General features: G+C 68.9%; 58 protein-coding genes, 2 tRNA genes and 1 other RNA gene (1 of these 61 cut by a window edge). 36 read left to right on the forward strand and 25 right to left on the reverse strand.

Features of this window, described 5'->3' with window-relative positions; translation table 11 throughout:
* Nucleotides 1-13 precede the first annotated feature (13 nt).
* Entirely contained in the window at nucleotides 14-1,063 is a 1,050-nt protein-coding gene (locus tag LRA98_RS09590; protein ID WP_201241411.1) for an AI-2E family transporter, read from the reverse strand.
* A gap of 101 nt (nucleotides 1,064-1,164) precedes the next feature.
* Complete coding sequence (locus LRA98_RS09595) at nucleotides 1,165-3,198, reverse strand: transglycosylase SLT domain-containing protein (RefSeq protein WP_238633627.1); 2,034 nt, start codon at nucleotides 3,196-3,198, stop codon at nucleotides 1,165-1,167.
* A gap of 155 nt (nucleotides 3,199-3,353) precedes the next feature.
* Here LRA98_RS09595 and LRA98_RS09600 point away from each other — a divergent pair, with 155 nt between their 5' ends.
* Both LRA98_RS09600 and LRA98_RS09605 read left to right on the forward strand, forming a co-directional pair.
* On the forward strand, nucleotides 3,354-4,379 hold the full coding sequence (locus LRA98_RS09600; RefSeq protein ID WP_201170072.1) for an alpha/beta fold hydrolase: 1,026 nt from the start codon (nucleotides 3,354-3,356) through the stop codon (nucleotides 4,377-4,379).
* A gap of 30 nt (nucleotides 4,380-4,409) precedes the next feature.
* Nucleotides 4,410-5,720 (forward strand): NAD(P)/FAD-dependent oxidoreductase, encoded by a 1,311-nt coding sequence (locus tag LRA98_RS09605; RefSeq protein ID WP_238633628.1) that lies wholly within the window; start codon nucleotides 4,410-4,412, stop codon nucleotides 5,718-5,720.
* A 12-nt stretch (nucleotides 5,721-5,732) separates the two neighbouring features.
* Here the strand turns inward: LRA98_RS09605 and LRA98_RS09610 are convergent.
* The 3 genes from LRA98_RS09610 to LRA98_RS09620 all read right to left on the reverse strand — a co-directional run bounded on the left by LRA98_RS09610 (nucleotide 5,733) and on the right by LRA98_RS09620 (nucleotide 6,525).
* A tRNA-Arg gene (locus LRA98_RS09610) sits at nucleotides 5,733-5,809 on the reverse strand.
* Nucleotides 5,810-5,839: 30 nt separating this feature from the next.
* Complete coding sequence (gene moaB / locus LRA98_RS09615; protein WP_201170076.1) at nucleotides 5,840-6,379, reverse strand: molybdenum cofactor biosynthesis protein B; 540 nt, start codon at nucleotides 6,377-6,379, stop codon at nucleotides 5,840-5,842.
* A 5-nt stretch (nucleotides 6,380-6,384) separates the two neighbouring features.
* The gene (locus LRA98_RS09620) at nucleotides 6,385-6,525 is read right to left on the reverse strand and encodes a hypothetical protein (protein ID WP_201170078.1); all 141 of its coding nucleotides are present in this window, start codon (nucleotides 6,523-6,525) and stop codon (nucleotides 6,385-6,387) included.
* 120 nt (nucleotides 6,526-6,645) lie between these two features.
* Between LRA98_RS09620 and LRA98_RS09625 the strand changes: the two genes are divergently transcribed.
* From LRA98_RS09625 to LRA98_RS09640, 4 genes are all read left to right on the forward strand, one after another.
* The gene (locus tag LRA98_RS09625; RefSeq protein WP_238633629.1) at nucleotides 6,646-8,844 is read left to right on the forward strand and encodes an AsmA family protein; all 2,199 of its coding nucleotides are present in this window, start codon (nucleotides 6,646-6,648) and stop codon (nucleotides 8,842-8,844) included.
* A 4-nt stretch (nucleotides 8,845-8,848) separates the two neighbouring features.
* Entirely contained in the window at nucleotides 8,849-9,925 is a 1,077-nt protein-coding gene (gene mutY, locus LRA98_RS09630; protein ID WP_201170082.1) for an A/G-specific adenine glycosylase, read from the forward strand.
* A gap of 74 nt (nucleotides 9,926-9,999) precedes the next feature.
* Nucleotides 10,000-10,272: an oxidative damage protection protein gene (locus LRA98_RS09635; protein WP_201170085.1), complete on the forward strand. Its 273-nt coding sequence runs from the start codon at nucleotides 10,000-10,002 to the stop codon at nucleotides 10,270-10,272.
* Nucleotides 10,273-10,327: 55 nt separating this feature from the next.
* Nucleotides 10,328-10,403, forward strand: a tRNA-Phe gene (locus LRA98_RS09640).
* A 98-nt stretch (nucleotides 10,404-10,501) separates the two neighbouring features.
* Here the strand turns inward: LRA98_RS09640 and LRA98_RS09645 are convergent.
* The 3 genes from LRA98_RS09645 to LRA98_RS09655 all read right to left on the reverse strand — a co-directional run bounded on the left by LRA98_RS09645 (nucleotide 10,502) and on the right by LRA98_RS09655 (nucleotide 13,502).
* Nucleotides 10,502-11,344 carry a transglutaminase-like domain-containing protein gene (locus LRA98_RS09645; RefSeq protein WP_238633630.1) on the reverse strand — a complete coding sequence of 281 codons (843 nt, stop codon included), beginning with the start codon at nucleotides 11,342-11,344 and terminating at the stop codon, nucleotides 10,502-10,504.
* A 130-nt stretch (nucleotides 11,345-11,474) separates the two neighbouring features.
* On the reverse strand, nucleotides 11,475-12,629 hold the full coding sequence (locus LRA98_RS09650; protein ID WP_238633631.1) for an alpha-hydroxy acid oxidase: 1,155 nt from the start codon (nucleotides 12,627-12,629) through the stop codon (nucleotides 11,475-11,477).
* A gap of 225 nt (nucleotides 12,630-12,854) precedes the next feature.
* A complete protein-coding gene (locus tag LRA98_RS09655; protein ID WP_238633632.1) occupies nucleotides 12,855-13,502 on the reverse strand; it encodes a hypothetical protein in 648 nt (215 codons plus the stop codon).
* Nucleotides 13,503-13,669: 167 nt separating this feature from the next.
* Between LRA98_RS09655 and LRA98_RS09660 the strand changes: the two genes are divergently transcribed.
* Together LRA98_RS09660 and LRA98_RS09665 are read left to right on the forward strand one after the other, a co-directional pair.
* Complete coding sequence (locus LRA98_RS09660; protein ID WP_201170094.1) at nucleotides 13,670-14,194, forward strand: c-type cytochrome; 525 nt, start codon at nucleotides 13,670-13,672, stop codon at nucleotides 14,192-14,194.
* A complete protein-coding gene (locus LRA98_RS09665) occupies nucleotides 14,191-15,561 on the forward strand; it encodes an ABC1 kinase family protein (protein ID WP_238633633.1) in 1,371 nt (456 codons plus the stop codon). The genes LRA98_RS09660 and LRA98_RS09665 overlap by 4 nt, the downstream gene beginning before the upstream one ends.
* A 10-nt stretch (nucleotides 15,562-15,571) precedes the next feature.
* Here LRA98_RS09665 and LRA98_RS09670 read toward each other — a convergent pair whose 3' ends face one another.
* From LRA98_RS09670 to menA, 3 genes are all read right to left on the reverse strand, one after another.
* On the reverse strand, nucleotides 15,572-16,441 hold the full coding sequence (locus LRA98_RS09670) for a PH domain-containing protein (protein ID WP_201170098.1): 870 nt from the start codon (nucleotides 16,439-16,441) through the stop codon (nucleotides 15,572-15,574).
* A gap of 9 nt (nucleotides 16,442-16,450) precedes the next feature.
* Complete coding sequence (locus LRA98_RS09675) at nucleotides 16,451-16,918, reverse strand: DoxX family protein (protein ID WP_238633634.1); 468 nt, start codon at nucleotides 16,916-16,918, stop codon at nucleotides 16,451-16,453.
* Nucleotides 16,919-17,041: 123 nt separating this feature from the next.
* Nucleotides 17,042-17,968, reverse strand: a complete 927-nt coding sequence (menA, locus tag LRA98_RS09680) for a 1,4-dihydroxy-2-naphthoate octaprenyltransferase (protein WP_201170101.1) — start codon at nucleotides 17,966-17,968, stop codon at nucleotides 17,042-17,044.
* A 123-nt stretch (nucleotides 17,969-18,091) separates the two neighbouring features.
* On the opposite strand from menA, the gene LRA98_RS09685 reads away from it, so the two are divergent.
* The gene (locus LRA98_RS09685; RefSeq protein ID WP_201170102.1) at nucleotides 18,092-18,331 is read left to right on the forward strand and encodes a MoaD/ThiS family protein; all 240 of its coding nucleotides are present in this window, start codon (nucleotides 18,092-18,094) and stop codon (nucleotides 18,329-18,331) included.
* Between the two features lie 8 nt (nucleotides 18,332-18,339).
* Here LRA98_RS09685 and LRA98_RS09690 read toward each other — a convergent pair whose 3' ends face one another.
* Nucleotides 18,340-18,549, reverse strand: coding sequence for a DUF2905 domain-containing protein (locus LRA98_RS09690; protein WP_201170103.1), 210 nt, complete (start codon nucleotides 18,547-18,549; stop codon nucleotides 18,340-18,342).
* Nucleotides 18,550-18,573: 24 nt separating this feature from the next.
* Nucleotides 18,574-19,233 carry a ribose-5-phosphate isomerase RpiA gene (gene rpiA, locus LRA98_RS09695; RefSeq protein WP_201242154.1) on the reverse strand — a complete coding sequence of 220 codons (660 nt, stop codon included), beginning with the start codon at nucleotides 19,231-19,233 and terminating at the stop codon, nucleotides 18,574-18,576.
* A gap of 70 nt (nucleotides 19,234-19,303) precedes the next feature.
* Between rpiA and ilvA the strand changes: the two genes are divergently transcribed.
* Nucleotides 19,304-20,875 (forward strand): threonine ammonia-lyase, biosynthetic, encoded by a 1,572-nt coding sequence (gene ilvA, locus LRA98_RS09700; protein ID WP_238633635.1) that lies wholly within the window; start codon nucleotides 19,304-19,306, stop codon nucleotides 20,873-20,875.
* A 25-nt stretch (nucleotides 20,876-20,900) separates the two neighbouring features.
* Complete coding sequence (locus tag LRA98_RS09705) at nucleotides 20,901-22,013, forward strand: polysaccharide deacetylase family protein (protein ID WP_238633636.1); 1,113 nt, start codon at nucleotides 20,901-20,903, stop codon at nucleotides 22,011-22,013.
* Nucleotides 22,014-22,032: 19 nt separating this feature from the next.
* Here the strand turns inward: LRA98_RS09705 and LRA98_RS09710 are convergent, their stop codons facing one another.
* From LRA98_RS09710 to LRA98_RS09735, 6 genes are all read right to left on the reverse strand, one after another.
* Nucleotides 22,033-23,043: a glucosaminidase domain-containing protein gene (locus tag LRA98_RS09710; protein WP_238633637.1), complete on the reverse strand. Its 1,011-nt coding sequence runs from the start codon at nucleotides 23,041-23,043 to the stop codon at nucleotides 22,033-22,035.
* 141 nt (nucleotides 23,044-23,184) lie between these two features.
* Nucleotides 23,185-23,649, reverse strand: a complete 465-nt coding sequence (locus tag LRA98_RS09715; protein WP_238633638.1) for an EVE domain-containing protein — start codon at nucleotides 23,647-23,649, stop codon at nucleotides 23,185-23,187.
* Nucleotides 23,646-24,257, reverse strand: coding sequence for a 5-formyltetrahydrofolate cyclo-ligase (locus LRA98_RS09720; RefSeq protein ID WP_201170114.1), 612 nt, complete (start codon nucleotides 24,255-24,257; stop codon nucleotides 23,646-23,648). The genes LRA98_RS09715 and LRA98_RS09720 overlap by 4 nt, the downstream gene beginning before the upstream one ends.
* Before the next feature lie 54 nt (nucleotides 24,258-24,311).
* A non-coding RNA gene (gene ssrS, locus LRA98_RS09725) (6S RNA) lies at nucleotides 24,312-24,495 on the reverse strand.
* 45 nt (nucleotides 24,496-24,540) lie between these two features.
* Complete coding sequence (locus tag LRA98_RS09730; RefSeq protein ID WP_201170116.1) at nucleotides 24,541-24,831, reverse strand: cell division protein ZapA; 291 nt, start codon at nucleotides 24,829-24,831, stop codon at nucleotides 24,541-24,543.
* A gap of 3 nt (nucleotides 24,832-24,834) precedes the next feature.
* On the reverse strand, nucleotides 24,835-25,047 hold the full coding sequence (locus tag LRA98_RS09735) for a TIGR02449 family protein (protein WP_201170117.1): 213 nt from the start codon (nucleotides 25,045-25,047) through the stop codon (nucleotides 24,835-24,837).
* A 117-nt stretch (nucleotides 25,048-25,164) separates the two neighbouring features.
* Here LRA98_RS09735 and LRA98_RS09740 point away from each other — a divergent pair, with 117 nt between their 5' ends.
* From LRA98_RS09740 to ampD, 13 genes are all read left to right on the forward strand, one after another.
* Entirely contained in the window at nucleotides 25,165-25,719 is a 555-nt protein-coding gene (locus LRA98_RS09740; RefSeq protein ID WP_238633639.1) for a UPF0149 family protein, read from the forward strand.
* Entirely contained in the window at nucleotides 25,716-27,074 is a 1,359-nt protein-coding gene (locus tag LRA98_RS09745; protein WP_238633640.1) for an aminopeptidase P N-terminal domain-containing protein, read from the forward strand. The genes LRA98_RS09740 and LRA98_RS09745 overlap by 4 nt, the downstream gene beginning before the upstream one ends.
* Nucleotides 27,075-27,076: 2 nt before the next feature.
* Nucleotides 27,077-28,321 (forward strand): 2-octaprenyl-6-methoxyphenyl hydroxylase, encoded by a 1,245-nt coding sequence (ubiH, locus tag LRA98_RS09750; RefSeq protein ID WP_238633641.1) that lies wholly within the window; start codon nucleotides 27,077-27,079, stop codon nucleotides 28,319-28,321.
* Nucleotides 28,318-29,529, forward strand: a complete 1,212-nt coding sequence (locus LRA98_RS09755) for an FAD-dependent monooxygenase (protein WP_238633642.1) — start codon at nucleotides 28,318-28,320, stop codon at nucleotides 29,527-29,529. Before ubiH ends, LRA98_RS09755 begins: the two co-directional genes overlap by 4 nt.
* 93 nt (nucleotides 29,530-29,622) lie before the next feature.
* The gene (locus tag LRA98_RS09760) at nucleotides 29,623-30,630 is read left to right on the forward strand and encodes a Fe(3+) ABC transporter substrate-binding protein (RefSeq protein WP_238633643.1); all 1,008 of its coding nucleotides are present in this window, start codon (nucleotides 29,623-29,625) and stop codon (nucleotides 30,628-30,630) included.
* A gap of 5 nt (nucleotides 30,631-30,635) precedes the next feature.
* Nucleotides 30,636-32,285 (forward strand): ABC transporter permease subunit, encoded by a 1,650-nt coding sequence (locus LRA98_RS09765; RefSeq protein WP_201170125.1) that lies wholly within the window; start codon nucleotides 30,636-30,638, stop codon nucleotides 32,283-32,285.
* 91 nt (nucleotides 32,286-32,376) lie between these two features.
* The gene (gene gcvT, locus LRA98_RS09770; RefSeq protein ID WP_238633644.1) at nucleotides 32,377-33,459 is read left to right on the forward strand and encodes a glycine cleavage system aminomethyltransferase GcvT; all 1,083 of its coding nucleotides are present in this window, start codon (nucleotides 32,377-32,379) and stop codon (nucleotides 33,457-33,459) included.
* 55 nt (nucleotides 33,460-33,514) lie between these two features.
* Nucleotides 33,515-33,907, forward strand: coding sequence for a glycine cleavage system protein GcvH (gene gcvH / locus LRA98_RS09775; RefSeq protein WP_201170128.1), 393 nt, complete (start codon nucleotides 33,515-33,517; stop codon nucleotides 33,905-33,907).
* A 29-nt stretch (nucleotides 33,908-33,936) separates the two neighbouring features.
* A complete protein-coding gene (gene gcvPA, locus LRA98_RS09780) occupies nucleotides 33,937-35,319 on the forward strand; it encodes an aminomethyl-transferring glycine dehydrogenase subunit GcvPA (protein ID WP_201170129.1) in 1,383 nt (460 codons plus the stop codon).
* A 40-nt stretch (nucleotides 35,320-35,359) separates the two neighbouring features.
* Nucleotides 35,360-35,857 carry a thiol peroxidase gene (tpx, locus tag LRA98_RS09785; protein WP_238633645.1) on the forward strand — a complete coding sequence of 166 codons (498 nt, stop codon included), beginning with the start codon at nucleotides 35,360-35,362 and terminating at the stop codon, nucleotides 35,855-35,857.
* Nucleotides 35,858-35,859: 2 nt separating this feature from the next.
* Nucleotides 35,860-37,326 (forward strand): aminomethyl-transferring glycine dehydrogenase subunit GcvPB, encoded by a 1,467-nt coding sequence (gcvPB, locus tag LRA98_RS09790; RefSeq protein WP_238633646.1) that lies wholly within the window; start codon nucleotides 35,860-35,862, stop codon nucleotides 37,324-37,326.
* A gap of 26 nt (nucleotides 37,327-37,352) precedes the next feature.
* Entirely contained in the window at nucleotides 37,353-38,303 is a 951-nt protein-coding gene (locus LRA98_RS09795; protein WP_201170132.1) for a carbohydrate kinase family protein, read from the forward strand.
* Nucleotides 38,304-38,381: 78 nt separating this feature from the next.
* Entirely contained in the window at nucleotides 38,382-38,945 is a 564-nt protein-coding gene (ampD, locus tag LRA98_RS09800) for a 1,6-anhydro-N-acetylmuramyl-L-alanine amidase AmpD (protein WP_238633647.1), read from the forward strand.
* 8 nt (nucleotides 38,946-38,953) lie between these two features.
* Here the strand turns inward: ampD and LRA98_RS09805 are convergent, their stop codons facing one another.
* Nucleotides 38,954-39,790: a symmetrical bis(5'-nucleosyl)-tetraphosphatase gene (locus LRA98_RS09805; RefSeq protein ID WP_201170136.1), complete on the reverse strand. Its 837-nt coding sequence runs from the start codon at nucleotides 39,788-39,790 to the stop codon at nucleotides 38,954-38,956.
* A 53-nt stretch (nucleotides 39,791-39,843) separates the two neighbouring features.
* Nucleotides 39,844-40,950, reverse strand: a complete 1,107-nt coding sequence (tal, locus tag LRA98_RS09810) for a transaldolase (RefSeq protein ID WP_238633648.1) — start codon at nucleotides 40,948-40,950, stop codon at nucleotides 39,844-39,846.
* Between the two features lie 156 nt (nucleotides 40,951-41,106).
* On the opposite strand from tal, the gene lptM reads away from it, so the two are divergent.
* From lptM to ubiB, 10 genes are all read left to right on the forward strand, one after another.
* Nucleotides 41,107-41,229, forward strand: coding sequence for an LPS translocon maturation chaperone LptM (gene lptM / locus LRA98_RS09815; protein ID WP_201170142.1), 123 nt, complete (start codon nucleotides 41,107-41,109; stop codon nucleotides 41,227-41,229).
* Complete coding sequence (lysA, locus tag LRA98_RS09820; RefSeq protein ID WP_238633649.1) at nucleotides 41,226-42,479, forward strand: diaminopimelate decarboxylase; 1,254 nt, start codon at nucleotides 41,226-41,228, stop codon at nucleotides 42,477-42,479. The genes lptM and lysA overlap by 4 nt, the downstream gene beginning before the upstream one ends.
* 19 nt (nucleotides 42,480-42,498) lie before the next feature.
* Entirely contained in the window at nucleotides 42,499-43,347 is an 849-nt protein-coding gene (gene dapF / locus LRA98_RS09825; RefSeq protein ID WP_207189768.1) for a diaminopimelate epimerase, read from the forward strand.
* A gap of 18 nt (nucleotides 43,348-43,365) precedes the next feature.
* Nucleotides 43,366-44,076, forward strand: a complete 711-nt coding sequence (locus tag LRA98_RS09830) for a DUF484 family protein (protein ID WP_201170151.1) — start codon at nucleotides 43,366-43,368, stop codon at nucleotides 44,074-44,076.
* Nucleotides 44,077-44,078: 2 nt separating this feature from the next.
* A complete protein-coding gene (xerC, locus tag LRA98_RS09835) occupies nucleotides 44,079-44,993 on the forward strand; it encodes a tyrosine recombinase XerC (protein ID WP_201170154.1) in 915 nt (304 codons plus the stop codon).
* 86 nt (nucleotides 44,994-45,079) lie between these two features.
* Complete coding sequence (hslV, locus tag LRA98_RS09840; RefSeq protein WP_201170157.1) at nucleotides 45,080-45,634, forward strand: ATP-dependent protease subunit HslV; 555 nt, start codon at nucleotides 45,080-45,082, stop codon at nucleotides 45,632-45,634.
* Between the two features lie 4 nt (nucleotides 45,635-45,638).
* The gene (gene hslU / locus LRA98_RS09845) at nucleotides 45,639-46,967 is read left to right on the forward strand and encodes an ATP-dependent protease ATPase subunit HslU (protein WP_201170160.1); all 1,329 of its coding nucleotides are present in this window, start codon (nucleotides 45,639-45,641) and stop codon (nucleotides 46,965-46,967) included.
* Nucleotides 46,968-47,014: 47 nt separating this feature from the next.
* Nucleotides 47,015-47,764: a class I SAM-dependent methyltransferase gene (locus LRA98_RS09850; protein ID WP_238633650.1), complete on the forward strand. Its 750-nt coding sequence runs from the start codon at nucleotides 47,015-47,017 to the stop codon at nucleotides 47,762-47,764.
* 16 nt (nucleotides 47,765-47,780) lie between these two features.
* Nucleotides 47,781-48,356: a ubiquinone biosynthesis accessory factor UbiJ gene (locus LRA98_RS09855; RefSeq protein WP_238633651.1), complete on the forward strand. Its 576-nt coding sequence runs from the start codon at nucleotides 47,781-47,783 to the stop codon at nucleotides 48,354-48,356.
* Complete coding sequence (ubiB, locus tag LRA98_RS09860) at nucleotides 48,356-50,104, forward strand: ubiquinone biosynthesis regulatory protein kinase UbiB (RefSeq protein WP_238640836.1); 1,749 nt, start codon at nucleotides 48,356-48,358, stop codon at nucleotides 50,102-50,104. Before LRA98_RS09855 ends, ubiB begins: the two co-directional genes overlap by 1 nt.
* Here ubiB and LRA98_RS09865 read toward each other — a convergent pair.
* Genes LRA98_RS09865 through LRA98_RS09880 form a run of 4 tightly spaced genes read right to left on the reverse strand, consistent with a single transcriptional unit; the run spans nucleotide 50,098 to nucleotide 53,905 of the window.
* Nucleotides 50,098-50,661: a DJ-1 family glyoxalase III gene (locus LRA98_RS09865; RefSeq protein ID WP_201170168.1), complete on the reverse strand. Its 564-nt coding sequence runs from the start codon at nucleotides 50,659-50,661 to the stop codon at nucleotides 50,098-50,100. The genes ubiB and LRA98_RS09865 overlap by 7 nt on opposite strands.
* A complete protein-coding gene (locus LRA98_RS09870; protein ID WP_201170170.1) occupies nucleotides 50,658-51,482 on the reverse strand; it encodes a divergent polysaccharide deacetylase family protein in 825 nt (274 codons plus the stop codon). Before LRA98_RS09870 ends, LRA98_RS09865 begins: the two co-directional genes overlap by 4 nt.
* 2 nt (nucleotides 51,483-51,484) lie before the next feature.
* On the reverse strand, nucleotides 51,485-52,732 hold the full coding sequence (locus tag LRA98_RS09875) for a S41 family peptidase (RefSeq protein ID WP_238634163.1): 1,248 nt from the start codon (nucleotides 52,730-52,732) through the stop codon (nucleotides 51,485-51,487).
* 27 nt (nucleotides 52,733-52,759) lie between these two features.
* Nucleotides 52,760-53,905 (reverse strand): murein hydrolase activator EnvC family protein, encoded by a 1,146-nt coding sequence (locus tag LRA98_RS09880; RefSeq protein WP_238634162.1) that lies wholly within the window; start codon nucleotides 53,903-53,905, stop codon nucleotides 52,760-52,762.
* A gap of 127 nt (nucleotides 53,906-54,032) precedes the next feature.
* On the opposite strand from LRA98_RS09880, the gene LRA98_RS09885 reads away from it, so the two are divergent.
* Complete coding sequence (locus LRA98_RS09885; RefSeq protein ID WP_201170178.1) at nucleotides 54,033-54,473, forward strand: rhodanese-like domain-containing protein; 441 nt, start codon at nucleotides 54,033-54,035, stop codon at nucleotides 54,471-54,473.
* A gap of 6 nt (nucleotides 54,474-54,479) precedes the next feature.
* A protein-coding gene (gene secB / locus LRA98_RS09890) for a protein-export chaperone SecB (RefSeq protein ID WP_201170181.1) crosses the window boundary here: on the forward strand, nucleotides 54,480-54,949 show its 5' portion. The gene runs 49 nt beyond the window's last position; the window shows 470 of its 519 coding nt (coding positions 1-470); the start codon lies at nucleotides 54,480-54,482; the stop codon falls past the right edge of the window.

Below are 54,949 nucleotides of genomic sequence, written 5' to 3' on the forward strand. Positions count from 1 at the left end.
GGGGCCGTGCGGGTCAGCCGATGCGCTCGTCGGCGCGATCGCTGAGCAGCACTGCGATCCAGCGGGTCTCGGGCTGCGCCTCAAGGGCCAGCTTGGCGATCATGGTCAGCGGGATCGACAGCAGCATCCCTACCGGCCCGAACACCCAGCCCCAGACCATCAACGAGATCAACACCACCAGTGGCGACAGCCCCAGAGTCCGCCCCATCAATCGCGGCTCGGTGATGGAACCGATGGCCACATTCACCGCCACGTAAAGGACGACGGTGAGCACCGCATCGAGCAGCCCTCCCCCGAGCAGGGCCACCACCACCGCAGGGGCGGCAGCAATGATCGACCCGACCGTGGGGATAAAGTTCAGCAATCCGGCGAGGATGCCCCAGAGGATCGGGAAATCCACCCCAATCAGCCAGAGCCCGGTGCCGATGATCACGCCGGTCAGCGTGCTGGTCGCGCTCTTGATGAAGATGTAGCGATCAACGGCGTGGAGGAACCGGCGAGTGCGCACCCGCGCCCGACGACTGGCCGGGAAGGCCACCGAGAGCTTGCCGGGCAGCGTGCTCTCCTCGAGCAGCAGGAACATGAAGGCGAGCAGCACCAGGAAGGTGGCCGCCGTAAACTGGCCGATGCCGCTGGCGATGGTCGCCGCCGCATCGGTCAGCGTACCCACTGCCGGCAGCGGCACCTCCTCGGGGAGGGCCTCCGGCGGCACACCCATGGCGACGACGTAATCGCGCACCTGACCGAAGACCACGGTGAGCTGCTCCTGATACTGCGGCGCTTGCGCAGCCATGGTCTCCACCGCGCCGCGCAGGGCGAGGAAGAGCAGGAAGAAGACCAGCCCCACCCCCAGGAAGAGGATCATCACCGCCACCGCTGCCGGCACGCCGCGGCGCTGCATCCAGTTCAGCGGGGTCGCCGAGGCGATGGCCAGGAACGCGGCCAGCAGCAGCGGATTGACGATGCCGGAGACCGCCTGGAGCCCGGCCAGGATGATCACGAGCGCAGCCCCGCCCACCAGCCAGTGCCAAGAGGAGGGTCCTTTCTGGTTGAGTACGGTCACGTCGGTTTCCCTAACGCTTGAGCGACTCCGGAAACGCCCGGGTGCAGCAGAGCCGCGACCGGGCGAACGGGGGATCAGGGTAACAGGGCGCGGCGCGCCGCTCAGTCCCGCAGAGGACCGTCAGACCCCGGCAACGGCCCATCCGCCGGGTGCCGGCTCAGGCGCACCGTGGCCGGTTCCCGGTCGTCCATCGGCTCCCCGTAGACCAGGGCCATCTCCTCGTGCGTGACCACCGAGGCCACCGGTTCCAGCCCGCCACGGTGGGCCAGGATCGTGCGGTAGGCAAGCACCGCTTGCACGTATCGCCGGGTCTCGTAGTAGGGGATCGACTCGATCCAGACATCCAGAGGGCGTCCATCCCGCTCCAGCCACCCCGCGACACGGCTCGGACCGGCGTTGTAGGCCGCCAGTGCCTTCGGCCGGTTGCCTTCGAAGCGCTCCAATAGCCGCTGCATATACTCGGCACCGAGGCGCACATTGAGTTCCGGATCGTTCAGCGCCCGGGCATCCGGCAGGGGCTCACCGTTGGAACGGGCCATCTGGCGGGCAGTACCCGGCAGCAGCTGCATCAGCCCGCGGGCCCCCGCCGGCGAGACGGCATCCCGATGGAAACCCGACTCGCGCCGGGCGACCGCCATGAGCAGGCAGGATTCGATGCCGGTCTCCGCGGCCGCCCGCCGGAAGGCATCCCGGTAGGCATGGGGGAAACGCCACTGCAACGCCTCGTGGGCCCCGGCGCGGTTGGCAGCGACCACCGCCAGCTCGTGCCACCCCTGCCGATAGGCGTGGGCAGCTAGGGCGCGTTGTTCCGCCGCCTCACGGCCTTGCAGCAGGTGGCGCCACTCGTCCCGGGCCAGACGCAGTTCACCGACACCGTGGAGCAGGCGGACCCGCAGGAGGGCGGGATCCGGAGCAGGCGGATCCGGTTCCGGGCGGACCTCGCGCAGCGCATAGGGCCGCCCGACCCGTTCGGCCGCCATGAACCCCCAGAACGAGCGCTCCCCCGCCGCCTCCCGCCAGTGCTCACCTGCCAGCGCCGGGTCTCCCAGCTCGGCCCGCGCCCGACCCAGCCAGTACTGCCAGCGCGCACTGCGTGCGGAGGCCTCGGGCAGACGGGTGTACCAGTAGACCAGGTCGGTCCACTGCTCCTCGATCACCGCCCGGCGCATGCGCTGCTCGAGCAAATCGGTATCGTCCTGCTCGGCCAGCCACCGGTCGACCCAACCGCGGTTCTCAGGGATGCCCCGGATGATCGAGTACCAGGCAACCCGCTCAAACACCTCCCGCCGCTCGCCCGCGGGCAGCTCGGCAAGCCCGTCGCCACTCTGCTCCAGATAACTGCGCGCGGCCGCGGTGTCCACGCGGGCCAGCCGGTAGAGCCCGTCGGCAGTAAGCTGTCGACGCAGCCGCGGCGGCAGACCCTCATCGAGCTCGATGATCCGCGCCGGATTTCGGTCGAGCCGCTGGAGCCACTCGGCGGCGACCAGCCAGCGCTCCCCACCGAGCAGCCCCTCGAGATAGCGCATCAGACCCGCCTGCTCGTTGCGAAAGGCCAGACGCATACGCTCCCAGACAGCCCGGTCGTCGATGACGCCAGCCCCGCGGGCTGCCTCGAATAGCCCGTCGCATGCTGACGGCCGCGAGACCCCGGCGTGCCAGGTGCGCCGGGCAAAGGCGAGGGCCTCTCCCCGGCGCGTTTCCAGATGGGCCTGCCACCAGTGACAGCGCAGAGCCAGGCGGGAGGGTGGCTCGTCGGTCACCCGGCGCACCGCCGCGTCGTCCCCCGCCTCGGCGTAGCGACGCAAGGCGACGCGCTTGAGGACATCGGCCAGCGGGGTACCGGCATAGCGCTGGCGGTAGGCCACCACACGCTGCGGATCGACCTCGGGGAGCGCACTGCGCAGACGGTGGAAGTCGAGGTAGGCGGCCATCGGGTGGGCATCGCCGAGACAGGGCTCAAGCTCGGCCACGCGGGACCAGTCATCGGCGCGCGCCGCCTCCAGGGCCTCGTGGAAGCGCTCGCCGTAGTCGGCGTCCGGGCAGCCCCGCTCCGGCCCGGCGGTCCCCGCAGAAAGGCCGAGCATCAGGAACAGTGCCGCCAGGACGAAGCCGCGATAACCGCCGGAAGGGACCATGCTCTGCCGACTCCGGCGCAGGTGCGCGTGGTTGCCAGGCTCCCGTGAACGCTAGCGCCGCCGCGCGACCGGGTCAACTGCACAGACCGCCGCACGCGGCAAGCGCCGCCACGGCCGTGGTAGCCTTGGCCCGGAACGGAAGACCAGCAAGGGGGATGAGCGTGGGGACAGTCGGCACCATCCTGCAGGGCATCGGTATCGTGGTCGGCGGCCTATTCATACTCGCGGGCCTGGTTCTCGCCATCGGGCCGTTCATGATCCCCACGCAGCCGGCGGACGGGGTCAAGGACGGCCGCGAACTCGGCGGTGACGACAGCCGCTTTGTCTCGATCTCGTTCCCCGGTTACCCCGACGGGCTGCAGCTGCACTACGTCGCCGCTGGCGAAGAGCACGCCGATACCGGGCGGCCGGCCTGGCTTCTCCTGCACGGCTTCTCGTTCAGTACCGTGACCTGGGAACCGCTTCTGCCGAAACTGGGACGCGACCGCTACACCGTGGCCTACGACCAGATCCCCTACGGGCTGAGCGACAAGCCCGACTATCCCGGCGAGGGACCCAACCCCTTCACCCTGGAGGCCGACGTCGACCACCTGTTCAGCCTCATGGATGAACTCGGCCAGGAGGAGGCGGTGCTGGTGGGCAACTCCGCCGGCGGGGTGATCGCTCTGGAGGCGGCACGCCAGGCGCCCGAGCGGGTCGCCGGTCTGGTGCTGATCAACCCAATGGCCGCCCTAGAGCGACCCACGCTACCCCAGTGGCTGGCGCAACTGCCGCAGGCCAAGCGCCTGAGCCTGCTGGGAGGGCGCTGGTTCGGGAAAAGCACCGAACTGCTCGAGCGCTCTTATTACGACGAGGACGCCATCACCCCGGAGCGCGAGGCCCGCATGACCATGCACACCGCCATGGCCGGCTGGGACCGGGCCTGGGGGCAGCTGATGCACCGCTCGCTGACCGACGCCCTGCAAGTGCGCGGCCCCCTGGCAGGCATCGAGACCCCGACGCAGGTCATCATCAGCGTCGAGGACGAAGTCATCCCTGCCGCGGATTCCCACCGCGTGGCTGACGCCCTGCCCAACGCCGAGCGGGTGGAACTGCAGGCGTGCGGCCACCTCCCGCAGGAGGAGTGCCCGGCAAAGGTGGCGGAGGCCATTGAGCGCTGGCGCGAACGGCAGGGTCTCTAGCCCGCAGAGTCCGCACCCAGGAGGAGCAGTATGAGCGCGGAACATCCGCAAGTGGTGGTGATCGGCGCCGGCCTGGCCGGCCTGGCCGCAGCCCGCGATCTGGCCCTGGGTGGTGCCCACGTCCGGTTGCTGGAAGCCTCCAGGGAGGTGGGCGGGCGGGTTCGCACCGACCGCCTGCGCCTCGATGGCGGCTTGGCCGACGATCAGGAACCGGCCTTCCAGCTGGATCGCGGTTTCCAGGTCTTGTTGACCGCCTACCCGGAGCTGCGCACCCGCGCTGACCTGGGCGCCCTACGCCTGCGCCGCTTCGCCCCCGGGGCCCTGATCCGGACCGAGGGCGGCCTGCACCGCCTCAGCGATCCATTCCGCGCCCCACAGGCGCTGTTGAAGACCCTGCGGGCGCCGGTGGGCAGCCTGGGCGACAAGGTGCGCATCGCCCGGCTGCGGGCGCGTCTGCGCCGCGGCGATCCCGAGAGCCCCCTGTACGGACCGCAACGCAGCAGTGCCGAGTCGCTCACCGCCGAGGGCTTCTCCGGGCCGATGATCGAGCGTTTCCTGCGGCCGCTGTTCGGCGGCGTGCTGCTCGACCCGCAGCTCCAGACCTCGGCCCGGCTGCTCAACTTCGTCTTTCGCATGTTCGCCGAGGGCGATGCGGCGATCCCCGCCGCTGGCGTGGGCGACCTACCCCGGCAGCTGGCAGACCAGCTGCCCGCGGAACGGGTGACACTGCGGCTGGGCACCGCCGCCGAGGCCATCGAGGATGGGCCAAGCGTGCGGCTTGCGGACGGTGAACGGCTCAGCCCCGATGCGGTCGTTGTAGCCACCGACGGTCCGGCTTTCACCCGACTGACCGGGCAGCCCACCGCCGCCGGCCGACCGGTAACCTGTCTGCAGTTCGCCGTCCCTGAGCCACCGGTCACCGACCCACTGATCCTGCTTAACGGCGAGGGCGAGGGGCCCGTCCTACACCTGGCGGTGCCTAGCGTGGTCGCGCCGGAGTATGCCCCAGCCGGCTGGCACCTAGTCAGCGCGACGGTGCTCGGGGACGCGCAGGATCTGGACGACCCCACCCTGCAGTGCGAGGCCGTATCGCAGCTGCGTGACTGGTTCGGGCCGGTGGTCGATCATTGGCGGCCTCTGCGCCTAGAGCGCATCCCGTACGGACAACCGGTCCAGGCACCGCCTGCTCTGACCGAGCCCTATCAGGGCGCGCGGCTCGGCGGGGGCCTCTATGCCTGCGGCGACCACCGGGCCCACGGATCGCAGCACGGCGCACTGCGCTCCGGCGCCCGCGCAGCGGACGCGGTTCTTTCGGATTGCCGCGGGGGCGATTGGCGTTAGCGATGGGGAAGGTGGCCCGCCCGGCAGGATTCGAACCTGCGACCTTCGGCTCCGGAGGCCGACGCTCTATCCGGCTGAGCTACGGGCGGTAAGGAGTGTAGCGTACCGAATTTCGGGCGCTACGCCAAGGGCTCCGAACCACGCATGCGGGGCAGCAAGGTCGCAAAATTGCACGGCCGGGTGCGGGCATCGAGCTGATCGGCGAGCACTCGATCCCACGCGGTGCAGCACCCGCCGGTGGACCCCGGCAGGGCAAAGATGAGCGTAGCGTTGGCCACACCCGCCACGGCCCGCGACTGCAGGGTGGCGTTGCCGATTTCCTCGAAGGAGCGCTGCCGGAAAAGCTCGCCGAAGCCCGGGATCTCGCGATCAAAAAGCGGCCTGATCGCCTCCGGCGTCACGTCGCGGGCAGTGAGCCCAGTCCCACCGTTGATGAGCACCCCGTCCACCCGATCATCCGCAACCCAGGCCGAGACCTCGGCGCGGATCCGATAGCGATCATCCGGGACGATGGTCCGACCGGCCAGGGCGTGGCCGGCTGACTCAAGCCGCTCCGCCAGCGCGGCCCCGGAGGTATCCTCCGCCAACCCCCGGCTGTCGGAAACGGTGAGCACCGACAGGGCCAGGGGCTTAAACACCTCGCCGGCGTGTCCTGCCACCTCGGCTACTCCTGCTGCTCATCGGGGTGGACGGGCGCCTCACGCTCGGTGGCCGGGGGGATCATCTCCTCCGGATCCCAGATGAAGAACGTCCAGACCAGCATGAGGATCATCAGGGCAACAACCACGTACAGGTAAAAACGCATGGCGGACTCCGCGAAGACCTTACCGGTACGATACCAGCCCCCGTATCCTCGGGGACAAGCCTGACGGCGTGGCACGATAGAATGCCAGCCATCGGACACGTTCAACGCAGGACTCGGTTTATGCCCTGGATACTCAAGTGGTTCCTCTACGCCGTGATCGGGCTGTTCGCCCTGCTGGTGGCGACGGCAACGCTGATCAGCGTGATCCTCGACCCCAATGACTACCGGGACGACATCGCGGCTGCCGTTCAGGAAGAGACCGGACGGGAGCTGACCATCGACGGGGACATCCGGCTCTCCTTCTTCCCGTGGCTGGGGGTCGAAGTCGGCCGCGTCACCCTCGCCGACCGGGACGGATTCCACGAGGACCCCTTCCTGGAGGTGGAACGGGTGGACGCGGCGGTGCGTCTCCTGCCCTTGCTCTGGGGCCAGCTCGAGACACGGCTGGTCAGTGTCGAGGCTCCCATCGCCCGGCTCATGATCAACGAGGAGGGCGAAGGCAACTGGGAGGACCTGGTCGCGCGGTTCGCCGAGGAGGAAGAACCGCCGGCGGAACCGACGGACGGGGCACCGCTCGGCGAGCTGCCACCCATCCTCCGGGATGCGGCCTTCGGCGGACTGCAGGTCCGGCGCGGGCAGCTGTACTGGGAGGACCGCAGCATCGATGACCGCAAGGAGGTGGAACGCTTCGACCTGGACATCGAGGCGCTGCGCCTTGGGCGCCCGGTGGCCGTGCAGTCGAGCTGGGTCGGCCAGGGCGAAGATCTGCCCCGAATCGACGGTCAACTGCGCCTGCAGGCCACCCTGGACGAGGCCCTGGAACAGTTCGACCTGGACGGACTCGAGATGCTCATCGAGGCCCAGGGGGCCGAGGTGCCCGGCCGCCAACAGCGTCTGGGTGTGACCGGCCACGGCAGCATCGGCCTGGGCGAGACGCTGCGGGTGGACTGGCCGGAGCTGGAAGCCACTGCCGCCGGGATCACCCTCCAGGCGGCGGCCGACCTGGAGATGGATGAAGACGGCGCCCACGGCGGCATCGACTGGCAACTGCCCGCGTTCAATCTGCGCACAGCCCTCAGCCGGCTGGACGTCGGCATGCCCACGCCGGCGGACGCCACGGCGCTGACCCGTGTCGGCGGCACGGGACGGATCGAGCTGGATGGCCAGCAACTGTTGCTGCCCGAATTCGGCCTGGATGTGGATCAATCGCGCATCGAGCTCGACGGCGGGATCGAGAACTGGACCGGCCCGGCCATGACCCTCAATCTGACCGTCGACGAGATCAACCTGGACCGCTACCTGCCCACCGAGCAACGGCGTGCCGTGGACGAGCCGACGGCGCCGGATACCGGCCTGCCCGATCTCGAGGAGGTCGCTCTCGACCTGCCGCTGGAGCCCCTGCGCACCCTGGCACTCAATGGCGGGCTGGAGATCGGCGCCCTGACCCTCTCCGGGCTGCTGCTCGAGGACATCCGCGGTGATCTCAGCGGCAAAGACGGCCGCGTGGGCATTGCCGGCGTGGAGGCTCGCCTCTACGAGGGCGAGTATCGCGCCGACACCTTCCTCGATGCCCGCGGCGACTATCCGTACTTCGAACTCGACCACCGCCTGGATAACGTGCGGTTCGCACCGCTGCTCGAGGACCTCCTCGAGCGGGACTGGCTCCACGGCCGGGGCCGCTTCGCTCTGAGGGGCGAAGGCGGCGGCGAGAACCTCTACCAGCTGATCGAGGACTTCCGCGGCGATGCCGAGCTGGATGTCAGCGAGGGCGCGGTGCTTGGCCTGAACATCCCGCACATGTTCCGCGAGGGCGTGGCCCGAGTCCGGGCCCAGCCGAGGCCGGAGCCGCCGGAGGACGAGGCACGCACGGATTTCGGATCCCTGACGGCAGGCTTCGAGCTGCGCGACGGCGAGATTCACAACGACAACCTGCGCGCCGAATCGCCGATCCTGCGCGCTCGCGGCACCGGTCACGCCAACGTGCTCAGCGAGACCATCGACTACCGCGTGCGCCTATCGGTGATCGACAACCTGGAGGACGCTGACGGCCGACCGATTCGCGAGCTCAAGGACATCACCGTACCCATGGAGTTCAGCGGTGACCTGTTCAGCCCACGCATCCGCTTCGACCTCCGCGCTGCGCTGACCGAGCAGGAGATCCGGCGTCTGCGCGAGGCCCAGCAGCGGCTGGAGGAGGCCGAAGAGAAGGTCCGAGAGGGCTTCCGGGAGCGGATTGAACAGGAGCTCGAGGAGCAAACCGACCGCGCCGAGGACCGCATCCGTCAGGAGGCGGAGAGCTTCCTGCGGCGTCTGCGCTGAGCGGATGCGCCGCTGGGCCACCCCAGACCGCTGCCAGGCGCTTCAGGAGCAACTGATCGCGTGGCAGCGGCAGCACGGGCGAAACGACCTGCCCTGGCAGCAGCCGGCCACGCCCTACCGGGTGTGGATCTCCGAGGTCATGCTGCAGCAGACCCGGGTCGAAACCGTCGTACCCTACTTCGAGCGCTTCATGGGGCACTACCCGGATGTAATCGACCTCGCCCACGCCGAACTCGACGATGTCCTCGGGCTCTGGGCCGGGCTGGGCTACTACGCCCGTGCCCGCAACCTGCATGCCGCCGCACAGCGAATTGAGGCCGATTGGAACGGTCACCTGCCCGACGAGCTCGCGGCCCTGCAGACGCTGCCTGGTATCGGCCCCTCCACGGCGGGTGCCATCCGCTCGCTGGGCCACGGCCTACCCGCGCCGATCCTCGACGGCAACGTTAAACGGGTGCTGGCGCGGCTCGCCGGCATCGAGGGCTGGCCCGGGCGCAACCCGGTCGCGCGGGAGCTGTGGGCGCTTTCCGCCGCCCTCATCCCTGAAGACGACTGCCGCCGGTTCAACCAGGGGCTGATGGATCTCGGGGCACTGGTCTGTACGCCGCAGGAACCGGCGTGCCTGCTATGCCCCCTGGCCTCGGCGTGCACGGCCAGGGCGGCGGGCCATCCCGAGGCCTACCCGGCCCCCCGACCGGCGCGCCGGCGCCCCCGGCGCCAACGGCAGCTGCTGTTGATCGAGCACACCGACACCCTGCTGCTGGAACGCCGCCCAGCCACGGGCATCTGGGGCGGGCTATGGTCCCTGCCGGAGTGCCAGCCGGACGAAGACCCGTTGGCGCGGGCACAGGCGTTGGGCGCGCACTGCGAACCGGCCGGAAGGCTACCCGAGCGACACCACGCACTGACCCACTTTGAGCTGATCCTGCAGCCGGTGCGGCTGCGCTGGCACACAGCGGCAACCGCCGTCGGCGAGCCCACCGCCCAACGCCGCTGGTTCCGTCCCGGCCAGGAGACGTTGCCCGGACTGCCGGCACCGATCCGGCGGATCCTCCGCGATGCCGGCTATCCGGTGACCTGAATCCAGGTACGCTGGCAGCAACATGGACCGGGTCGGTACACTAACCGGACGCTTACATCCATCAAGAGGGCAGCATGTCGAGAAAGGTGCACTGCGTGAAGCTCCAGCAGGAGGCCGACGCCCTGGACCGCCCACCGTACCCCGGCGAGCTGGGCCAGCGGATCTTCGAAAACGTAAGCAAGCAGGCCTGGAGCATGTGGGTCCAGCAGCAGACTATGCTCATCAACGAATACCGGCTCACCCCGGCCGACCCCAAGGCCCGCGCCTTTCTCGAGCGCGAGATGGAGAACTTCTTCTTTGGCCAAGGCTCGGCACCACCGCCGGATTTCAGCCCTGATGGCAGCTGAAAACGGCGCCGCCCCTTGACTCGGGGGGCGGTTTCAGCTTGAATACGCAGCCGATGGCCGGGTAGCTCAGTCGGTAGAGCATGGGATTGAAAATCTCAGTGTCGGCGGTTCGATTCCGTCCCCGGCCACCATTTCTCTTTCCCGCGGCGTCCTGCAAAGCCCCAACGCCACCTTAGCCCCCTGTATAGCTGAACCCTGAGGCACAGGCGCTGTCTCTTCAGACCCCGGGTCAGCCAATATCCCGTGCGGATCGTTCCACCCCGGCGGCGAAGAGACCTGCGTCAGGACCGGAGATCGGCTCAACCTGCACCTGCATCACGCTCGGCACGACGGGCGGTCCGAACTGGTGGAAGACCGGGGCATCGGCCGCATCGCGGCCGTGCCCGAGTTGAACCCGCGCACCCTCAAGGGTCTCCCTGGTCGGATCAAAGGTAAACCAGCCACCACCAACATACGCCTCGAACCAAGCGTGAAGGTCCATCGGCTCCAACCCCTGGAGATAACCCGTCACGAGGCGCGCCGGGATACTGAGGCTGCGGCAGAGTGCAATACCCAGATGCGCAAAGTCACGGCAGACCCCCGCACGGCGTTCAAGGACCTGCTGCGCTGAGATCGGCTCCGGATCCGTTGTCGGCTGGTATGCGACATTGTGATAGATCCACGTCGCGATGGCTGCCACCTGGTCATAGCCGGGTGACTGGCCGGCAACGATATCGCTCGCCTGCGCAAGGAGTCGGTCCGATTCACAATAGCGGCTGGGCAGCAGGTGGATGAGTGTTTCCTGGGGAAGGTCCTGTACGGGCACGAACGGCGCGCCCGGCTGCTGCTCGACGCCAGCCGGCACGCGAACATCAGCGCTCACCGACACCGTAAGCGCTCCCGCAGAAGCGAGCAGGCGCTGGCAGGCATTGCCGTAGAGGTCGCGGTACTCCGTGATGGGCAGGCTTGGCCGCACGGCGTAGCGATCCCGGGCCACCCACTGCCGTCCACTGCTGCGTGCACGCAGCATGAATAGCATGAGGCTCTCGCCCTCCAGCTCGAGTTCCAGATGGCAACTGACTCGTAACCACATGCTTGCTGCGGGGCCTCCTCGGCAGCGCCTTTGAGAGATGCTTGGGAGACTTCCTGACCCCGCCCGCATCTGCTGACTGCATGGTTTTGGCGGACAGCGACGGCGGTGCCGATGGATCGACGCGGACCGCCTATCGATAGCGCAGATGATCCCGTGTCAACTGATCCAGCGACGTAATCCCCATCAGCTTCATGTCACGGATGACCTCGTCGTAGAGATTGTCAAGCGCTTTCTCGACCCCCGCCTGGCCACCGGCGGCCAGCGCGTAAAGGTACAGGTGACCGCCGGAACAGGCCGTGGCGCCGGCAGCAAGCGCCTTGAGGATGTGAGTACCGCGCTGGATGCCGCCATCACATATAATGTCGATCTGCCCGCCGACGGCGTCCGCGATTTCCGCGATCTGATCGAAGGGCGCCCGCGAGCCATCGAGCTGCCTTCCCGCATGGTTCGAGACCATGATCGCCGAGGCACCGATATCCACCGCCCGCCGCGCATCCTCCGGGCTCATCACGCCCTTGAGACAGAACGGTCCTCCCCATTGGGCGCACAACTGCTCGGCGTGCCGCCAGGTCAGCCCCTGATCGAGCATGGTCGAGAAGTACTCGCCCACCGAGATGGGGACTTTGCTCCCCTCGCGCACGTGGGTGCTGAGCTGCGGCAAGCTGAAGGGCTCCCTGGTGTAGTAGTTGAATGCCCAGCGCGGGTGCCAAGCGAAGCTAGCCAGGCTGCGCAGCGTCAGTCGCGGCGGTGAAGTGAAACCGGTGCGCAGGTCCCGCTCACGATTCCCCCCGGTGATGGTATCCACGGTCAGCGTCAGGGCCTCGAAACCGGCGGCCTGGCAACGCTCGATCATCGCCCGGTTCAGCTCGCGGTCCTTGTGGAAATAAAACTGGAACATCTTCGGCGTGGAGTAACGCTCGCCGATCTCCTCAATGCTGACCGTACCGAGCGACGAGATACCGAAGAACGTATGGTATTTCTGCGCGGCTGCGGCGACCGCGCGCTCACCCTGGTAGTGAAACAGACGCTGGAGCGCGGTCGGCGAGCAGAATACGGGCATGCCCAGCCGCTGCCCCATCACGGTCACCGAGGGGTCGACCTCCTCCACCCCGGCGAGCACGTTCGGTACCAGATCGCACCGCTCGAAGGCCTGGGTATTGCGCCGATAGGTGATCTCGTCCTCGGCCGCCCCGTCGATGTAGTGGAAGATGGGTCCGGGCAACCGCTTGCGGGCCAGCTCGCGAAAGTCACTTACATTACGGCAGTCTTTGATGCGCTCGAACATGCACCTCTCCCTCGGCTTCGCGGCTATCCACCGCGTCCCTGGCAATCTCATCGCCACCGACCATCCCGCGCGACGCGACGCGACGCGACGCGAGGGACCAGAGTAATCACCTATAGCATAGCGCCGGTGCATGCCTGACAACCCGCTTCGATTGCGGGAGAGCGACAAAACGGGGAGGGGGAGAACTTCCAGCCAGCGCACCGCCGCCAGGGCAGTGCGCACCCGTCAATCGCGGGGCAGTCGCCCGCCGTTGAGCTGGCGCAGGATGCGCTGCCCGATGAGCTCGAGCCACAGCGCCCCACGCTCGGCCTGCGCCAGCGCATCGGCGCGCAGGGCTTCCAGGCGCCCCCAGTAGCGCACCAGTAGCCGCATGGTCGCCCAAGCCAGGAAAAACCCCAGACCGTAACCGAGGATGTTGACCAGAGCACCGGGTGCACCGCCACCACCCAAAGCGATCAGGATCCCCCCATAGAGGATGCCCATCGGGACGAACAGGCCGACCCCCACCACGGCCTCCAGCGCCGTGCGCACGGCGTGACGCGCGGCCCCGAGGTGAGCACGCAGATCCTTGCCCTCCGGAGCACTCAATCCGAGCAGGGGCCACAGTCCGGCGCGGTGGCCCAGGAAGCGCCCAACCCCCATGGCAAAGAGCAGCGCCCAGGCCGGCACTGCGGCGACCGCGGCGGTCACGACAAGGACCACAGCCAGGACCAACGGCCCGAGCAGCACGGCCACCGGCGAGCCGCGTTCCAGGCCATGGCCGGCCCAGATGGCGTCCAAGAAGGCCATCCCCACCCAGTGCAGCAGGTAGTAGATCAGGATGGCGAACACCAGTGCTGCCAGCCCGATCCAGGACTCGCGACTCCAATGCATGGGCACTCCCCCGAATGAATCCTGAGCCACAGCTTACTGATTCCGACTCCGGCGGTGCCAGGGGCAAAACACCCTCGCCGGGACCCTATCGGTGCAGCGTGACGGAAGGCCGCACTCCGCCTACACTGCAGAGATAGAGACGCCGGTCTGAGCAAGAGGAGTGCACCATGCACGTGCGGTACTGGATGTTGGTGATCATCGCCGCGGGCCTGCTGGCCCTTTCGGGCTGCAACGATTCATCCGCCCCTGAAACCCCCGAGACGGACGAGACGGGCGATCAGGAGGCGCATTTCGAGCCGGCCGAGGATCCGATGGAGGGCGCCCGCGAGGAGGCGGCAACCGAGGAAGGAAACAACAGCGTGTCGACCGACGAGGCGACATCGGCCGATGAGGAAGCTGAGGCACAGCCAGTGGCCGACCAAACCGAACAAGGCAATGAAGACCACCCCGGACTCGCCATCTACCGCAGTGGCACCGCTCCGAGCTGCCGTTCGTGCCACGACCGCGGCATCGCCGGTGCGCCGGTCCTCGGGCAGGAGGCAGACTGGGCGGACCGCTCGCGCGACATCGACGAGCTGCTCGACGCCACCCTGCGGGGCAAGGGCGCCATGCCGGCCTACCGCGGGCGGGCCGATGAGGACGAACTGATCAAGGCCATCGAGTACATGCTCTCGACCCTCGACAACGCATGAGCGGCAGCGGTGACGAGCGCCGCAGCCGGGCTGTACCCAGCAGCCGGTGGGGTCGCCTCTATCACCTGGGGCGGGCCACCGGCGATCTAGCTCTGGGGATCGGCTGGAGCGGCCTGCGCGACCTGACCGGGGGCGAAGAGGGCGAGGGCCGGATCGAGCTCTCCCCGGAGCGCGCCCGGCGGATTACCGACCGACTCGGGCGCATGCGGGGCGCCGTGATGAAGATGGGCCAGTTGATGTCCATGGACGGCACCGACGTACTGGCCCCCGAGATCGCGGAGATCATGGGCGCACTGCGCCATGAGGCGGAGGCGATGCCGCTAAGCCAGCTCGACAGCGTCCTGCGCCGCGAGTTCGGCAAAGGGTGGCTCAAGCGGTTCCGTGATTTTGACTTCACCCCCGTAGCCGCCGCCTCGATCGGCCAGGTCCATCGTGCCGTGGCCGCCGACGGGCGGGAACTGGCGCTGAAGATCCAGTTCCCCGGGGTGCGCGAGAGCATCGACAGCGACCTGGACAATCTCGGTTTCGTGATGCGTCACAGCGGCCTCATGCCGCGCGGCCTACGCGTCGAGAGCCTGCTCGACGAGGCGAGGCGCCAGCTTCACCAGGAGGCCGACTATGAGGCGGAAGCCGACGCCCTGGAGGCCTACGACCGGGCGCTGGGCGACGACCCGGAGATCACCCTGCCCGGCGTGCACCGGGACCTGACCACCCCCCGGGTGCTGGCCATGGACTATGTCCACGGCACCCCGGTCGATCAGCTGGCCGGTCGGGGCGGCAAGCCGGCTTCCCTGTGCGATCATGCGGCCTCGTTGCTCAGCCGGCTGGCGTTGCGCGAGCTCTTCGAGTTCCGCCTCGTACAGACCGACCCCAATTTCAGCAACTTCCTCTACGACGCCGAACGCGGCTGCCTGGTGCTGCTCGATTTCGGCGCCACGCATTCGGTGCGGCCCGAACTGGTCGAAACCTATCGGCGCATGGGGCGCGCCGCTCGGGATCGGGACCGTGAGGTCTTGCAGTCGTGCGCACGGGAACTCGGGTATCTGGAGCCTGGCGCGTCAGCGGAGCAGGAGGGGGCGCTACTGGAGCTGCTGGAGATGACCAGTGAGCCGCTGCGTCACCAAGGGGCCTACGACTTCGGCGCGTCGGACCTGTTCGAGCGGGTCTACCACCGGGGCCGGACCATGTTCTTCAGCGACCGCTTCGCCGGGACGCCAGCCTCCGATACCCTGTTCCTGCACCGCAAGTTCATGGGCACCTTCATGCTCTGCCGGCGCCTGCAGGCGCGGGTCGACCTGCGCGGCCTCATCGACCCGTACCTGGCGGACACCGGGGTCGACTCGCCACCGCGGCCGACTACGGGGTAACCGCGAGGGCCTACAGACCTCGATCGACGATGTGGCGCAGACCGTCGGGATCGACAATGCCCGGCACCTTGAAGCTGGTGCCGTCCTTGCAGACGAAGCTCAGGCGTCCGTATCCGAGGATGCGCCCCATCCAGCCGTAGTAGACCCCGACGGCCTGGATATGCTCGCGCTCGAAGACACGCGCCGTGCGCACGATCAGACCGGTACCGGCGATCAGCTTGTTCGGCGTCAGCTCCAGCTCGGTGTTGAGGAAGATGCTGAGCGAATGGGCCGCGGTGCCGGGCAGCACGATCAAATAAAGGATGGTGGCCAGGACGTACCCGAAGGTACCCAGAGGCGCCAGCACGAGCAGCAGCGTCGCGGTCAGCACCAGGATGGTGGGCAGGAAAACCCCCCAGTGCACCTCGGCCTGGTAGACGATTGGCTCGCCCGGATCGCGCACCGTATCCGCCAGACGCTCTCGATCGCGCAGGGAGAAGGCCAGCAGCCCCAGTATCACCGCCGGCGGCAGCAGCATGGTTCCGGCCACCAGCAACATGGTCCCGGGAGCGGTCCCGAACCACGCCACCCCGATGACCAGGCACAGCAGCGACGCGAAGGCGATACCGCCGGCGCTGATGTACAGCCGGCGCCGCCAGCACAGGCCATCACGCACGCCCTCGGCCGAGTGCCGCGGCCACCAGCGCATCAGCGCCGAGACCAGCGCAGCCGGGAAGAGGACGACGAACGCCAGCAGGAAGCCGAATGCACCCTCGCCCCAGACGATGAACGTCCCGACCAGGGCGACCAGCGCACCGATGGCCAGGGCAATGTTCAGCCAGCGCCCCAGCCGGCTTTTCCAAGTTCCCTCCGCGGGCGTGGAAGCCTCTTCCTCGCTCATGGCACCTCCTCAGGGGGTCAGCCGCGCGACACGCTCGCGCACCAGGTGATCAACACCGAGCCGGCCGGAACCGACCAGCATGAACGACAGGGCGACGAAGGCGTAGAGCACGGCCATCTCGGCGCTCGGGCCATCCACGGCGAACAGCGGGTCGCCCGCGGCGAAATGCACCCCGAAAGCGGCAACCAGCATGGTGCCGAGGATCACCGCAGCCGCGGGGCGGGTCAGCAGGCCGGCGGCGAGTAGCAGGCCTCCGATCAACTCGGCGATCCCCGCCAGCCAGGCAAAGAACAGGGGCACCGGCAGGCCGATGCCCTCCACCATACCGACGAACCCCTCATGGGGCGGGATCTTGGGCAGACCGTGGCCCACGGCCATCATCAGTCCGGCGCCAACCCGCAGCGCGGTCAACCCCGCATCAGCGACCAGTGTAGCCGGGGCCACCCCTCCGAAAAGCAGATCTCGCGCCGTTTGCATGATCGCTAGCCTCTCTCCTGTGCCTATTGAATCCGTGCGGTGACGACCAACCGGGCGGTCAATCGGACCATAACGCTTGCCCCGGATGCCTTCAACAAGCATCCATGGCGCCGGGCCCGGCCCCTAGGCGATCCCGTGGAGGTAGGCCCCGGCGACCAGCCCCGCGCCGGCGACGAGGGCGAGCAGCAGCTGGAACACCCCGGTACGGGCCAGGCAGCGATTGTAATCCTCGCCGCTGCTCGCACCCATCAGCGAGCGCCAGATGCGCACTCCGAAGGGCAGCACGGCCAGCCCCAGGGCCGCACCGGTCCACGGCACCCCGAACGCGGCCAACCCGAGCAAGCCCAGCGCCACGCCAGCCAGCAGCCCGCCGAACAGCCAGACCGATCCCAAGGGGCCTAGCAGGATGGCCAGCGTCCAGCGCCCGGCCTCGCGGTCTCCCTCGCGGTCGCGCAAGTTATTGACCAGGAGCACCGCGGCCGCGGGCAACCCGACGGCCAGTCCCATCACCAGCGCCGGGGGGCTGATCGCCCCCGTATACAGATAGACCACACCACCGACGGCAACCAGCCCGAAGAAGAAGATGACGAACAACTCGCCGAAGGGGCCGCGTGAGATCGGGAACGGCCCCCCGGAATACGCGTAACCGGCCAGCACCGAGAGGATACCCAGCACCAGGATCGGCAACCCGCCGATGGCCACCAGGTAGGCACCGCAGACCAGGGCCAGAGCAAAGGCGCTGTAGGCGGCCGCCATGACCTGGCGCGGGGTGAGCCAACCGCGCTCGGTAACCCGCACCGGACCGATCCGCTCGGCGCTATCGGTCTGATTGAGGGTGTCGGCGGCATCGTTCTGCAGATTGGTTCCGATCTGGATCGCCGCGGTGGAAAGCGCCGCAACCAGGGTCACGTCCAGGCGCAGGACACCACTTTCCACCCAGCCCACAGCGGAGCCGGCGAGGATCGGGGACAGCGAAAGCGGCAGCGTGCGCGGCCGGATCGCGTGCCAGGCGATCGTCGGCCAGGACGGGCGCGGGGACGTTTGCGTCATCGACCGATCCATGCGAGAACCTGTTCAGCGGCAAGAACGAACGGAGCGCGAACCGCGCCGGGATGCGGCGATTGTGACCGGTCCACGGGGAGAGGTCCAGCCTGGCGGGGGAAGGAGACGGCCATGCAACTGGAACTGTACGGGGTACTGACCGAGGCCGCCGGAGCAACCCGGCTCGAGCTGCCGGCCCCGCCCGAGGGCACGGTGGCCGCGGCGCTCGATGCGGCCGCCGTGGCCTGCCCGGGGCTGGCCGAGCACCTGCCGCAGGTGGCCGTGGCCGTGGGCGATACCCTGGTCCCGCCGGATACGCGGGTGGACGACGACAGCGTCCTGGTTCTGCTGCCACCGGTCAGCGGTGGCTAGCCCTGGGGCTATTTGCGGAACAGCCACAGCAGCAGGGTCACCACCGCGCTGACCAGCAGCATGGTGGTGATGGGGAAGTAGAAGCGGAATCCATCGCGCTCGATGGCGATGTCCCCGGGCAGGCGCCCCAGACCGAGCTTGTCGATCCAAGGCCAGGCCAGCCCGACCAGAACCAGCAGGATCCCGAGGACGATGAGCAGGCGAGGGATGTCCGACAACACGACCTCCCGTTGCGGACGCCCTTACTCGGCCGTCAGACGCCGGACCCCCGAGTCGCTGCCGAGCAGCAACAAATCCGCCGGGCGCAGGGCGAAGATCCCGTTGGTCACCACGCCGGGGATATTGTTCAGGGTCTGCTCGAGCTTCATGGGCTCGGTGATCGACAGACCGTGAACGTCGAGGATCACGTTCCCGTTGTCGGTGGTGAACCCCTCGCGCAGCTCCGGCCGGCCGCCGAGCCGAACCAGCTCCCGGGCCACGGTGCTGCGCGCCATCGGGATCACCTCCACCGGAAGCGGGAAGGCACCGAGGACATCGACCATCTTGCCCTCATCGGCCACGCAGACGAACCGGTCCGAGGCCGAAGCAACGATCTTTTCGCGGGTCAGCGCCCCGCCACCGCCCTTGATCAGTTGCAGGAAGCGGTTGGCCTCGTCGGCCCCGTCGATGTAGACCGGCAAGCGGCCGGCACTGTTGAGGTCGGTCACGTCGATGCCGCGGTCACGCAGCCGCTGGGTGCTGGCCTCCGAGCTGGAGACCGCCCCGGCGATGCGATCGCGCATGTCTGCCAGGGCATCGATGAACAGATTGACCGTCGAGCCAGTCCCGACGCCGACATAGGCGTCTTCCTCGACGTACTCCAGCGCCGCCTCGGCGGCCAGACGCTTGCCCTGATCGCTCATCTCGACTCCTGATGCATTTTGATCCAAGTGGGTTCGGTACGACCGCCGCTAGCGGTATGCTGTAGGTGATATGGCTACCCATCATAACCAAGTCAAGCCCGACGCCGACAAACCGGCGCTGGAACAGGATCAGCGCGCCTACCTTGAGCGCATCCTGACCGCCTGTGTCTACGACGTCGCCGAGCAGACGCCGCTGGAGGCCGCGCCGATCCTCTCAGCGCGCATGGGCAACCACCTGCTGCTCAAGCGCGAGGATCTCCAGCCGGTCTTCTCCTTCAAGCTGCGCGGCGCCTACAACCGCATCATCCGCCTTTCCGAGGAGGCCCGCCAACGCGGAGTGATCTGCGCTTCGGCGGGCAACCACGCCCAGGGTGTTGCGCTCTCGGCGCGACGGCTCGGCATCGAGGCCACCATCGTCATGCCGCGGACCACACCGCAGATCAAGGTGGACGCGGTGCGCCGCTTCGGCGGCAACGTCGTGCTGCACGGCGACGGCTACGACGCCGCGTCGGGCAAGGCGCAAGAACTGATCGACAGCCACGGCCTGACCTACATCCCACCCTACGACCACCCGGACGTCATCGCCGGCCAGGGCACGGTGGGCATGGAGATCCTCCACCAGCACCCGCGCGACATCCATGCCGTGTTCATCCCGGTCGGTGGCGGCGGACTGGCCGCGGGCATCGCCGTCTACATCAGCCAGCTGCGCCCGGATATCCGCATCGTGGCCGTCGAGCCCGAGGATGCCCCGACCCTGGCCACCAGCCTCGAGCGCGACGAGCGCGTCCGCCTCGATCAAGTGGGGCTGTTCGCGGACGGCGTGGCGGTGCGCCAGATCGGCGAGCATACCTGGCCCATCCTGCGCCGCCACATCGACGAGGTGGTGCTGGTCAGTACCGATGAGATTTGCGCGTCGATCAAGGAGGTCTTCGAGGAGACCCGCTCCATTCTGGAGCCGGCCGGGGCACTCGGTGTGGCTGGCGCCAAGAAATACGCCAGCGCGCACGGCATCCGCAACGAAACCCTGGTGGCGATCAACAGCGGCGCCAACATGAACTTCTCGCGGCTGTCCCACGTAGCCGAGCGCGCCGAGCTGGGCGAGCACCGCGAGGCGGTCCTGGCGGTGACCATCCCCGAGCGCCCCGGCGCCTTTCGCCGCTTCTGCGAGACCATCGGCGAGCGGCCGATCACCGAGTTCAACTACCGCATGGCCGACCCGGAAACCGCCCACGTCTACGCCGGCGTGGCGCTGCAGGACGGCGCCGCCGAGCGCCATGCGCTGGTCGACCGACTGCGCGAGCGGGGCTATCCGGTGCTCGACCTGACCCAGGATGAGATGGCCAAGGTCCACGTCCGCCACATGGTCGGCGGGCGCGGCCACGGCGTCGCCGATGAGGTGGTCTACCGCTTTGAATTCCCGGAGCGCCCCGGCGCGCTGATGCAGTTTCTGGGCAGCCTGGGCGAGCGCTGGAACATCAGCCTGTTCCACTATCGCAATAACGGCGCTGCCTACGGCCGGGTGCTGTGCGGGATCCAGGTGCCGGACGACGCACGCGAGGCGTTCCAGGACTTTCTGCACGAGCTCGAATACAACTTCGTAGAGGAAACGGACAACCCCGCTTACAAGCTGTTCCTCAGCTGAACCCGTACACACGAGGAGATGCCCTATGCACCGATGCACCTGGCTGCCGCTCGGCATCACCCTGGCCGCCCTAACGGCGGGCGGCAGCAGCCACGCCCTCGGGCAACAGCCGCCGGAAAAGGATCCGCAGGCCGAGCCCCGGGGCAGCGCCGTCGTCTTCATGTATCACCGCTTCGGCGAGGACCGCTATCCGTCCACCAGCGTCCGGCTCGAGCAGTTCGAGGCACAGCTCGACTACCTTGAGGAGGAGGACTTCAACGTCTGGCCCGTCGAGTGGGTCATCGACGTGCTCCGCCACGGTGGCGAGCTCCCGGAACGGACGGTATCGATTACCGTCGATGACGCCTACGCCTCCGTGTACGAGGAGGCGTTCCCCCGCCTGAAGGAGCGCGACTGGCCAATGACGGTCTTCGTCGCCACCGACGACGTCGACTCGGGCCGCTCCGCCTATATGGACTGGGAGCAGATGCGCGAGATGCGCGACTCTGGCCTCGTCCGCTTCGCCAATCACTCCTCCAGCCACGACTACCTCGTCCGCCGGGATGACGAGGAGGACGACGAGGCGTGGCGGGCGCGCATGCGCGAGGACGTCGACAACGCCCAGCAGCGCCTGCAGGAGGAACTCGGCGAGGACGTGAACACCGACCCGAAGCTCTACGCCTACCCCTTCGGCGAGTACAACCCGGAACTGGCCGACCTGCTTCGTGACAAGGGGTACACCGCTTTCGGACAGCATTCCGGGGCCATCGGAACACTCAGCGACAAGCGTGCCCTGCCGCGCTTCGCGGTCAACGAACAGTTCGGCGACATGGAGGACTTCGAACTGCGTGCCAACAGCCTGCCGCTGCCCGTCGAGTCGATGGAACCCTTCGACCCGCTCCTCGACGCGGACAACAACCCGCCGCGCATGGAGATCCAGCTGGCCGAGGACCACGACGTCGGCGCCGGCCGCCTGAACTGCTTCGCCAGTGGCCAGGGGGCGATGGAGGTGGAATGGCTGGACGACGAGCAGACCCGCTTCGCCGTGCAGGCCGAGGAGCCCTTCGGCAAGGGTCGCGCCCGCTACAACTGCACCGCGCCGCACCGCGACGGCAGCGGGCGCTTCTTCTGGTTCAGCAAGCAGTGGCTCAACCCCTGACCCGGGGCGGCGGAGGCGATCACTCGCCGGCCGCCTCCGCCTCGTCCGGCCCCCCGGCTTCGGCCAGCTGCGTCGGCTCGTGCTCGACCTCGTCGAGACGCAGGCCGTTGATCCGTGCGAGTTCGTTGAAACGGATCATCGAGCGCACCTCTTCAACGTAGGCCTGGCCGCGTTCCGAGTAGGCCGTCAATCCGGCGCTCAGTGCCTCCCCGTCGAGCTCCCGCGCCTCATCCCGCATCTCGGCGCGCAGATCACGCAGATCGTCGTAGGCGTGCCCGACATTGAGGGTGAAGTAGTAGGAGCGCACGGAGCGCTGCAGGGACGGGAAAACCCGGATGCGGTGGCTCTCACCTTCGCCGCGACGCTCGGGGACCAGACCCTCCTCCTGCGTCCAGGTCCACTCGCCGAAGAGGTTGTTGGCCTGCCGGGTGAAGCGCGAGGTTCCCCAGCCGCTCTCGTTGGCGGCCTGGGCCAGAGCCATATCCGGCGGGATCTCGTCGAGCCGGTGGAGCAACACCTCAATGGCATCGTCGTCGTCGAGATCGACCCGGTAGTGCTCGGCCAGGGCCTCCAGGCGCTCGCCGGCGGCACCGTCGAGCTCGTCGCGACGGGCCCCGGCCTCGACCACGAACGCGCGGGCCTCGCGCAGACGGGCATTTTCTGCCAGTACGATGGGCGTCAGGATACGGAAGAAGACCTCCTTGCGGGTCTGCACGTCCACCTCGTCGAGGTCCTCGGGGAAGCTACCCGCAGTCACCGCCGGAACCACTTCGTCGGGAGGCCACTGCTCGCCGCCGTGCTCGCGCAGACGCTCAAGCAGAACCTCACTGCTGTCGGCTTCGATGAAGGTCAGCTCGGGGACCCGAAACGGCTCCGGATCCACGACCTCCGGCGGTGGCTGCCCGTCGACCCGCTCCTCAAACGACTGGTAACCCCAGTAAGCCACCGGCGCGGCGAAAAACACCGCCAGGATCGCGCTGATGACCACCCAGCGCCCCATGCGCCAGTCTCTGGTGCCGGATTCGTTCATGATCGCGTCGGCTCCCTTTTGTGGGCTGATGCCGGCGCTGCCATGGCGCCGGCCCGTGGAGAGGGGATCGGCCGCGTCGACGGGAAGATGAGCCCACCGACCGCGGACGCCGGCGACGCACCCGGGTTGGAAAGGCCCCGCTCAGTCGTCGGCCAGGCGGAGGATGGCCGTCCACTGCGCCTCGGTGACCGGGACAATGGACAGACGATTGCCCCGCCGGATCAACGGGAACCCCTCAAGCTCGGGGCACTCCCGCAGCTCCTGAAGGGTGACCCGGCGGGACAGGCGCTCGCGAAAGCGGACATCGACGCAGAACCAGCGGGGCGCCTCCGGGGTGCTTTTCGGGTCGTAGTGGGGGTCGTCAGGATCGAAAGCCGTAGGATCCGGGTAAGGGTCGCTGACCACCTCCATCAACCCGACCACCCCCGGCGGACGGGTGTTGGAGTGGTAGAAGAAGGCCACATCACCCGGACGCATGTGATCACGGATCATGTTGCGCACCTGATAATTGCGCACCCCATCCCAACGATCAGTCCCCTGCGGGGCCGCAGCGAGATCCTCGATGCCGAACACGTCGGGCTCGGACTTCATCAACCAGCGGTTCATGCCGCCTCCTGCCGGATCGTGCGTACCGGCAGACTGACATAGCCACGCTCGGTGATCACCCCGTCAAGGGGCAGGTCCCAGGCTTCGCCGGGCAGCTCCGCCACCTGCTGCGTGCTGAACGCCAGGCCAACGATCCGCGGAGGGTGCCAGGGGTAGCGGCGCATTCGGGCGAAGGTGGCGTCGTAGAATCCGCCGCCCATACCGAGCCGCCGCCCGGCGGGATCAAAGGCAACCAGCGGAGCCAGCACCAGATCCAGCCCCCGCACCGGCACCTCGTCCGCCAGCGCGGGCGGCGGCTCGGGGACTCCGTACCGATTGGGGCGCAGCGGAGTGCCCGGGACCCAGCGCCGGAAGGCCATGCGGCGACCGTGCCGACGCAACGCCGGCAGGTAGACAGCCCTCCCGCGCTGGTGCAGTGCCGTGAGGATCGCCCCGGTAGGCGCCTCGCCGTCGGCGTCGAGGTATCCGGCTACGCGATGCAGGCCCCGGGTCACGACCAGCCTGAGCACCTCGTCGCGCAAGCGGAGTCCGGCACGACGACGGTCGCTGGCAGGGATCCGGCGACGGTGCTCGCGCAAGCGACGGCGGATGTCGCGCTTGGCAGCCAAGGCGGCACTCCTCGACACAAGGGGGAAGGAGGTATGCGCGGCAAGGGAAAAAGGACACCCCCCGCGTATGCCGTACAGGCCTGCCCTTGAACCCTTCGGTTCAGGTAGGGACGGGGGGAGCTGCCTTAGGCTTTCCGCTCGAAGCGGACATGCACACCGGTCAACCCACGCCCGGTCCCTTGGGCATTGCTCTGAGGCTCAAGATAACTCGGCCTGAGATCGAACACCGCAGGGGATGCCGTGACTCCATGATCACCCACGGCAGGGTTTCGTGCAAGCAATCTCAGGAGCCACCGTCGACAGCCTCCGAAATGCGCGCGTCCAGCCGGGCCAGGCGCTGGCGTACGTCTGCCAGCTGCTCGTTCTCGGCCTGGACGCTGAGCAGTTCGTAGGCGATGTTCAGCGCCGCCACCACGGCAACCCGATCCGTGCCGACCACATTGCCGCTCTTGCGGATCTCGCGCATCTTGCGATCCACATAGTCCGCGGACTGCAACAGCTCGTTTTTGGCGTCCTCGGGACACGCCACGGTGAAGTCCTGATCGAGGATGCGTACCTTGACCGCTTCGGTCATGCGCTACTGCTCCATCGCCTTGAGCCGGCTGATCATCGACTCGATCTGGGACCGGGCGAGTTCGTTCTTCTCCTGAAGCGCGGCCCGATCCGCCTGGAGCTGCTCCTGCGCCTGGCGAAGCAGGCGGTTTTCTTCGCGCAGGCGCTCGTGCTGGCGCAGCAGCTGCTCGATGCGCTGCTCCAGACGCACCAGCTCTTCGACCGAGTAATCAGACACTTGGAGTCACCTCCCCTGATCGCCGACTATAGTGCGCCGGTCGGGCACGGTCAATCGGCAGCGCCGCTGTTAAGATGGGACCATCCCGGTTCCACGACAGATGAGGGTGGACGAGCCATGGCTTCCGGACAACGTTATCAGGGGGTCGCCGAGGTCCTCGAGGCGGTCGGTACGCCGGTGGGTGCAGCCGAAGCCCACGGGATGCTGGCCGGTATGCTCAGCGGCACCGGCGAGGCCGGGCAGGCGCACTGGATCGCCGAGGTGCTGGCGGATACCGAACCGCGCGGCGAGTCGGCCCGCGCCTGCCTAGAGACCCTGACGCTGCTCTACGACGAAACCGCCACCGAACTCGCTGACGACGCCATGGGCTTTGCGCCGCTGCTGCCGCCCGAGGACGAGCCGCTGAACGAGCGGGTCCGCGCCCTGGCCGCCTGGAGCAGCGGGTTCCTGTTCGGGATTGGGCGCACCGAGCCCGGCCAGGACACCGAACTGCCCGCCGAGGTCCGCGAGTTCCTCAGCGACCTGGCCGAGATCGCCCGGGTTGCCGCCGAGCCAGCCGACGACGAGGATGATGAGGCGTCCTACACGGAGCTGCTCGAGTACATCCGCGTCGGCGTCCTGCTCTGCCGCGAGCACATGGGGCACCCGAGCATCGAGGCGCAGAACTCATGAGCGAGGCCATCGACTTCCGGCAGCTCGCCCGCGAGCAGCGGGAGACCCTGGCACGGCGCATGGGCGAGGCCGCGGTGGCGGTGATCCCGGCGGCACGGGAGCAGCCGCGCAATCGCGACGTGGATCATCCGTTCCGCCAGGACAGCGATTTCCGCTACCTCACCGCCTTCCCGGAGCCGGACGCCGTAGCGGTCATCGCCCCGGGCCGGCCCGAAGGCGAGTACATCCTGTTCGTCCGCGAGCGGGATCCCGACGCGGAGCGCTGGGCCGGGGCACGCACCGGTCCCGAGGCGGCCTGTGCGGCCTACGGCGCTGACCAGGCTTGGCCGCTGAGCGAGCTTGATCAACGCCTGCCCGATCTGCTCGTCGGCCGGGAGCGGCTCATCGGTCCGCTGGGGCGCGACGAACACTGGGATCGCAGGCTGCTGCAATGGCTGCAGGCCGGCCGCGAACGCGCCCGTGGCCTAAGCGTGGCGCCGAGCAGCTTCGAACTGCTCGATCACAACATCCACGAGCAGCGCCTGATCAAGCGCCCGGCTGAACTGGAGGCCATGCGCAGGGCCGCCGGCATCTCGGTGGCCGCCCACCGGCGCGCCATGCAGGTGGTGCAGCCGGACATGCCCGAGTACACCCTGGCTGCCGAACTGCTCGGCATCTTCCATCGCCACGGCGGCGAGGCGGCCTACCCGAGCATTGTCGCTGGGGGCGCCAACGCCTGCGTGCTCCACTACATCACCCTGCGCGACCGGTTGCGCGAGGGCGATCTGGTGCTCATCGACGCCGGCGCCGAGGTGGACGGCTACGCCGCGGACATCACCCGCACCTTCCCGGTCAGCGGCTCCTTCAGCGCCGAACAGCGGGCCGTCTACGACGTGGTCCTCGCCGCCCAGGAGGCAGCTATCGAGCAGGTGCGCAGCGGCAACGACTTCGACGCCTTCCACCGCACCGCCACGCGCATCCTCACCCAGGGCATGGTGGATCTTGGCTGGCTTGAAGGCGAAGTCGACGGCCTGATCGAGCAGGGCGCCCACCGGCGCTTCTTCCCGCACCGCACCGGGCACTGGCTGGGACTGGACGTGCACGACGTCGGCAGCTATGCAGTAGAGGGAGCGTGGCGCGTCCTCCATCCCGGCATGGTGGTGACCGTCGAGCCGGGGCTCTATTGCCCACCGGGCAGCGAGGGGGTGGACCGTCGCTGGCACGGGATCGGCGTGCGTATCGAGGACGACGTGGTTGTCGAACGGGAGACTCCGCGCGTGCTCACCAGCGGCGTCCCGAAAACGCCCGAGGCCATCGAGGATCTGATGGGCGCCGTGCGCGGCGCGGGCTACGAGGAAAGTGGAGATTTCGACTGACGTTGGAGACCGAGCCCTACGACATCATCATCGCCGGCGGCGGCCTGGTCGGCGGCGCCCTGGCCTGCGGGCTGGCCCAGGCCGGGCTGCGCGTGGCGGTGATCGAGCCGGTCCCAGCGGATCATGGTGCACAGCCAAGTTTCGATGAACGCCATACGGCCCTCGCCCCCTCCAGCCGCTACATCCTCGACGCCTGGGGGCTGTGGCAACCAGTGCGGTCGGTGCTCACCCCGATCCGACACATCCACGTATCGGAGCAGGGCGGCTGGGGCTTCGTCCACTTCGACGCCGGGCAAGAGGGGGTGGATGCGCTTGGCTGGCTGCTCGCCAACCGGCAGATGGGCACCGTCCTCGGCGAGCGTCTGGAAACCGACGAGCGCATCACCCTGATCAGTCCCGCTCAGGTGCAGGCCGTGGAACAGGGCAGCGATCGCGTCCGGGTGACCTCGGCCGGGACCGACGGCGAGCAACGGCTCAGCGCGCGCCTGCTCGTCGCCGCGGACGGAGCCGGTTCCCAGACCCGCAAGCTGGCCGGACTTTCGGTGCGCAGCCGTGACTACCGCCAGAGCGCGGTGATCACCACCGTGACGCCGGCTCGACACCACCAGGGTTGGGCCTTCGAGCGCTTCACCCGAGCCGGCCCCCTGGCGCTGCTGCCCATCGCCGAGGGGCGCTGCGCCATCGTCTGGTCCGTGCCGCCGGAACGCGCCGAGGCCTACCGCGACGGCGACGATGCGCGGTTCCTGGCCGCCCTCCAGCAGGCCTTCGGCTACCGCCTGGGCCCCTTCCGCAGCTGCGGTCACCGCCTCACCTACCCGCTGGTGGAACGCTACACCCCGACCCCGTATACCGGCCGGGTGCTGCTGCTTGGCAATGCGGCGCATACCCTGCACCCGGTCGCCGGACAGGGCCTCAACCTCGCTCTGCGCGACGCGGCGACGCTGGTCGAGCTCATCGGCGACAGCCGCGCCGGCGGCGGCGACCCCGGCGCCGAACCGCTGCTCCGGGCCTACGTCCGGCGACGCTCCGAGGATCTCCTGCGCACGCGGGCCTTTACCAACACCCTGGTGAGCGGCTTCGGGTCAGCCCACCCGCTGCTGCGGCTGGCGCGCAGTGCCGGACTGGCCGCCCTGCAGCGCTGCCCCCCCATGCGGCGCACCCTGCTGCGCACCGGCGCCGGGCGGATCGGCCCGTTGCCGGTCGCCGCCTGCCGACCACCGGAGGCCACCGGGGAGGACTCGTCGTGAAGGAAGCGGACGTCATTATCCAGGGCGCCGGCGCGTCGGCGCTGGCGACCGCCGTCGGACTCGCTCGAGGCGGCCTGGCGGTCACCCTGCTGGATGCCGCAGAGGTTTGTGCGGCCCCGGCACCGGGGAGCGAGCCCCGGCACTCGGTGATCGACATCGTATCCGAGCGGGTCCTGCGCCATCTCGGTGGCTGGCCCTTCATCACCCGGGACCGCACCTACCCGATCGAGGCGCTGGAACTGGAGGACTGCAACGCCGCGGCTCACCTGACCCTCAGCGCCTGTGAAGTCGGCGAGACGCGCCTCGGGCACGTGGTTGAACGGGGCGTGATTGACCGCGCCCTGCGCGAGCTCTTCGACGCCCTACCGCAGACGCGCCGCCTAGCCACGGGCCCTGTCCGCGACATCGCCGCCGACCGGCAGCGGCTGACCATTCACCTCGAGGACGGGCAGGCGCTGACCGCCAGGCTGCTGGTGGCCGCCGACGGCGACAACTCCCCCCTGCGCCGGCTGGCGGGTATCCGCTGGCGCCGCGCCGGTTACGGCCAGGACGCCGTGATCGCCCGGATCCGCACCGAGCGCCCCCCGGGGCACACCGTCCGCCAGCGCTTCTGCGGCGACGAGCCGTTGACCCTGCTGCCCCTCGACGAGCACGAGTCAGCCCTGCTCTGGCCGGTCCCCCGGTCGCGCGCTCGGCGGCTACTGGAGGCAGACAGCAGCTCGTTTCACCATCAGGTGGAGATCGCCAGCGGCGCCGTGCTCGGCGGCATCGAGGCGTCATCCGCCCGCCAGGCACAACGGCTGATCCGCGGGCGTGCGGAGCGCTACATCGGACCGCGACTGGCGCTGGTCGGCAATGCGGCCCACACGGTGCACCCGCTGGCCGCGCAGGCAGTGAACCTCAGCCTGCTGGATGCCGCCACGCTGATCGAGTGCGTCCTGGAGGCCCACTCGGCCGGGCGCGATCCGGGCGGCATCGGCCCGCTGCGTCGCTACGAGCGGCGTCGCCGGGGCAGCAACGCGCGCATGCAGAACGGTCTGGACATCACCCAGTGGCTTTTCGGCGCGCAGGCAGCGCCGTTGCCCCTGCTGCGAGGCACGGGGCTACGCATCGCGGCCCGCTTGCCGCCCCTGCGACAGGCGCTGATGACCGGTCTGATGGGCCTCCACGGCGACCTCCCGGAGCTCGCCCGCGGACCTGGCGTGTAACGAATTCCGGTCCAGGGTGACAAGACGCTTGCCAGCCAGAAACAAGAATCATTATCATCGATCGCTGTCATGGACCAAACACAGGGAGAACCCATGTTCCGTCGAATCCCCGTCGTGACCGCGCTGGTCGCAGGAGCCGTCTTGGTAACCGGGTGCGACACCGGTGACGATGAGCTGACCGTCTATTCGGCGCGCCAGGATCACCTGATCAGCCCCATTCTCGAGCGTTTCACCGAAGAGACCGGGATCTCCGTGCGCTTCGTCACCGATGACGCCGGCCCGCTGATGGAGCGGCTCAAGGCCGAGGGCGAGCGCACCCCAGCGGACGTGCTGCTCACCGTGGATGCCGGCAACCTGCACCAGGCCACCGAGAACGACCTGCTCGCCGGCCTCGACTCGGCGCAGCTGCGCGAGCGCATCCCTGAGCACCTGCGCGATCCGGAGGATCGCTGGTTCGGTCTGTCCGTGCGCGCACGCACCATCATGTACAGCCCCGAGCGGGTCGATCCCGAAGAACTCGACACCTACGCCGGCCTGGCCGACGACCAGTGGGAGGGACGGCTGTGCCTGCGGACCTCGCAGCAAGTCTACAACCAGTCTCTGGTGGCCATGATGCTTCACCACGAGGGCGAGGAGGAGACAGCCCGCATCGTCGAGGGCTGGGTCGACAACCTGGCCACCTCACCCTTCTCCAACGACACCTCGGTCCTCGAGGCCATCGAGGCCGGCCAGTGCGACGTGGGCATCACCAACACCTACTACCTCGGGCGCATCCTGCGCGATGACCCGGACTTCCCGGTCGAGGTCTTCTGGCCCGATCAGGATGGCCACGGCGTCCACGTCAACGTGTCCGGGGCCGGCGTAACCCGGCACGCCTCCAACCCCGAGAAGGCCCAAAAGCTGCTCGAGTGGCTGGCCAGCGATGACGCCCAGGAGCAGTTCGCCGCCATTAACCTTGAGTATCCCGCGGTGGAGGGCGTCGAACTCGATCCCATCGTCGCCGGGTGGGGCGAGTTCAAGCCCGATACCATCAACGTCAGCGAAGCCGGCCGGCTCCAGCGCCAGGCCACCATGCTGATGGATCGGGCCGGGTACCGGTAAGCGACGTGGTCTCGCTCACGAGCGCGGCGCGCAGCCCCAGGCTGCGCCGACTCTGGCAGCGCATCGGCCCCTGGCGTGTCTTCGCAGTCATCGCCGGGGGCCTGCTGTTCACGCCCATCCTGGTGACCCTGTTCTCGTGGCTGAACCCGGATCACGAGGTCTGGCGCCACCTGGCCGACACGCTGCTGCCCGAGATCCTGCGCAACACCGCCATCCTCATCTTTGGCGTCGGCAGCGCCGTAATGGTCCTGGGCGTGGGCCTGGCGTGGCTGACGGCGGTCTGCGAATTCCCCGGGCGCCGCTTCTTCGACTGGGCCCTGATGCTGCCGCTGGCGGTTCCGGCCTACGTGCTGGCCTTCGTATTCATCGGCTTCTTCGAGTACGCCGGCCCGCTGCAGACCGGACTGCGGGAGCTCATCGGCCCCGGTTTCGAACTACCCTCGGTGCGCTCGGCACCGGGGGTGGTGCTGGTCATGGCGCTGGTCTTCTATCCTTACGTCTACATGCTCACCCGGACGGCGTTCCTCGCCCAGGGCCGAGGCCCCCTGGAGGCCGCCCGCATCCAGGGGCTGTCACCGTGGGCGGCGTTCTTCCGGGTGGCCGTCCCCATGGCCCGGCCGGCCATCGCCGCGGGCACGGCCCTGGCCCTGATGGAGACGCTGGCCGATTTCGGCGCTGTAGCCATCTTCAACTTCGAGACGTTCACCACGGCCATCTACCGTGCCTGGTTCGGCTTCTTCAGCATCAACGCCGCCGCGCAGCTGGCGGCCATCCTGCTGCTGATCATCCTCGCCGGGCTGTGGGTCGAACGCCGGGCCCGCGGCCGGGCTCGCTTCTCCCAGGGCGGCACCCAGCACCTGGAGCGCATCCAGCTGCGGGGTTGGCGCCGCTGGGCGGCCACAGCGGCGGCCGGCACCGTGCTGGCGCTGGGCTTTGTCTTACCCATGATCCAGCTGCTGATCTGGGCCTCCCGGCGCCTCGAGGATCTGGACAGCACCTACTGGTCGCTGATCCAGAACACCCTCACCCTCGGCGCCAGCGCCGCAGTGCTCACCGTGCTGATCGCACTGCTGCTGGCCTATGCGCGCCGCGTGCAGCCGGACCGGCTGACCCAGCGCGCGGTCACCGCCGCGACCCTGGGCTACGCGCTACCCGGCGCAGTGCTGGCCGTCGGCATCATGCTGGCGCTGACCTGGCTCGATCACCTGGTAGCCAGCCTGGTCGGCCCCTGGGGCGGACTGGGCACCACCTTCCTTGCGGGAAGCATCTTTGCCCTGATCCTCGCCTACGTAGTGCGCTTCATGGCAGTCGCCTACGGCGCCGTGGACAGCAGCCTCGAGCGGGTCCGTCCCGTCTTGCGCGATGCGGCGCGAAGCCTGGGCGCCGGCGACCGCGAGGTGATCCGCCGGATCTACGTGCCCATGCTCGCCCCGGGGCTACTCACCGCACTGCTGCTCGTCGGCGTCGACGTGATGAAGGAGATGCCCGCCACCCTGCTGCTGCGACCCTTCGGCTGGGATACCCTGGCGGTGCGCATCTACGAGTTCACCACCGAGGGCGTGTGGGAGCGGGCGGCGGTGCCGGCGATTACCTTGGTCGGCGTCGGGCTGCTGCCGGTGATCCTGCTCGTACGGGGCACGATCCGCGGTCGCTAGGGCCCAGCACCCGGCGCCTCAGGGCCCCTCGTTTGGGTTTATCGGACTTTGTGCGTATAGTATTTCGCCACCCTAGCGACCGATTCCAGAGATGCCGCAAAGAACTCCGCTCTACGATAGACACGTGGGCGCCGGCGCCCGCGTGGTCGATTTCGCCGGCTGGGAGATGCCGCTTCACTACGGCTCTCAGCTGGCCGAACACCAGGCCGTGCGCAGCGACGTCGGCCTGTTCGACGTCTCCCATATGGCCGTCACCGACCTCTCCGGCCCGGCTGCCCGTGGCCTGCTGCGCCAACAGCTGGCCAACGATGTCGCCAAGCTGGACGGGCGCCCCGGCCAAGCCCTCTATAGTTGCCTGCTCAACGAGCGCGGCGGTGTCGTCGACGACCTGATCGTCTACCTACGCGACGAGGAGACCTACCGCGTGGTCTCCAACGCCGCCACCCGCGAGAAGGTCCGCCCGCGGCTGCTCGAACAGGCGCAGCAGGCCGGCGTCACCGCCGAGGCCCGGGACGACCTGGCCATGGTCGCGGTCCAGGGGCCGCGGGCGACCTCCCTGCTCGAGCAGCTCTACGGCGACGAGGCTGCCGCAGCGCTGGCCTGTAAACCGTTCCAGGCGGCCACGGTGGGTGAGGTCTTTGCCGGGCGCACCGGTTACACCGGCGAGGACGGCTTCGAGCTGATCCTACCGGCCGACCAGGCCCCCGCTCTGTGGGATCGGCTGACTGAGGCCGGCGCCCAACCTTGCGGGCTCGGCGCCCGCGACAGCCTGCGCCTCGAGGCCGGACTCAACCTCAACGGCAACGAGATGGACGAGGAGACCACGCCGCTGGAGGCCGCGCTCGGGTGGACCGTGGCGTGGGCCCCGGAGGATCGCGACTTCGTCGGCCGTGCGGCACTCGAGGAGCAGCACCGCCAGGGCGTCGCCTGGCGCCTGATCGGCCTGGTGGTCGAGGGTCGCGCCCCGGCCCGCGCGGGCTACGTCGTGCGCACTGACGCTGGCGACGGGGTGATCACCAGCGGCGCCCATTCGCCGACCCTCGGCGGGCCCATCGCACTGGCCCGCATCCCCGCCGACGCCGAGGGCGATTTCCGCGTGGTCATCCGCAACCGCGAGGCCGCCGCGCGGCGTGTCAAACCGCCCTTCGTCCGCCATGGTAAGGTATGCGTCTAGCCCTTCCACGGCTTTCAGACGCGAATTCATCCCCGAATTGCGAGGAACGCATCCCATGAGTCAGGTACCTGAAGACCTCAAGTACACGCGCAACCACGAGTGGGTCCGCGTGGAAGCCGATGGCAGCGTGACGGTGGGGATCACCGAGCACGCCCAGGAGTCGCTGGGCGACCTGGTCTTCGTCGAACCGCCGGAGGCCGGAAGCCAGGTCCAGGCCGAAGAGGCGTGCGCGGTGGTCGAGTCGGTCAAGGCCGCCTCCGACGTCTACGCCCCGATCAGTGGCGAGGTCACCCAGGGCAACGAGGCCCTGGCCGACAACCCCGAGGCCGTGAACACCGACCCTTACGGCGATGGGTGGATCATGCGCATCCAGCCCGCCGACACTAGTGAGATCGACGGTCTTCTGGATGCCGCCGCCTATCAGGAGCTGGTGGCCGACGAGGGTTGAAACCCGTCCGCTAACACGGGACCCGAACGATGCCGTTTGTACCGCATACCGAGCAGGAGATCCGCGAGATGCTCGACGCCATCGGCGTCGAGCGGATCGAGGATCTCTTCGACGAAATCCCCGAATCGCTGCGTAAGGCGTCCATCGATGCCATCCCCGCCGGGATGAACGAGATGGAGGTGACGCAGCTTATGCGTCGCCGGGCCGCGCAGGACGTGCAGCCGGCCTGCTTCGTGGGCGCCGGCGCCTACGATCACCACGTTCCGGCGGCCGTCTGGGAGATCACCACCCGCGGTGAGTTCTACAGCGCTTACACGCCGTATCAGGCCGAGGCGTCGCAGGGCACCCTGCAGCTGCTCTACGAGTTCCAGACCATGATGTCGGAGCTCACCGGGCTGTACGCCTCCAACGCCTCGCTCTACGACGGCGCCACCGCGCTGGCCGAGGCGGTGCTCATGGCCGTGCGGGCCAACCGCAAGGCCAAGAGCAAGCGGGTACTGATGCCGCGCAGCGTGCATCCGTACTACCGGCGCGTGGTCGAGACCATTGTCGCCAACCAGGGGATCGAGCTGGTGGAGGCGCCCCTGGACGACACCGTCGGGCGCATCGATCCCGAGGCACTCGGCCGCTTCGAAGACGAACCCTTCGCCGCGGTGGTGGTCCCGCAGCCGAACTTCTTCGGCGCCCTCGAGGAGGTGGACCGCCTGACCGACTGGGCGCACGGTCTGAACGCCTTGGTCATTGCCGTTTGTAACCCGGTCGCTCTGGCGCTTTTGACCCCACCCGGCGAGTGGGGCAGCGAAGGCGCCGACATCGCCTGTGGCGAGGGGCAGCCGCTGGGCATCCCGCTGGCCTCCGGCGGCCCATACTTCGGCTACATGACCACGCGCAAGCAGCACGTGCGCCAACTGCCCGGCCGGATCGTCGGGCGAACGGTCGACGCCGACGGGCGAACCGGCTATACCTTGACATTGCAGGCCCGGGAGCAGCACATCCGCCGCTCCAAGGCGACGTCCAACATCTGCACCAACCAGGGGCTGATGGTCACCGCGGCCACCGTGCACCTGTCCCTGCTCGGTGCCGAGGGGCTCGCCCGCGTGGCGGCGGTCAGCCACGAGCGCACACGGGAGCTGGTACAGAAGCTGACAGCCATCGATGGAGTCGAGCGGCTCTTCGACGGCCCCTTCTTCCACGAGGTCCCGCTGCGGATCCCCGCGCCTGCCGAGGAGGTCCTGCCGACGCTCGCCCACCGCGGCGTACTCGGTGGCTACGACCTCAGTCAGGAATTCCCGGAGTGGGGTCCGGCGCTGCTCGTCTGCGCCACCGAGACCCGCACCTCCGAGGAGATCGACCGGTTCGCTGCGGCGCTGGCCGATGCCCTGCGCAACACCGGGCAGCGCGCCCGCGCCTGAGCCCCACAACCGCGCATCGTCGCGGAGGAGGTATCGCGCCATGGCCACCGTCACCCTCAAGGGCACCCCGTCCCGCACCTGCGGCGAGCTGCCGGGCACCGGCTCGGCAGCCCCGGATTTCCGGCTGGTTGACAGCGAGCTGCAGGATCACCGACTGGGCGACTTCGCCGGTCGGCGGCTGGTGCTCAACATCGTGCCGAGTCTCGACACCCCGGTGTGCAGCGCCTCGGCCAAGCGTTTCGATGAGCTGGCCCGCAGCCATGCGGAGGTCACCTTCGCCACCGTCTCCGCCGATCTGCCCTTTGCCCAGCAGCGCTTCTGTAGCGCGGAGGGCGTCGGCAACGTGGTGATGCTCTCGGCCATGCGCGATTCGGCCTTCGCCCGCGACTACGGCGTGCGCATCGAGGAGGGCCCCATGGAGGGCCTGTGCGCCCGGGCCGTGGTGATCATCGATGACGGCGGGCAGGTGGTGTACACGCAGCTCGTCCCCGAGATCGCCGAGGAACCCGACTACGACGACGTGCAGCGCGCCCTGTGATTATGACTGAGGAGTCCGAAGCTGTGCTCATCTATGACATCAGCCGTGAGGGCCGGCGTGCCTACGCCCAGGCCCCCAAGGAGGCGCCGGGGGCTGACAGCCTCCCGCGCCGTTTCCGCCGCCAGCGCCAGCCTCAACTGCCGCAGGTCTCGGAGCTGGAGACGGTGCGTCACTACACCCGGCTGTCGCAGAAGAATTTCTCCATCGACACCCATTTTTACCCGCTGGGCTCCTGCACCATGAAGTACAACCCGCGGGGTGCCAACAACCTCGCGATGCTGCCCCAGTTCCTCGAGCGCCATCCGCTGGCGCCCGACGAGACGGGGCAGGGCTTCCTGGCCTGCATCCACGAGCTCCAGCAGGATCTGGCCGTCGTCACCGGCATGCAGGATGTCACGCTGTCGGTGATGGCCGGCGCCCAGGGCGAGTTCGCCGGTGTGGCCATGATTCGCGCCTACCACGACGCACGCGGCGACGACGGGCGCACCGAGATCCTGGTGCCCGATGCGGCCCACGGCACCAATCCGGCCACCGCCACCATGTGCGGCTACAAGGTGCGCGAGATCCCCACCGGTGCCGACGGGGACGTCGACATGGAGGCGTTCAAGGCGGCCGTCGGACCGCAGACCGCCGGGATCATGCTCACCAACCCGTCGACCGTGGGGGTCTTCGAGCGGCGCATCGAGGAGATCGCCACCACCGTCCACGAGGCCGGCGGCCTGCTCTACTACGACGGCGCCAACCTCAACGCCATCCTCGGCAAGGCGCGGCCCGGGGACATGGGCTTTGACGTCATCCACATGAACCTGCACAAGACCTTCTCCACGCCCCACGGCGGCGGCGGGCCGGGTGCCGGCGCGGTCGGTGTCAGCGAGCGCCTGCTCCCTTACCTGCCGATCCCCCGCGTGACCAAGGAGGGCGAGCACTACCGCTGGCTCACCGAGCAGGACTGCCCGAGTTCCATCGGCCGGCTGTGCACCTTCAACGGCAACTCCGGGGTTCTGCTGCGTGCCTACGCCTACGTGCGCATGCTCGGCCGCGAGGGCATGCCCCGGGTGGCCGAGTACTCGACGCTCAACGCCAACTATCTGATGACGCGCCTGCGCGAGGCCGGCTTCACCGTGGCCTACCCGGAGCGCCGGGCCAGCCACGAGTTCATCGTCAGCCTCAAGCACGAGGCCAAGGAGCTCGGCGCCAACGTCATGGACTTCGCCAAGCGCCTGCTCGATCTCGGCTACCATGCGCCGACCACCTACTTCCCCCTGTTGGTGCCCGAGGCGTTGCTCATCGAGCCGACCGAGACCGAGTCCAAGCGCGAGCTCGACGGCTTCGTCGACGCCATGGTGCGCATCCGCGAGGAGGCGCGCGAGAACATCGACATGGTCAAGGGCGCTCCGTACCGCCTGCCCGTGCGCCGGCTCGACGACGTCAAGGCCGCGCGTGAGCTCGATCTGCGCTGGGAAGGCTAACGAACACCCACGACAAGGAGGATTCAATGTCCGCCATTATCAGCGGCTCTGTCGCTTTCGACACCATCATGGTGTTCCACGACCGCTTCCGGAACCACATCCTGCCGGAGCAGGTCCACATCCTGAACGTCTCGTTCCTGGTGCCGCAGCTGCGCCGCGAATACGGCGGCTGCGCCGGCAACATCGCCTACAACCTGAAGATGCTCGGTGAGGAGCCGCTCACCCTGGCCACCGTCGGCGCCGACATCGGCAGCTACGCCGACTGGATGACAAGCCACGGCATCGAGCAGCGCTATATCAGCACGCTCAACGAGCACTACACTGCCCAGGCCTACATCACCACCGACATGGACGACAACCAGATCACGGCGTTCCACCCGGGCGCCATGGGCGACGCCCACAAGGTTGACGTCCCCACCGACGCCGGCGGCAAGGTCGGGGTGGTCGCCCCCAACGGCCCGGAGGGCATGGTCAAGCACGCCCGGCAGTTCGTCGACGCCGGTATCCCGTTCATCTTCGACCCGGGCCAGGCCATGCCGGCGTTCGACGGTGATCAGCTGCGTGAGTTCGTCGAGGGCGCCACCTGGGTGGCGGTCAACGACTACGAGTCGCGCCTGCTCACCGAGAAGACCCACATGGAGCTCGAGGACATCGCGAACAAGGTCGAGGCGCTGATCGTGACCCGCGGCGCCGAGGGCTCCCACATCTACACCAACGGCCAGATCATCCACGTGCCGGCGGCACCGATCAGCCAGGTCGCCGACCCCACGGGTTGCGGCGACGCCTTCCGGGCCGGGCTGCTCTTCGGCCTGCTGCGCGATCTGGACTGGGAGACCACCGGCCGTATCGCCTCGCTGATGGGCGCGATCAAGGTCGAGCAGAGCGGTACGCAGAACCACTCCATCGACGCCGATAGCTTCAAGAGCCGCTACGAGTCGGCCTTCGGCACCCGCCTCGACGTGGCCATCGGCCGCTGAGGCGACCCCTTTCGACGGTATCTGATGGCCCCCGCCAGGCGGCGGGGGCCATCGGTCAACGGTTGCCGGAGCCGTCCCGTGCCCAGCAGCGGACGCTACAGCATTGATCCCGCCACAGGGCTCCTGCACCCGGCCCGCCACTGCCCTTCACCGAATCACGGCCCCCGCCCGCCTGGCTGCGTCGTCGACCTGCTGGTCCTCCACGCCATCAGCCTGCCCCCCGGGGAGTTCGGCGGCGGCTGGATCGACGAGCTGTTCACCAACCAGCTCGACCCGGCGGCTCACCCCACCTTTGAGTCGATCGCCGATCTGCGCGTCTCTGCCCACCTGCTCATCGACCGCCAAGGCAATGTCACGCAGTACGTACCGTTCCACCGCCGCGCGTGGCACGCCGGCCGCTCGTCGTTCCGGGGACGCCCCGAGTGCAACGACTTCTCGGTGGGGATCGAGCTCGAGGGCGACGAGCGCACTCCGTTCACGGAGGCTCAGTACGTGACGCTGCTCCCGGTGGTACAGACGCTGCGGGCCCGCTACCCGGCGATCAAGCCGGATCGCATCGCCGGCCACAGCGATATCGCCCCGGGACGCAAGACGGACCCGGGGCCGGCCTTCGACTGGCAGCGACTGCTCAAGGCGCTCTGAGCGGCCGCTCAGGCGTGCTCGGGACACTTGAGGCTATGCACCGCCTCGCTGCCGTCATCGATCCGCACGGCCGTCAGCGTATTGCCCCACTGGCAGCCCGTGTCGATGCTCAGCACCCCGTGGTCATTGTGGAAGCCAAGCAGCGACCAATGCCCGGTCACCAGCTTCACCGGATCCGGCGAGGCGCGCAGCCGCCTCCGGGCGACAAACCATGGGTAGTGCCCCTCTGGGGCACGGTCGGGTCGACCCTTCTCGCGCAGCAGCAGCCGACCCTGACCGTCGACGAAGCGCATGCGCATGAAGGCGTTGGTGATGAAGCGCAGCCGGTCGTAGCCCTCGAGCTCGTCGGACCACTCGATGGGCCGGTTGCCGTAGATGTTGTCCATCAGGTCGTCGAGGGGGATGTCGCCGCGCAGGGCCCGCTCCAGCTCGTGGGCGCGCAGCTTCGCCTCGGCCACGCTCCAGGCCGGCGGCAGGCCGGCGTGGGCCATGGCGTAGCCCAGGCTCTCGTCGACGTGCATCAGCGGCCGGCGCCGCAGCCACTCGATCAGCTCATCGACGTCCGGGGCATCCAAAGTGCCGCGCAGGGTATCGGCGTTCTTCAGCCGGCCGTGGCCACTCCAGACCGACATCAGGTGGATGTCGTGGTTGCCGAGGACGGTGATCGCCCGATCGCCGAGCTCGTTGCGCACCAAGCGCAGCACACCGAGCGAGTCCGGGCCACGGTTGACCAGATCGCCCACGAACCAGATCGTGTCCTGCGCCGGATCGAAGCGGATCTGCTCCAGTAGTCGCTTGAGCGGGTCGCAGCATCCCTGGATGTCACCGATCGCGTACGTGGCCAATGGCAGCCTCCTTCCTCTGCATGACGCCTACGGGATCTCGGCGGGTCAGGGTCTCACGTCCCGGCGGCGGCCTGCAGCTTTTTCTCCAGGGCCTCGAGCAGGGCCCGGTGGGCCTGGACGAAGGCATCGATTCCCTCGCGCTCAAGTTCGGCGAGGACACCGTCGAGGTCGATGCCCTGCGCCCGCAGCTCGTCGAGCACCGCGGGCGCCTGCTCGAGCCGCTCGGTGATCCGCTCCTGCGGCTGGCCGTCCCGGCGGTATGCCTCGTAGGTGGCCGGCGGCAAGGTGGTGACGGTCTCCGGGCCGGCAAGCGCCTCGACATAGTAGGTCTCCGGGTAGCGCTCGCCCTTGACCCCGGTGCTAGCCCAGAGCAGCCGCTGGGGCCGCGCTCCGGCCTCGGCCAGGGCGGCGAAGCCGGCGCCGTGGAAGATCTCCCGATAGACCGAGTAGGCGGTCCGCGCGTTGGCGATGGCCGCCTGCCCGGGCGGCACGGGCGCCGACGCATCGTCCGACAACAGCGGATCGATCTTGGCGTCGAGGCGGCTGATGAACAGGCTCGCCACCGACGCCGGCGCGGAGACCGGATCCCCGGCCTGACGGCGCCGCTCAAGGGCGCGCACGTACGCCTCGGCCACCTGCCGGTAGCGCTCGACCCCGAAGATCAGGGTCACGTTCACCGGTATGCCCCGGACCGTCAGCTCCTCGAAGGCCTCCACGCCGGCCGAGGTGGCGGGGACTTTGATCATGACGTTGGGCTCGCCGGCCTCGGCGGAGAGGCGCAGAGCCTCCGTGACTGTGCCGCGCGCATCCCCGGCCAGATCCGGTGACACCTCCATGCTGACGTAGCCGTCGACGCCGTCGCTGGCCTCATAAACCCGACGCAGGACCCGCGCCGCGGCGCGGATGTCGTCCATGGCCAGCGCCTCGAAGACCGCTTCCGGGTCACGGCCGACCTGCCCCATCGCCTTGGTGATGGCCTGGTCGTAGGCGTCGGTGCCACCGATCGCCTTCTGGAAGATGGCCGGATTGGTGGTCACGCCGCTCAGCCCGTCCTCCCGGACCAGGCGCTCCAGCTCCTCCGGCAGCATGCCGCGATGGATGTTGTCGTACCAGACGCTCTGCCCGACGCCGGCCAGCCCTCGAAGCGGATTGTCCGTCATGACCCCTCTCAATGCCTTAGTTTATCTGATGGTTGGATCAGTATAACGAGGGGGTCCGGGGACGGAAACCGCGGAACGGCCGGCACCCGCCGCCCTCACGATGGGCCCCGCTAGCCGCTATAATGAGCGGTTTATCACCCATCCGTGGAGAGGCTCATGCCTACGCGATCCCGGACGGCGGCGCTGGTGCTGCTCGCCCTGCTGATCCTCGCCGGTGGCTGCGGCCAGAAGGCCGATCTCTACCTCCCCGACGAAAGCGGCGAAGAGGACCCGTCATGACGCACCCCGGCTTCACCCGACACGATGACCGCCTGTGGGTGGAATCACTGCCCCTCGACGAGGTGGCCGAGCGTTACGGCACCCCCTGTTACGTCTACTCCCGCGCCGCTATCGAGGCGCGCTGGAATCGCTACCGCACCGCCCTCGGCAGCGATGCCGATATCTGCTACGCAGTCAAGGCCAACGGCAACCTCGGCCTGCTCAATCTGCTCGCCCGCCACGGCGCCGGCTTCGACATCGTCTCGGGCGGCGAACTGGAACGGGTCCTGCGCGCCGGCGGGGAAGCCGCGCGGGTGGTCTTCTCCGGCGTTGGCAAGGGCACCGACGAGATCCGCCGCGCGCTGCGCGCCGGCATCCGCTGCTTCAACGTGGAGTCCGCCGCCGAGCTCGAACGCATCGCCGGCGTCGCGGAGGCCGAGGGCACCCCGGCGCCGGTGGCCCTGCGGGTCAACCCCGACGTCAACCCCGAGACCCACCCCTACATCGCCACCGGACTGGCACAGAGCAAGTTCGGGATCGCCCTCGACGAGGCAGAAGCCCTCTATCGGCAGGCGGCCGACGACCCACACCTGCAGGTACGCGGCATCGCCTGCCACATCGGCTCGCAACTGCTCTCGGTGGCTCCCCTGACCGAGGCCGCCGAGCGGCTGGCGGCACTGGCGCGCCGTCTGCAGGAGCAGGGGATCGTCCTGGACCACGTCGACGCCGGCGGGGGGCTCGGGGTGCACTACGTCGATGAGCGGCCACCGAGCCCGGCGGAGCACATCGAGGCCGTCACGGCGCCGCTGCGGGATCTCGGGGTAGCGGTTCTGGTCGAGCCGGGCAGGGCCATCGTCGCCGAGGCCGGCGTCCTAGTCACGCGCGTCGAGTATCTCAAACAAAACGGAGGCAGGGAGTTCGCCATCGTCGACGCCGGCATGAACGACTACCTGCGCCCGGCGCTCTACGACGCCGCCCACACCGTCGAGTCCATCGCCCCGAAGAGCGCGCACTGCCGCCCGGTGGATGTGGTCGGACCGGTGTGCGAGTCCGCAGATACCTTCGCCCGCGATTGCCCGCTGCCGGCCGCCGCCGGCGGTCTGCTGGCCATCCGCAGCGCCGGCGCCTACGGCGCCGTCATGGCTTCAGCGTATAACGCCCGGCCTCGGCCGCCGGAGGTACTCGTCGACGGTCCCCGGAGCCATCTGATCCGCCGCCGTGAGACCCTCGACGAGCTGATGACCGGGGAAGCGCTGCTACCGGAGGACTGAAGCCGTGCGCTTTACCAAGATGGAGGCGCTGGGCAACGACTTCGTCGTCCTCGACGGCGTCCGCCAGCGCCTGGAGCTGACCACCGAGACCATCCGCAGCCTGGCCGACCGCCGGCTCGGCGTCGGCTGTGACCAGCTGCTGGTCGCCGAGCCGCCGGCGCACGTCGCCGCCGACGTCCGCTACCGGATCTTCAACGCCGACGGCGGCGAGGTCGAGCATTGCGGCAATGGCGTCCGCTGTCTGGCCCGCTTCCTAATCGACGAGGGGCTGGCCGCGCCGGGGGTGCTGCGGATCGAGACGGACGGCCGGATCACCGAGGCGGAGCCCCGCGACGACGGCCAGGTGAGCGTCGACATGGGTCCACCGGAACTCGAGCCCGCACGGATCCCGTTCCAGGCGCCGGTGAGGCAGGAGGCGTACCGGCTGGCCACTAGCAGCGGTGAGCGGACCATCGGTGCGGTCTCGTTGGGCAACCCGCACGCCGTCCTCCGCGTCGACGACGTCGACACCGCCGCCGTGGCCGAGCTTGGGGCCGAGATCGAGCGGCACGCGCGCTTCCCGCGGCGGGTCAACGTCGGCTTCATGGAGGTCTGCAGCCGCGATCGGATCCGTCTGCGTGTCTTCGAGCGCGGCGTCGGCGAGACGCCGGCCTGCGGCACCGGGGCGTGTGCCGCCGTGGTCGCCGGCCGCCTGCGCGACTGGCTCGACACCACGGTGACCGTGGAGCTGACCGGCGGAGTGCTCGTGATACACTGGCGCGGTCCCGGGCGCTCGGTGTGGATGACCGGCCCGGCACGCACCGTTTTCCGCGGCGAGATCGAGCTACCCGCCTCCGCCGCGGTGACGCCCCGGGGACCGACCCGCTAAGCAAGCAGGACGAACGGTGTGACAGAGAGCGCGAAGCGTGAAGAGGCCCCGCTGCTCGACGAGGCCGAGGTGGCCGCCTACCTGGTCGAACACCCCGACCTGCTGCACCGCCACCCCGAGGTTCTCGCGCGGCTCGAACTCCGCCACGACTGCGGCGATGCCACCTCGCTGATCGAACACCAGGTCCGGGTCCTGCGCGAGGAGAGTGCGGGGCTGCGCCGGCGTCTCGACGACATGGTCCGGGTGGCCCGGCAGAACGAGGGAACCGCCGAACGGCTCCACGAGCTGACCCTGGACCTGTTCGCCGCCGACGACCTGCAGGCGGCGGTCGAGGCCCTGCGTGCCGGACTGCGCGAGGGTTTCCAGGCCGATGCCGTCGGTCTGCTGCTCATCGCCCCTGAGCAGGGCAGTGCCGCGGCGCGCGAGCCCCTCCCCGAGTTGCTCGGCGACGGCGACCCGACGCTGACCTGCTTCAGGCCCCTGCTCGAGCGCGGCCGCCCCAGCTGCGGGGCACCCACCGACGCCCAGGCCCGGACCATCTTTCCGGACACCGAGACAACCGTGGCCAGTGCCGCACTGGTACCGATGATCGACGAGCGTGCCGTGGGCGTGCTCGGCATCGGCAGCAGCGATCCCCAGCGCTACCACCCGGGCCAGGGCACGGTCTTCCTGCGCCGGCTCGGTACCACCGCGGCGCGCGTATTCGACCGGCTCCTGCACCGGGGGTAGCCTTGGACCTTAGCTGGCTGGAGCGGTTCGACCGCCACCTGGCCACGGAGCGCCGCCTGGCTGAACCGACACGGCAGCGCTACCGCCAGGATCTGGAGGCCTTCGCCGCCTATTGCGCCGAGCAGGACCTCTCCAGCTGGTCCGCCGTGAATCACGACGTGGTCCGTGCCTGGGTCGCCCGCGGCCGCCGTCGCGGCCTGGCCGGCCGCACCCTGGGCCGGCAGCTGGCCGCGCTGCGCAGCTTCTATCGCTTCCTGATCCGGGAAGGGGCGGCCGCCGCGGACCCGGCCGCCGAGGTGCGTCCGCCACAGACCCCGCGGCGCCTGCCCGGCACCCTCGACCCGGACGAGGCGGCCGGACTGCTCGACGGCGCCGACTTCGAGCACCCGCTCCAGGCCCGCGACGCCGCGCTCTACGAGCTCATCTACTCCAGCGGGCTGCGCCTCTCCGAGGTGGTCGGGCTGAACGTGATGGACATCGACCGGCGCGACGGGCTGGTCCGCGTGCTGCGCGGCAAGGGCGCCAAGGACCGGGTGGTGCCGGTCGGACGCCAAGCCCTGCGAGCCCTCGACGCCTGGCTCCGCCACCGACCGGCTTGGGCGGACGCCGAGGAGACCGCCGTGTTCGTCGGCCGCCACGGTGCGCGGCTGGGTCCGCGCACCGTGCAGCGCCGGCTCCAGCGCCTGGCCCGACTGCGCGGGGTCCAACGGCGGGTCCACCCGCACATGCTCCGCCACTCCTTCGCCACACACATGCTCGAGTCCAGCGGCGACCTGCGCGCCGTCCAGGAGCTGCTCGGGCACGCCGACATCTCCACCACCCAGATCTACACGCACCTCGACTTCCAGCACCTGGCCCAGGTCTACGACCGCGCCCACCCCCGGGCCCGGCGGCGCCGGGACCCGGATCCGGAGTGAACCGCGGGCTCGGTGCCACGGCAGCGTCGACCCGCGGGCGATGCTCTCGGGTACAATGAGCGGCGCGAACACTCAGGAGGCCGATCTTGGAAACACTGCACGGCACCACCATCCTCGCCGTCCGCCGCGAGGGGCAGGTCGCCCTCGGCGGCGACGGACAGGTCACCCTCGGGCACACGGTGCTCAAGGGCAACGCGCGCAAGGTCCGCCGGCTCTACCACGGCCGGGTTCTGGCCGGTTTTGCCGGCGCCACGGCGGACGCATTCACACTGTTCGAGCGCTTCGAGGCGCAGCTTGAGAAGCACCACGGGCAACTGGCCCGCTCCGCCGTCGAGCTGGCCAAGGAGTGGCGCTCGGACCGCGTCCTGCGCCGCCTGGAGGCCCTGCTCGTGGTCGCCAACACCGAATCCCTACTGACGCTCTCCGGTACCGGCGACGTCATCGAGCCGGAGCACGACCTGATGGCCGTCGGCTCCGGCGGTCCCTACGCCCAGGCCGCCGGCCGGGCCCTGCTCGAGTCCACCGAATTGCCCGCGGCCCAGATCACCCAGCGGGCGCTGGAGATCGCCGGCGATATCTGCGTCTATACCAACCGCCACATCACCGTGGAGACGCTGCCCGAGACCCGTGAGGAGTCGTAACGACATGTCGGAAGCCACGATGACCCCGCGCGAGATCGTCCAGGAGCTGGACAAGCACATCGTCGGCCAGGGCGAGGCGAAGCGCGCCGTGGCCATCGCCCTGCGCAATCGCTGGCGGCGCATGCAGGTCGACGAGCCGCTGCGCAGCGAGATCACCCCCAAGAACATCCTCATGATCGGCCCCACTGGCGTCGGCAAGACCGAGATCGCCCGCCGGCTGGCACGGTTGGCGCGGGCGCCGTTCATCAAGATCGAGGCGACCAAGTTCACCGAGGTCGGCTATGTCGGCCGCGACGTCGAGTCGATCATCCGCGACCTCACCGACCTGGCCCTGAAGCTGGTTCGCGAAGAGGCCATGGCCGAGATGCGCCACAAGGCCGATCGGGCCGTTGAGGACCGCCTGCTCGACACCCTGCTGCCCGGGCCCAGCGGCGGCGGACCCGAGGACGTAGAGAACCGCACCCGGGAGAAGTTCCGGCAGAAGCTGCGCAACGGCGAACTCGACGACCGCGAGATCGAGGTCGAGGTCCAGGCCAGCGGGCCCGGCGTGGACATCATGGCTCCGCCGGGGATGGAGGAGATGTCCAACCAGCTCCAGGGGCTGTTCCGCAACATGGGCCAGGAGCGGACCCAGCGGCGCAAGCTAACCGTCGCCGAGGCCAAACGGGTGCTGCGGGACGAGGAAGCCGCCAAACTGGTCAACGAGGAAGAGGTCAAGGCCGAGGCCGTCAAGCGGGTCGAGGAGCAGGGCATCGTCTTCCTCGATGAGGTCGACAAGGTCACCAAGCGCGCCGAGCAGAGCGGCGGCGGGGACGTCTCCCGCGAGGGCGTCCAGCGCGACCTGCTGCCGCTGGTCGAGGGCGCCACGGTCTCCACCAAGCACGGCATGGTGCGTACCGACCATATCCTGTTCATCGCCTCCGGCGCCTTCCACGTTGCCAAGCCCTCGGATCTGATCCCGGAGCTCCAGGGGCGCCTGCCCATCCGCGTTGAACTGGAGGCCCTGGGCACCGAAGAGTTCGTGCGCATCCTCACCGAGCCGAGCAGCTCGCTGGTGGCGCAGTACCGGGCCCTGATGGCCGCCGAGGGATTGACCCTGGAATTCACCGACGACGGCGTGCGCCGCATCGCCGAGATCGCCCGTCAGGTCAACGAGCGAACCGAGAACATCGGCGCCCGGCGCCTGCACACCGTGATGGAACGCCTGCTCGAGCAGCTCTCCTACGAGGCGGCGGACCACAGCGGCCAGACCCGCACCGTCGATGCGGCCTATGTGGAAGAGCACTTGGCCGGCCTGGCCGAGGACGAGGACCTGAGTCGGTACATCCTGTGACCGGCCCATCCGAGACAACCCGCAGGGGCGGGTAGGGGGAGGACAGCGTGAGCGACGACAAGACCACCCACTTCGGCTACCGCGAGGTCCCGCTGGAGGAGAAGGCCAAGCGGGTCGGCTCGGTTTTCGATTCGGTGGCGGACCGCTACGACTTCATGAACGACCTGATGTCCGGCGGCCTGCACCGGATCTGGAAGCGCCAGACCATCGGCCAGACCCTCCTGCGCCCGGGCCACGAGGTCCTGGACATCGCCTCGGGCACCGGCGACCTGGCCAGCCTAGCGCTGCCCCGCGTCGGTCCCGAAGGCCGCGTGGTCATGAGCGACATCAACCTCTCCATGCTCGCCCGCGGGCGGGATCGGCTGATCGACGAGGGGGTCGGGGATCAGGCGGCCTGCGTCCTCGCCGACGCCGAGGAACTGCCCTTCCCCGATGACACCTTCGATCGGGTGACCATCGGCTTCGGGTTGCGCAACGTCACCCGCAAGGAGAACGCCCTGGCCGAGATGCGCCGGGTGCTGCGCCCCGGCGGGCGGGCGGTGATCCTCGAGTTCTCCCACGTCTACGTCTCGGCGCTGCGTCCGTTCTACGATCTCTACTCCTTCCGCATCATGCCGATGATGGGCAAGCTGGTGGTCAACGACTCGGAGAGCTACCGCTACCTGGCCGAGTCGATCCGCATGCATCCCGAGGCCCCGGCGCTCAAGGGCATGATGGAGGAGGCCGGCTTCGAGGATTGCGATTACACCCTGCTCACCGCCGGTGTCGCCGCCATCCATACGGGCTGGGTCTACTGAGAAAGGCACCGACGCCATGCTCGACGCCCTGATCAACCGTTGGATCCACCTGGATCCCGATGCCGCCGAGTTGCTCACGCCACTCGTCGGCCGGCGGGTGCGTCTGAGCGTTGAAGGGTTCCCGCAGCTGGTGATGCGCTTCTCCGAGTCCGGGGTGGCGCTGTGCGGCAGCGGCGCCGAATCCGACGAAGAGACCGACGCCGAGATCATCGCCAGCCGCGAGGCACTGACGGCGCTACTGAGTCAGGGCAGCGACGCCGTGGGACGACTGCGCATCCGCGGTGAGGTGACGGTGGTCGAGCACCTGCGCAACCTGTTCAGCGGCCTGCGCCCGGACTGGGAGGAACCGCTGGCGCGCCTGCTCGGCGACCCATTGGCACAGTGGAGCGCCGACACCCTGCGCAACGCAGGCCGCTGGCTCAACGACAGCGCGCAGCAGAGCGCCACCGACCTCGGCGAGTGGCTGGCCGAGGAGTCCGGCCTAGTGCCGGAGCCCGAGCGCGCCCGCGCCTTCCTGGAAGACGTGGACCGCCTGCGCGCTGACACCGACCGCCTCGCCGTACGCATCCAGCGGCTGGAACGAGGGCGCTGATGATCGGACCGCGTCGCCTGTTGCGCCTGACCCGGATCCAGCTGGTGATGCTCCGCAACGGCGTCGACGACGTCGTGTTGGCGGCCCCCATCTTCCGCCCGCTGCGCTTTCTGGTCATCTTCATGCCCTGGCGCTGGGTACGGCGCAAGGTCCCCCGCGGGGTGCGCGTCCGGCGTGCCCTAGAGGAGCTGGGACCGATCTTCGTCAAGCTCGGGCAGATCCTGTCGACGCGCCAGGACTTGCTCCCGGCCGACGTTGCCCGTGAGCTGGCGCGGCTACAGGATCGCGTACCGCCGTTCCCCCATGAGGATGCCCGGCGCATCGTCGAGCGGACCTACGGTTGCCCCATCCAGGACGTCTTCGCCCACTTCGAAGACACCCCCATCGCCTCGGCCTCTATCGCCCAGGTCCACGGCGCGCAGCTGCACGACGGCAGCGAGGTGGTGGTCAAGGTGGTACGCCCGGGCATCCCGGCGGTCATCCGCCGCGACCTGGACCTGCTACATACCGCCGCCGCCCTGGCCGAGCGCTACGTACCCGACGCACGACGTCTGCACCCGGTGGACGTCATCCGCGAGTTCGAGAAGAACCTCTACGACGAGCTCGACCTCATGCGCGAGGCGGCCAACGCCTCGCAGCTGCGGCGCAACTTCGAGAACTCGGAGCTGCTCTACGTGCCAGCCGTCTACTGGCGCTACACCGGGCGCAACGTAATGGTCATGGAGCGGGTGCACGGGTTGCCGATCAGCGACATCGAGGCCCTCAAGGCCCACGGCATCGACCTCAAGAAGCTCGCCGAGCGCGGCACCGAGATCTTCTTTACCCAGGTCTTCCGCGACAGCTTCTTCCACGCGGACATGCACCCGGGCAACATCTTCGTCGACCCCACGCGGCCCACCGAGCCGCGTTACATCGCGATCGACTTCGGCATCATGGGTTCGCTGGCACCGACGGACCACCACTACCTGGCCGGTAACTTCATGGCCTTCTTCAACCGGGACTACCGGCGGGTGGCCGAATTGCACGTCGAGTCGGGATGGGTCCCGGCGGGTACCCGGGTCGAGGAGTTCGAGGCCGCCATCCGCACCGTCTGCGAACCGGCCTTCGCCCGCCCGCTGCACGAGATCTCCTTCGCCCAGCTGCTGCTGCGGCTGTTCCAGACCGGCCGGCGCTTCAACATGGAGGTGCAGCCGCAGCTGGTGCTGCTGCAGAAGACCCTGCTCAACATCGAGGGGCTGGGTCGCAACCTCTACCCCGATCTGGACCTTTGGACCACGGCCAAACCATTCCTGGAGCGCTGGATGCGCGAGGAGCTGGGCCCGGCGGCAGCGCTGCGCAACATCCGCAAACAGCTGCCGGAGTGGGGGGACAAGCTACCGGAGCTGCCCAACCGAATCGACCGCGGGCTGGACGACCTGGCCAGCATGCGCGCGGAACTCCACCGCCACTGCCAGGAGATGGAACAGCTGCGTCGGGAGGTCGACCGGGGCAACCGACGGGTCTACGCCGCCATCGCCGGGGCTGCGCTGATCATCGCCGCCGTGCTCAGCCACACCGGCGAGGGGACGCCCGAGGCCTGGGCCGATGTGCCCCCGGCCACCTGGGGCCTGGGCGGACTGGGGCTGATGGCTTTGGTTCTGGCCCTGGCGGGGGGGGGGGGGGGGGCCCCCCCCCCCGGGGGGGGGGGGGGGGGGGGGGGGGCCCGGGGGGGGGGGGGGTTCCCCCCCCACGGCCGAGCAACTCAGTAGCGCTGGTGTGAGAGCGGACGCTGCAGGGTACCCTCAACCTCGGCCGCCTTCTCGTCACCGTAGACAACCTCGATCAGGCGCAAGGCGAAGTCCATCGCCGTCCCCGGCCCGCGCGAGGTGATCAGGTTGTCGTCGATGACCACCGCGCTATCCTCCGGCTCAATGCCGTGGCGCTCGAGCTGGGTCGGGAAGGCAGTGGCCCGGCGCCCCTGCAGGACGCCTGCCTCGGCAAGCACGCGCGGGGCAGCGCAGATCGCCGCGATCCAGCCGTCGCTCTCATTCTGCGCCTGCAGCATGCGGACGATGCGGGCGTCACTCTCCAGCCGCTCGGCGCCGCCCAGTCCGCCGGGCAGCACGATCAGGTCGAAGCTCTCCTCGGCAACGCGGTCCAGGTCGGTATCCGGGACCAATTGCACGCCGCGACTGGCGCGCACCGTTCCCGATTCCAGGCCGGCGACCACCACTTCGGCTCCGGCCCGGCGCAGTAGGTCGATCACCGTGACCGCCTCCAGCTCCTCACAGCCTTCGGCCAGCGGAACCAGAACTCGTACACTCATCGTCGATCTCCCTTGATTGGATCGGTGGCCGGTTCATCAACCAGCTCGCCGGCGGGGACGAGAGTCACACCCCGCTCGCGCAGTCCGGGCAATTCCTCCTCCAGCAGATCCAGGGTCTCGGGGTAGGGATGGCCGATGGCGATCACCCCCTGACCCTGTTGCGCCAGGGCCACGAAACGCTCGAACTGCTCGGCGATCACATCGGCATCGCGCTGCGGGTCCAAGAAGACGTGGCGCACGGCGTTATCCACGCCCTGCTCATCGGCCATCCGCTGAGCCACCGAGCGCGCCGAGGTACGACTGTCGATGAAGTACAGATCGTCGCGCGCCGCCAGTTCCTCCATCAACCACGTCATGTGCCCGGGGTGGCGCGTGATGAGGCTGCCCATGTGGTTGTTGACGCCGGCGGCGTGGGGAACCGCCTCCAAGGCACGGGCCACAGTCTCGCGCACCTGCACCTCGTCCATATCGAGGAACAACGCACCGGGGCCAGGATCGGCCCCGTTCTTTGCCTCCATGGGAAGGTGCAGCATCACCTCGCGACCGCGCTCATGGGCGCGCTCGGCCAGGTATCGGCCGTGGGGGGTGTGCGGCAACACCGAGAGCGTCACCCCCGCATCCAGGTCAATGGCGCGCCGCCCCGCGGCCCGGTCGTCGCCGACGTCGTCGATGATCAGCGCCGCCGGCTGGCCGGCCGGCGTCTCCGCCCGCGGTTCGGGGAACGACATCCAGTCTGTGCCCGCCGGCCCATGCGCGGCGAGCGGCGCACCCCAGACCGCCAGGACGCCGGCCGCGAAGAACCCTCGATAACCCTTCGCCATGCTCAACGCCCCTCGAACACGCGCAGCCCCTTGAGCAGGTTCAGTGCCTCGCTCAACACGTAATCGTCCTGAGCCAGCGCCGCCGCCTCCTCGGCATCATCGGCGTCCTCCGGGACATCGAGCAGCTCTGCCTCGTCGCGCTCCTGCGCCTCGGCCAGGCGCAGATCCTCGACGACGATATCCGGCTGGATGCCCTCATCCTGGATCGAGCGGCCCCGCGGGGTGTAGTAGCGAGCCGTGGTCAGCTTCATGGCGGCGCCATCAAGCGGCAGCACGCTTTGCACCGAGCCCTTGCCGAAGCTGGCCCGTCCCATCACCACCGCGCGCTGGTGATCCTGCAGCGCCCCGGCCACGATCTCGGAGCCCGACGCGGAGCCGCGGTTGATCAGCACCACCAGGGGCGCGCCCAGGCTTCGATCCGCCGGCGTGGCGTCAAAGCTCATACGCGCCTGGCGCATGCGCCCCTCGGTGTAGACGATCCGGCCCTCGGTCAGGAAGGCGTCGGCCACGGCCACCGCCGGATCCAGCACCCCGCCCGGGTTGTTGCGCAGATCGAGGATCAGGCCGTGGAGGCCGCCGCCGGCCTCCTCAAGCAGGCCATCGAGGGCGCGGAAAAGATCACTGGCGGTGCGCTCCTGGAACTGGCTGATGCGCACGTAGCCGTAACCCGGCTCGAGCATCCGGGCACGCACGCTCTCGACCTGAATGGTGTCGCGCTCCAGCTCGAAGGTTCGGGTCTGCCCCTCATCCTCCGAGCGGCGGATGGTTACCTCCACCACGCTGCCCGGCTCACCGCGCAGACGCTGGACCACCTCGTTGAGGCTGGCGCCGCCGAGCGCCTCGCCGTCGATCCGCAGCAGCACGTCCCCGGCCTGCAGGCCCGCGCGGCTCGCCGGGGTGTCATCAATGGGGGCGACCACCCGGATCTCATCGTCCTGGCGGCTGAGCTCCAGGCCGACCCCGCCGAACTCGCCGCGGGTGCCCTCGCGTAGCTGCTCGAGTTCCTGCCCATCGAGGTAGCTCGAGTGCGCATCCAGCTCCGAGAGCATGCCGCGGATGGCCGCCCGGAACAGGTCGGCATCCTCGACCTCGTCCACGTAATCGCGCTTGATGCGACTGTAGACCTCGGTGAGCAGTTCCAGCTCGGCCATCGGCAGATCGTCGTCGGCCTCCGCCGGCCGATCCGCGGCGGCGCTGCCGATCAGCAAGGCGAGCAGGGCGGTGGCCAGGGTCAGCGTCCAGGATCGCATCGCAGCTCCTTCATTGGGCGGTCCGCCTCAGCGAAGCCAGTCCAGCGGGTTGCGTGGCTCCGCGCCCTCGCGGATCTCGAAGTACAGGCCGGGCTCACGACGGGTTCCGCTGTTGCCCACGGTAGCGACCAGGTCACCGGCCTCGACCCACTCGCCGACGTCAACATAGAGCGACTCGGTGTGGCCGTAGAGCGTCAGATGGCCATCGCCGTGGTCAATGATGGCCAGCAGCCCCAGACCGCGCAACCAATCACTGAAGACCACCCGCCCCGGGGCCACCGCATGGACCTCCTCGCCGGTCTGCGCGGCGATCACCACGCCGGTGCGCTGCAGGCCCCCACCACGGGCCTCCCCGAACTCCTCGGCCACCTCGCCCCCCACCGGCCACGGCAGGCTCCCCCGTGCCTCGCTCAGGGCCTCGAAGTCGGCCGCCTCGTCCGGCACATCGGCCAGGCGCTGGCGCAGATCCTCAAGCAGCGATTCCTGCTCGGCCACCTCGGCCTCAAGGGACTCGGCCTCCGCGCCGCGCTCGGCGATCCGCGCCTCCAGCTGCTCGCGCCGGGCATCGCGCTCGGCGCGTTGCTCGGCCAGGGCCTGGCGCTCTTCGCGCGTCGCCTGCTCCAGGCGTTCAAGCTCGGTCAGTTCGGTGCGGAGCTCCTCGCGCAGGGCCGCCAGACTTTGCAGTTCCGCCATGGCCGCCTCGATGTGCCCGGCCCGCGCCTCGTTGAAGTAGTCGTGGTAGACCAGCAGACGCTGGACTGCGGCCGGGTCCTGCTGGTTGAGCAGCAGGCGCAGGGGATCGTCGCCACCACTGACATAGGCAGCAACGATCTGCGCGGCGAGGGTCTCGCGGTGGCGGCCGAGGCGCTCGGCCTCCGCCTCGTAGTCCTCGCGCAGCTCCGCCACCCGCTCGCGGGCATGGGCGCGCTCCTCACGCAGGCGTTCCAACTCGCGGGCCGCCTCCGAGACCACCCGCTCCAGCCGCGACAGCTCCTCCTCGACCTCGTCGCGCGCGGCCCGATCCGCCGCAAGCTGCTCCTGGATCGTCTCGAGATCGTCGCGCAGGGCCTCGAGCTGCTCGCGCTCGCTTTCGTAATCCGCCGACGACGCACCGGCGAGCGCCATCAGTACGACACCCATCGCCAGACCTGTGCGCGGTCGCCTTGCGGCCATGCCCTTCTCCACTGCCTTACCACGGATCGCCCATGGTAGCGCGATCACGCCGTCCGGACCTGCAGGCACCGCGGACGGCTGGTATCATCCCCGCCTTGATCCCGGTGACAGAGGCACGGCAGCGTCCATGCAGGAATTCCTCGAATTCGCACAAAACAATTGGGGCCTGGTGCTGGCCTTCGTGCTGATCCTCGGCTGGTGGATCGGCGGAGAGCTCTTCCACTGGTACAGCGGCGTAAAGATGATCGACGCCGAGACCGCCACGCGAATGTACAATCGTGAGTCGGCCCGGTTCATCGACATGCGCCCGCGCAAGGAGTTCGACGGCGGGCACCTGCCCGGCGCCTTTAGCCTGCCCGAGGCCGAGTTCGATCAGCTGATCGACAAGCTGCGCAAAGAGGCCGACGGTGATCCGCCGCTGATCGTCTACGATGATCAGGGGCCGCAGGCGGCACGGGTCGGACGCAAGCTGCGCAAGGCCGGGTTCTCCCGCGTCTACCGGCTCAAGCACGGGCTGCGGGCCTGGCAGGGCAGCGGGTACCCGATGGAGAACGTCAAGAAGGGGTAAGGGACGATGGCAGAGAACAACGGCAACGGCAGCACCGGCGCCACCGACGCGGGTCAGCGGCAGCGCTTCCAGATCGCCAAGATGTACCTGCGCGATGTCTCCTTCGAGGCGCCGAGCGCCCCGGAGGCCTTCCGCGACGAGTGGAAACCGCAGCTGGACGTGGAGCTGGGCACCCGCCACCAACCACTGGGCGAAAACACCTACGACGTGGTCCTGACCGTCACCGTGACCGCGCGCAACAACGAGCGCACCGCCTACCTCTGCGAGGTCAAGCAGGGCGGGGTGTTCCGCCTCGAGGGCTTCCCTGAGGCCGATATGGAGCGGGTGCTCGGTGCCTACTGCCCCGCGCAGCTCTTCCCCTTCGCGCGCGAGGCGATCAACGACCTGGTGGTCAAGGGCGGATTCCCGCAGCTGCTTCTGGCCCCGGTCAATTTCGAGTCGCTCTACCAGCAGCAGAAGCAGCGCCGTGAGCAGGG

This window comes from Halorhodospira sp. M38 (assembly GCF_022227985.1).
GTDB classification, from domain to species: Bacteria; Pseudomonadota; Gammaproteobacteria; order Nitrococcales; family Halorhodospiraceae; genus Halorhodospira; species Halorhodospira halophila_A.

Excerpts from the sequence above, each read along its gene's own strand:
- LRA98_RS09595 (WP_238633627.1), bottom strand. The coding sequence starts at position 3,198 with ATGGTCCCTTCCGGCGGTTATCGCGGCTTCGTCCTGGCGGCACTGTTC.
- LRA98_RS09600 (WP_201170072.1), top strand. The coding sequence starts at position 3,354 with ATGAGCGTGGGGACAGTCGGCACCATCCTGCAGGGCATCGGTATCGTG.
- LRA98_RS09605 (WP_238633628.1), top strand. The coding sequence starts at position 4,410 with ATGAGCGCGGAACATCCGCAAGTGGTGGTGATCGGCGCCGGCCTGGCC.
- LRA98_RS09620 (WP_201170078.1), bottom strand. The coding sequence starts at position 6,525 with ATGCGTTTTTACCTGTACGTGGTTGTTGCCCTGATGATCCTCATGCTG.
- LRA98_RS09625 (WP_238633629.1), top strand. The coding sequence starts at position 6,646 with ATGCCCTGGATACTCAAGTGGTTCCTCTACGCCGTGATCGGGCTGTTC.
- mutY (WP_201170082.1), top strand. The coding sequence starts at position 8,849 with ATGCGCCGCTGGGCCACCCCAGACCGCTGCCAGGCGCTTCAGGAGCAA.
- LRA98_RS09635 (WP_201170085.1), top strand. The coding sequence starts at position 10,000 with ATGTCGAGAAAGGTGCACTGCGTGAAGCTCCAGCAGGAGGCCGACGCC.
- LRA98_RS09645 (WP_238633630.1), bottom strand. The coding sequence starts at position 11,344 with ATGTGGTTACGAGTCAGTTGCCATCTGGAACTCGAGCTGGAGGGCGAG.
- LRA98_RS09650 (WP_238633631.1), bottom strand. The coding sequence starts at position 12,629 with ATGTTCGAGCGCATCAAAGACTGCCGTAATGTAAGTGACTTTCGCGAG.
- LRA98_RS09655 (WP_238633632.1), bottom strand. The coding sequence starts at position 13,502 with ATGCATTGGAGTCGCGAGTCCTGGATCGGGCTGGCAGCACTGGTGTTC.
- LRA98_RS09660 (WP_201170094.1), top strand. The coding sequence starts at position 13,670 with ATGCACGTGCGGTACTGGATGTTGGTGATCATCGCCGCGGGCCTGCTG.
- LRA98_RS09665 (WP_238633633.1), top strand. The coding sequence starts at position 14,191 with ATGAGCGGCAGCGGTGACGAGCGCCGCAGCCGGGCTGTACCCAGCAGC.
- LRA98_RS09670 (WP_201170098.1), bottom strand. The coding sequence starts at position 16,441 with ATGAGCGAGGAAGAGGCTTCCACGCCCGCGGAGGGAACTTGGAAAAGC.
- LRA98_RS09675 (WP_238633634.1), bottom strand. The coding sequence starts at position 16,918 with ATGCAAACGGCGCGAGATCTGCTTTTCGGAGGGGTGGCCCCGGCTACA.
- menA (WP_201170101.1), bottom strand. The coding sequence starts at position 17,968 with ATGACGCAAACGTCCCCGCGCCCGTCCTGGCCGACGATCGCCTGGCAC.
- LRA98_RS09685 (WP_201170102.1), top strand. The coding sequence starts at position 18,092 with ATGCAACTGGAACTGTACGGGGTACTGACCGAGGCCGCCGGAGCAACC.
- rpiA (WP_201242154.1), bottom strand. The coding sequence starts at position 19,233 with ATGAGCGATCAGGGCAAGCGTCTGGCCGCCGAGGCGGCGCTGGAGTAC.
- ilvA (WP_238633635.1), top strand. The coding sequence starts at position 19,304 with ATGGCTACCCATCATAACCAAGTCAAGCCCGACGCCGACAAACCGGCG.
- LRA98_RS09705 (WP_238633636.1), top strand. The coding sequence starts at position 20,901 with ATGCACCGATGCACCTGGCTGCCGCTCGGCATCACCCTGGCCGCCCTA.
- LRA98_RS09710 (WP_238633637.1), bottom strand. The coding sequence starts at position 23,043 with ATGAACGAATCCGGCACCAGAGACTGGCGCATGGGGCGCTGGGTGGTC.
- LRA98_RS09715 (WP_238633638.1), bottom strand. The coding sequence starts at position 23,649 with ATGAACCGCTGGTTGATGAAGTCCGAGCCCGACGTGTTCGGCATCGAG.
- LRA98_RS09730 (WP_201170116.1), bottom strand. The coding sequence starts at position 24,831 with ATGACCGAAGCGGTCAAGGTACGCATCCTCGATCAGGACTTCACCGTG.
- LRA98_RS09740 (WP_238633639.1), top strand. The coding sequence starts at position 25,165 with ATGGCTTCCGGACAACGTTATCAGGGGGTCGCCGAGGTCCTCGAGGCG.
- LRA98_RS09745 (WP_238633640.1), top strand. The coding sequence starts at position 25,716 with ATGAGCGAGGCCATCGACTTCCGGCAGCTCGCCCGCGAGCAGCGGGAG.
- LRA98_RS09760 (WP_238633643.1), top strand. The coding sequence starts at position 29,623 with ATGTTCCGTCGAATCCCCGTCGTGACCGCGCTGGTCGCAGGAGCCGTC.
- gcvT (WP_238633644.1), top strand. The coding sequence starts at position 32,377 with ATGCCGCAAAGAACTCCGCTCTACGATAGACACGTGGGCGCCGGCGCC.
- gcvH (WP_201170128.1), top strand. The coding sequence starts at position 33,515 with ATGAGTCAGGTACCTGAAGACCTCAAGTACACGCGCAACCACGAGTGG.
- gcvPA (WP_201170129.1), top strand. The coding sequence starts at position 33,937 with ATGCCGTTTGTACCGCATACCGAGCAGGAGATCCGCGAGATGCTCGAC.
- tpx (WP_238633645.1), top strand. The coding sequence starts at position 35,360 with ATGGCCACCGTCACCCTCAAGGGCACCCCGTCCCGCACCTGCGGCGAG.
- gcvPB (WP_238633646.1), top strand. The coding sequence starts at position 35,860 with ATGACTGAGGAGTCCGAAGCTGTGCTCATCTATGACATCAGCCGTGAG.
- LRA98_RS09795 (WP_201170132.1), top strand. The coding sequence starts at position 37,353 with ATGTCCGCCATTATCAGCGGCTCTGTCGCTTTCGACACCATCATGGTG.
- tal (WP_238633648.1), bottom strand. The coding sequence starts at position 40,950 with ATGACGGACAATCCGCTTCGAGGGCTGGCCGGCGTCGGGCAGAGCGTC.
- lptM (WP_201170142.1), top strand. The coding sequence starts at position 41,107 with ATGCCTACGCGATCCCGGACGGCGGCGCTGGTGCTGCTCGCCCTGCTG.
- lysA (WP_238633649.1), top strand. The coding sequence starts at position 41,226 with ATGACGCACCCCGGCTTCACCCGACACGATGACCGCCTGTGGGTGGAA.
- dapF (WP_207189768.1), top strand. The coding sequence starts at position 42,499 with ATGGAGGCGCTGGGCAACGACTTCGTCGTCCTCGACGGCGTCCGCCAG.
- hslU (WP_201170160.1), top strand. The coding sequence starts at position 45,639 with ATGTCGGAAGCCACGATGACCCCGCGCGAGATCGTCCAGGAGCTGGAC.
- LRA98_RS09855 (WP_238633651.1), top strand. The coding sequence starts at position 47,781 with ATGCTCGACGCCCTGATCAACCGTTGGATCCACCTGGATCCCGATGCC.
- ubiB (WP_238640836.1), top strand. The coding sequence starts at position 48,356 with ATGATCGGACCGCGTCGCCTGTTGCGCCTGACCCGGATCCAGCTGGTG.
- LRA98_RS09865 (WP_201170168.1), bottom strand. The coding sequence starts at position 50,661 with ATGAGTGTACGAGTTCTGGTTCCGCTGGCCGAAGGCTGTGAGGAGCTG.
- LRA98_RS09870 (WP_201170170.1), bottom strand. The coding sequence starts at position 51,482 with ATGGCGAAGGGTTATCGAGGGTTCTTCGCGGCCGGCGTCCTGGCGGTC.
- LRA98_RS09875 (WP_238634163.1), bottom strand. The coding sequence starts at position 52,732 with ATGCGATCCTGGACGCTGACCCTGGCCACCGCCCTGCTCGCCTTGCTG.
- LRA98_RS09880 (WP_238634162.1), bottom strand. The coding sequence starts at position 53,905 with ATGGCCGCAAGGCGACCGCGCACAGGTCTGGCGATGGGTGTCGTACTG.
- LRA98_RS09885 (WP_201170178.1), top strand. The coding sequence starts at position 54,033 with ATGCAGGAATTCCTCGAATTCGCACAAAACAATTGGGGCCTGGTGCTG.